Annotated in this window: 58 protein-coding genes and 1 pseudogene (1 of these 59 running past the window's edge); 45 read left to right on the forward strand and 14 right to left on the reverse strand. The window is 43.3% G+C overall.

Annotation, left to right across the window (positions count from 1 at the left end):
• Positions 1-152: 152 nt before the first annotated feature.
• From AAA939_RS00005 to AAA939_RS00020, 4 genes are all read right to left on the reverse strand, one after another.
• Entirely contained in the window at positions 153-911 is a 759-nt protein-coding gene (locus tag AAA939_RS00005; RefSeq protein WP_338207685.1) for an amino acid ABC transporter ATP-binding protein, read from the reverse strand.
• Between the two features lie 11 nt (positions 912-922).
• Entirely contained in the window at positions 923-1,621 is a 699-nt protein-coding gene (locus AAA939_RS00010) for an amino acid ABC transporter permease (protein WP_338207708.1), read from the reverse strand.
• A 74-nt stretch (positions 1,622-1,695) separates the two neighbouring features.
• Positions 1,696-2,499: a transporter substrate-binding domain-containing protein gene (locus tag AAA939_RS00015; protein WP_338207684.1), complete on the reverse strand. Its 804-nt coding sequence runs from the start codon at positions 2,497-2,499 to the stop codon at positions 1,696-1,698.
• A gap of 353 nt (positions 2,500-2,852) precedes the next feature.
• Entirely contained in the window at positions 2,853-4,076 is a 1,224-nt protein-coding gene (locus AAA939_RS00020; protein ID WP_338207683.1) for an aminotransferase-like domain-containing protein, read from the reverse strand.
• Between the two features lie 136 nt (positions 4,077-4,212).
• Here AAA939_RS00020 and AAA939_RS00025 point away from each other — a divergent pair, with 136 nt between their 5' ends.
• A complete protein-coding gene (locus AAA939_RS00025) occupies positions 4,213-5,109 on the forward strand; it encodes a LysR family transcriptional regulator (RefSeq protein ID WP_057705396.1) in 897 nt (298 codons plus the stop codon).
• A 72-nt stretch (positions 5,110-5,181) separates the two neighbouring features.
• Here the strand turns inward: AAA939_RS00025 and AAA939_RS00030 are convergent, their stop codons facing one another.
• Positions 5,182-6,027: an alpha/beta hydrolase gene (locus AAA939_RS00030; protein ID WP_338207682.1), complete on the reverse strand. Its 846-nt coding sequence runs from the start codon at positions 6,025-6,027 to the stop codon at positions 5,182-5,184.
• A gap of 833 nt (positions 6,028-6,860) precedes the next feature.
• Here AAA939_RS00030 and AAA939_RS00035 point away from each other — a divergent pair.
• From AAA939_RS00035 to AAA939_RS00115, 17 genes are all read left to right on the forward strand, one after another.
• Positions 6,861-8,141, forward strand: coding sequence for a NupC/NupG family nucleoside CNT transporter (locus tag AAA939_RS00035; protein ID WP_338207681.1), 1,281 nt, complete (start codon positions 6,861-6,863; stop codon positions 8,139-8,141).
• A gap of 267 nt (positions 8,142-8,408) precedes the next feature.
• Complete coding sequence (rsmG, locus tag AAA939_RS00040; protein WP_338207680.1) at positions 8,409-9,143, forward strand: 16S rRNA (guanine(527)-N(7))-methyltransferase RsmG; 735 nt, start codon at positions 8,409-8,411, stop codon at positions 9,141-9,143.
• Positions 9,144-9,160: 17 nt separating this feature from the next.
• Positions 9,161-10,009: a nucleoid occlusion protein gene (gene noc / locus AAA939_RS00045; RefSeq protein WP_338207679.1), complete on the forward strand. Its 849-nt coding sequence runs from the start codon at positions 9,161-9,163 to the stop codon at positions 10,007-10,009.
• A 2-nt stretch (positions 10,010-10,011) separates the two neighbouring features.
• A complete protein-coding gene (locus AAA939_RS00050) occupies positions 10,012-10,779 on the forward strand; it encodes a ParA family protein (RefSeq protein ID WP_338207678.1) in 768 nt (255 codons plus the stop codon).
• Complete coding sequence (locus AAA939_RS00055) at positions 10,769-11,662, forward strand: ParB/RepB/Spo0J family partition protein (protein WP_338207677.1); 894 nt, start codon at positions 10,769-10,771, stop codon at positions 11,660-11,662. Before AAA939_RS00050 ends, AAA939_RS00055 begins: the two co-directional genes overlap by 11 nt.
• Before the next feature lie 24 nt (positions 11,663-11,686).
• Complete coding sequence (locus AAA939_RS00060; RefSeq protein ID WP_125072820.1) at positions 11,687-11,878, forward strand: DUF951 domain-containing protein; 192 nt, start codon at positions 11,687-11,689, stop codon at positions 11,876-11,878.
• 29 nt (positions 11,879-11,907) lie between these two features.
• On the forward strand, positions 11,908-13,008 hold the full coding sequence (ychF, locus tag AAA939_RS00065; protein ID WP_338207676.1) for a redox-regulated ATPase YchF: 1,101 nt from the start codon (positions 11,908-11,910) through the stop codon (positions 13,006-13,008).
• 20 nt (positions 13,009-13,028) lie between these two features.
• Positions 13,029-13,754 carry a DUF1129 domain-containing protein gene (locus AAA939_RS00070; protein WP_338207675.1) on the forward strand — a complete coding sequence of 242 codons (726 nt, stop codon included), beginning with the start codon at positions 13,029-13,031 and terminating at the stop codon, positions 13,752-13,754.
• A 189-nt stretch (positions 13,755-13,943) separates the two neighbouring features.
• On the forward strand, positions 13,944-15,095 hold the full coding sequence (guaB, locus tag AAA939_RS00075) for an IMP dehydrogenase (RefSeq protein WP_338207674.1): 1,152 nt from the start codon (positions 13,944-13,946) through the stop codon (positions 15,093-15,095).
• A 764-nt stretch (positions 15,096-15,859) separates the two neighbouring features.
• Positions 15,860-16,549, forward strand: a complete 690-nt coding sequence (gene croR, locus AAA939_RS00080) for a response regulator transcription factor CroR (protein WP_057705707.1) — start codon at positions 15,860-15,862, stop codon at positions 16,547-16,549.
• Between the two features lie 15 nt (positions 16,550-16,564).
• A complete protein-coding gene (locus AAA939_RS00085; protein ID WP_338207673.1) occupies positions 16,565-17,725 on the forward strand; it encodes a sensor histidine kinase in 1,161 nt (386 codons plus the stop codon).
• 64 nt (positions 17,726-17,789) lie between these two features.
• A complete protein-coding gene (locus AAA939_RS00090) occupies positions 17,790-19,121 on the forward strand; it encodes a serine hydrolase (RefSeq protein WP_338207672.1) in 1,332 nt (443 codons plus the stop codon).
• A gap of 182 nt (positions 19,122-19,303) precedes the next feature.
• Entirely contained in the window at positions 19,304-19,798 is a 495-nt protein-coding gene (locus AAA939_RS00095) for a GNAT family N-acetyltransferase (protein WP_338207671.1), read from the forward strand.
• Between the two features lie 150 nt (positions 19,799-19,948).
• The gene (locus tag AAA939_RS00100; RefSeq protein ID WP_338207707.1) at positions 19,949-20,734 is read left to right on the forward strand and encodes an AzlC family ABC transporter permease; all 786 of its coding nucleotides are present in this window, start codon (positions 19,949-19,951) and stop codon (positions 20,732-20,734) included.
• A gap of 19 nt (positions 20,735-20,753) precedes the next feature.
• Entirely contained in the window at positions 20,754-21,104 is a 351-nt protein-coding gene (locus AAA939_RS00105) for an AzlD domain-containing protein (RefSeq protein WP_338207670.1), read from the forward strand.
• A gap of 84 nt (positions 21,105-21,188) precedes the next feature.
• Positions 21,189-21,905, forward strand: a complete 717-nt coding sequence (locus AAA939_RS00110) for a sulfite exporter TauE/SafE family protein (protein WP_338207669.1) — start codon at positions 21,189-21,191, stop codon at positions 21,903-21,905.
• Between the two features lie 183 nt (positions 21,906-22,088).
• Positions 22,089-22,991 (forward strand): hypothetical protein, encoded by a 903-nt coding sequence (locus AAA939_RS00115; RefSeq protein ID WP_338207668.1) that lies wholly within the window; start codon positions 22,089-22,091, stop codon positions 22,989-22,991.
• A 54-nt stretch (positions 22,992-23,045) separates the two neighbouring features.
• Here AAA939_RS00115 and AAA939_RS00120 read toward each other — a convergent pair whose 3' ends face one another.
• Positions 23,046-24,245, reverse strand: coding sequence for a class I SAM-dependent methyltransferase (locus AAA939_RS00120; RefSeq protein WP_338207667.1), 1,200 nt, complete (start codon positions 24,243-24,245; stop codon positions 23,046-23,048).
• A gap of 145 nt (positions 24,246-24,390) precedes the next feature.
• Between AAA939_RS00120 and AAA939_RS00125 the strand changes: the two genes are divergently transcribed.
• The 9 genes and pseudogenes from AAA939_RS00125 to AAA939_RS00165 form a co-directional block, all read left to right on the forward strand.
• Positions 24,391-25,404, forward strand: a complete 1,014-nt coding sequence (locus AAA939_RS00125) for a cell surface protein (protein WP_338207666.1) — start codon at positions 24,391-24,393, stop codon at positions 25,402-25,404.
• A 379-nt stretch (positions 25,405-25,783) separates the two neighbouring features.
• Positions 25,784-26,938, forward strand: a complete 1,155-nt coding sequence (locus tag AAA939_RS00130) for an ROK family protein (RefSeq protein WP_338207665.1) — start codon at positions 25,784-25,786, stop codon at positions 26,936-26,938.
• Between the two features lie 150 nt (positions 26,939-27,088).
• On the forward strand, positions 27,089-28,162 hold the full coding sequence (locus tag AAA939_RS00135) for an AI-2E family transporter (RefSeq protein WP_338207664.1): 1,074 nt from the start codon (positions 27,089-27,091) through the stop codon (positions 28,160-28,162).
• Positions 28,163-28,238: 76 nt separating this feature from the next.
• On the forward strand, positions 28,239-28,931 hold the full coding sequence (locus AAA939_RS00140) for a 2,3-diphosphoglycerate-dependent phosphoglycerate mutase (RefSeq protein ID WP_338207663.1): 693 nt from the start codon (positions 28,239-28,241) through the stop codon (positions 28,929-28,931).
• Between the two features lie 190 nt (positions 28,932-29,121).
• Positions 29,122-29,334 carry a hypothetical protein gene (locus AAA939_RS00145; protein WP_338207662.1) on the forward strand — a complete coding sequence of 71 codons (213 nt, stop codon included), beginning with the start codon at positions 29,122-29,124 and terminating at the stop codon, positions 29,332-29,334.
• Between the two features lie 119 nt (positions 29,335-29,453).
• A complete protein-coding gene (locus AAA939_RS00150; RefSeq protein ID WP_338207661.1) occupies positions 29,454-29,699 on the forward strand; it encodes a hypothetical protein in 246 nt (81 codons plus the stop codon).
• A 225-nt stretch (positions 29,700-29,924) separates the two neighbouring features.
• The gene (locus AAA939_RS00155) at positions 29,925-30,275 is read left to right on the forward strand and encodes an iron-sulfur cluster biosynthesis family protein (RefSeq protein WP_338207660.1); all 351 of its coding nucleotides are present in this window, start codon (positions 29,925-29,927) and stop codon (positions 30,273-30,275) included.
• 346 nt (positions 30,276-30,621) lie between these two features.
• On the forward strand, positions 30,622-32,031 hold the full coding sequence (locus AAA939_RS00160) for a hypothetical protein (RefSeq protein WP_338207659.1): 1,410 nt from the start codon (positions 30,622-30,624) through the stop codon (positions 32,029-32,031).
• 31 nt (positions 32,032-32,062) lie between these two features.
• A pseudogene (locus tag AAA939_RS00165) lies at positions 32,063-32,397 on the forward strand (NAD(P)H-binding protein); the annotation flags it as partial.
• A 71-nt stretch (positions 32,398-32,468) separates the two neighbouring features.
• On the opposite strand, the gene AAA939_RS00170 reads toward AAA939_RS00165, so the two are convergent.
• Positions 32,469-33,119: a TetR/AcrR family transcriptional regulator gene (locus AAA939_RS00170; RefSeq protein ID WP_338207658.1), complete on the reverse strand. Its 651-nt coding sequence runs from the start codon at positions 33,117-33,119 to the stop codon at positions 32,469-32,471.
• A 135-nt stretch (positions 33,120-33,254) separates the two neighbouring features.
• Here AAA939_RS00170 and AAA939_RS00175 point away from each other — a divergent pair, with 135 nt between their 5' ends.
• The 7 genes from AAA939_RS00175 to AAA939_RS00205 all read left to right on the forward strand — a co-directional run bounded on the left by AAA939_RS00175 (position 33,255) and on the right by AAA939_RS00205 (position 39,608).
• Positions 33,255-33,422, forward strand: coding sequence for a hypothetical protein (locus tag AAA939_RS00175; RefSeq protein ID WP_479464430.1), 168 nt, complete (start codon positions 33,255-33,257; stop codon positions 33,420-33,422).
• Between the two features lie 328 nt (positions 33,423-33,750).
• Positions 33,751-34,902: an MFS transporter gene (locus AAA939_RS00180; protein ID WP_338207657.1), complete on the forward strand. Its 1,152-nt coding sequence runs from the start codon at positions 33,751-33,753 to the stop codon at positions 34,900-34,902.
• A gap of 308 nt (positions 34,903-35,210) precedes the next feature.
• Positions 35,211-36,557 (forward strand): MFS transporter, encoded by a 1,347-nt coding sequence (locus tag AAA939_RS00185; RefSeq protein ID WP_338207656.1) that lies wholly within the window; start codon positions 35,211-35,213, stop codon positions 36,555-36,557.
• 147 nt (positions 36,558-36,704) lie between these two features.
• Positions 36,705-37,124 (forward strand): MarR family winged helix-turn-helix transcriptional regulator, encoded by a 420-nt coding sequence (locus AAA939_RS00190; RefSeq protein ID WP_338225861.1) that lies wholly within the window; start codon positions 36,705-36,707, stop codon positions 37,122-37,124.
• Positions 37,125-37,129: 5 nt separating this feature from the next.
• Positions 37,130-37,972: an alpha/beta fold hydrolase gene (locus tag AAA939_RS00195; RefSeq protein WP_338207654.1), complete on the forward strand. Its 843-nt coding sequence runs from the start codon at positions 37,130-37,132 to the stop codon at positions 37,970-37,972.
• A 65-nt stretch (positions 37,973-38,037) separates the two neighbouring features.
• Positions 38,038-38,532 carry a prolyl-tRNA synthetase associated domain-containing protein gene (locus AAA939_RS00200; RefSeq protein ID WP_338207653.1) on the forward strand — a complete coding sequence of 165 codons (495 nt, stop codon included), beginning with the start codon at positions 38,038-38,040 and terminating at the stop codon, positions 38,530-38,532.
• Between the two features lie 158 nt (positions 38,533-38,690).
• Positions 38,691-39,608 carry a DMT family transporter gene (locus AAA939_RS00205; protein WP_338207652.1) on the forward strand — a complete coding sequence of 306 codons (918 nt, stop codon included), beginning with the start codon at positions 38,691-38,693 and terminating at the stop codon, positions 39,606-39,608.
• A 107-nt stretch (positions 39,609-39,715) separates the two neighbouring features.
• On the opposite strand, the gene AAA939_RS00210 is transcribed toward AAA939_RS00205, so the two are convergent.
• Genes AAA939_RS00210 through AAA939_RS00220 form a run of 3 tightly spaced genes read right to left on the reverse strand, consistent with a single transcriptional unit; the run spans position 39,716 to position 41,859 of the window.
• Entirely contained in the window at positions 39,716-40,384 is a 669-nt protein-coding gene (locus AAA939_RS00210) for an ABC-2 transporter permease (protein ID WP_338207651.1), read from the reverse strand.
• On the reverse strand, positions 40,381-41,232 hold the full coding sequence (locus tag AAA939_RS00215) for an ATP-binding cassette domain-containing protein (RefSeq protein WP_338207650.1): 852 nt from the start codon (positions 41,230-41,232) through the stop codon (positions 40,381-40,383). Before AAA939_RS00215 ends, AAA939_RS00210 begins: the two co-directional genes overlap by 4 nt.
• A 36-nt stretch (positions 41,233-41,268) precedes the next feature.
• Positions 41,269-41,859, reverse strand: a complete 591-nt coding sequence (locus tag AAA939_RS00220; protein WP_338207649.1) for a TetR/AcrR family transcriptional regulator — start codon at positions 41,857-41,859, stop codon at positions 41,269-41,271.
• A 407-nt stretch (positions 41,860-42,266) separates the two neighbouring features.
• Here AAA939_RS00220 and AAA939_RS00225 point away from each other — a divergent pair, with 407 nt between their 5' ends.
• On the forward strand, positions 42,267-43,940 hold the full coding sequence (locus tag AAA939_RS00225; RefSeq protein ID WP_338207648.1) for a hypothetical protein: 1,674 nt from the start codon (positions 42,267-42,269) through the stop codon (positions 43,938-43,940).
• An 11-nt stretch (positions 43,941-43,951) separates the two neighbouring features.
• Complete coding sequence (locus AAA939_RS00230) at positions 43,952-45,535, forward strand: hypothetical protein (protein ID WP_338207647.1); 1,584 nt, start codon at positions 43,952-43,954, stop codon at positions 45,533-45,535.
• A 205-nt stretch (positions 45,536-45,740) separates the two neighbouring features.
• Here AAA939_RS00230 and AAA939_RS00235 read toward each other — a convergent pair whose 3' ends face one another.
• Positions 45,741-46,700, reverse strand: coding sequence for a helix-turn-helix transcriptional regulator (locus AAA939_RS00235; protein WP_338230379.1), 960 nt, complete (start codon positions 46,698-46,700; stop codon positions 45,741-45,743).
• A gap of 174 nt (positions 46,701-46,874) precedes the next feature.
• Here AAA939_RS00235 and AAA939_RS00240 point away from each other — a divergent pair, with 174 nt between their 5' ends.
• The 6 genes from AAA939_RS00240 (at position 46,875) to AAA939_RS00265 (ending at position 51,577) form a co-directional block, all read left to right on the forward strand.
• Positions 46,875-47,132: a Mor transcription activator family protein gene (locus AAA939_RS00240; protein WP_338207645.1), complete on the forward strand. Its 258-nt coding sequence runs from the start codon at positions 46,875-46,877 to the stop codon at positions 47,130-47,132.
• A gap of 262 nt (positions 47,133-47,394) precedes the next feature.
• Positions 47,395-47,664, forward strand: a complete 270-nt coding sequence (locus AAA939_RS00245; protein WP_057705685.1) for a Mor transcription activator family protein — start codon at positions 47,395-47,397, stop codon at positions 47,662-47,664.
• Between the two features lie 11 nt (positions 47,665-47,675).
• Positions 47,676-48,362 (forward strand): double zinc ribbon domain-containing protein, encoded by a 687-nt coding sequence (locus AAA939_RS00250; protein WP_338207644.1) that lies wholly within the window; start codon positions 47,676-47,678, stop codon positions 48,360-48,362.
• Between the two features lie 14 nt (positions 48,363-48,376).
• A complete protein-coding gene (locus AAA939_RS00255; RefSeq protein ID WP_338207643.1) occupies positions 48,377-49,735 on the forward strand; it encodes a serine hydrolase in 1,359 nt (452 codons plus the stop codon).
• Positions 49,736-49,747: 12 nt separating this feature from the next.
• Positions 49,748-50,857, forward strand: coding sequence for a PrsW family intramembrane metalloprotease (locus AAA939_RS00260; protein WP_338207642.1), 1,110 nt, complete (start codon positions 49,748-49,750; stop codon positions 50,855-50,857).
• Positions 50,858-51,070: 213 nt separating this feature from the next.
• Positions 51,071-51,577, forward strand: coding sequence for a type 1 glutamine amidotransferase domain-containing protein (locus tag AAA939_RS00265; protein ID WP_338230381.1), 507 nt, complete (start codon positions 51,071-51,073; stop codon positions 51,575-51,577).
• Positions 51,578-51,649: 72 nt separating this feature from the next.
• Here the strand turns inward: AAA939_RS00265 and AAA939_RS00270 are convergent, their stop codons facing one another.
• Positions 51,650-52,039, reverse strand: coding sequence for a MerR family transcriptional regulator (locus AAA939_RS00270; protein WP_338207640.1), 390 nt, complete (start codon positions 52,037-52,039; stop codon positions 51,650-51,652).
• A 124-nt stretch (positions 52,040-52,163) separates the two neighbouring features.
• Here AAA939_RS00270 and asnB point away from each other — a divergent pair, with 124 nt between their 5' ends.
• Both asnB and AAA939_RS00280 read left to right on the forward strand, forming a co-directional pair.
• The gene (gene asnB, locus AAA939_RS00275) at positions 52,164-54,047 is read left to right on the forward strand and encodes an asparagine synthase (glutamine-hydrolyzing) (protein WP_338207706.1); all 1,884 of its coding nucleotides are present in this window, start codon (positions 52,164-52,166) and stop codon (positions 54,045-54,047) included.
• Between the two features lie 64 nt (positions 54,048-54,111).
• Positions 54,112-54,282, forward strand: a complete 171-nt coding sequence (locus AAA939_RS00280) for a hypothetical protein (RefSeq protein WP_338207639.1) — start codon at positions 54,112-54,114, stop codon at positions 54,280-54,282.
• A gap of 180 nt (positions 54,283-54,462) precedes the next feature.
• Here AAA939_RS00280 and AAA939_RS00285 read toward each other — a convergent pair whose 3' ends face one another.
• On the reverse strand, positions 54,463-56,295 hold the full coding sequence (locus AAA939_RS00285; RefSeq protein WP_338207638.1) for an FAD-dependent oxidoreductase: 1,833 nt from the start codon (positions 56,293-56,295) through the stop codon (positions 54,463-54,465).
• 123 nt (positions 56,296-56,418) lie between these two features.
• Between AAA939_RS00285 and AAA939_RS00290 the strand changes: the two genes are divergently transcribed.
• Positions 56,419-56,997, forward strand: coding sequence for a TetR/AcrR family transcriptional regulator (locus tag AAA939_RS00290; RefSeq protein ID WP_338207637.1), 579 nt, complete (start codon positions 56,419-56,421; stop codon positions 56,995-56,997).
• Positions 56,998-57,206: 209 nt separating this feature from the next.
• Here AAA939_RS00290 and AAA939_RS00295 read toward each other — a convergent pair whose 3' ends face one another.
• Positions 57,207-57,530, reverse strand: the 3' portion of a protein-coding gene (locus AAA939_RS00295; protein WP_338230383.1) for an oleate hydratase. Its footprint extends 1,476 nt past the window's final position; only the last 324 of its 1,800 coding nucleotides appear in the window; its start codon lies off the right edge, out of view — the gene reads right to left on this strand; the stop codon is at positions 57,207-57,209.

Below are 57,530 nucleotides of genomic sequence, written 5' to 3' on the forward strand. Positions count from 1 at the left end.
CTTCAATTACATTGACCGGACAACACAAAGAAGCGGCTTCACCGCGGTAGAATACCGCGGCAAAGCCGCTTAGACAGAACTCGAAAATTATATTATTTCACCTGTCAACTTGACAGGGACTAGTACAGAAAAGGGTGGCTTATTTTAATAAGTTATTTTGCTTTGTCGGAAATAGCCGTGAACGTCATTGCGGCTAGGAAGTCCGAAATTCGTTGGGTCGGCTGTTTGAAGAACTCATTTGGTGTGCCGTCGAATAGAATCTTACCATCTTCGACGAAGAGAATCTTATCTGCAACGGCCCGGGCAAATTCCATGTTATGAGTAACGATAATCATGGAATTTTCTTCTTGCGCGAGGGCTAGTAGGACGCGGAGCACCCCGGCTTCAAGTTCGGGGTCCAATGCACTCGTTGGTTCGTCCAGTAAGATGTATTCCGGATTCATCGCAAGGGAACGTGCAATGGCGACCCGTTGCTGCTGACCACCGGAAAGTTGGCCGGGGTAGACGTCGGCCTTATCAGCCAGACCAACTTTATCTAATAAGTCGAGCGCCGTTTGCTTAGCTGCGGCCGGCTTTTGTTTGAGAACTTGGACGGGACCTTCCATCACGTTTTTGACGACGCTGAGGTGTGGAAACAAGTTGTAGCCTTGAAAGACCATCCCCGTTTTTCGCCGAATACTGAGCATCGTTTTACCCGTGATTGGTTTAGCAAAATCAATTGTTTGATCGTTAAAGTGGTATAAGCCGTCCTCGGGCCGTTCCAATAAGTTCAGGGAACGAAGCAAGGTCGATTTACCCGAACCAGAAGGCCCCACAATAACGGTCGTTTCGTGCGCTTTAAAAGTGGTGTTAATGTCGCTTAACGCTTGGTGGTCGCCAAACGTCTTATTGACGTGTTCAAATTTAATCATAGCAACCCCTCCTAATTAAGTGGCCGTAAGTAACGGGACGTCCGTTTTTCCAAGTAACCTTGTAGCCAGCTCAAAATGGTACATAAAATGGCGTAGAACGCTGCGACCAACGAGTACATCACCAGTGGCTGGTAGTTTTCCGCCGCAATTTGTTGGCTGACTTCAAACATTTCAATAATCGTGATGGATGCGGCTAAGGAAGTATCCTTAACTAAGCTAATGAAGCTGTTAGAAAGTGGTGGTAATGAGACCCGGGCAGCCTGTGGCAAAATGATTCGCCACAGAACTTGCGATTTAGTCATACCGATGGAATAAGCGGCTTCCCACTGGCCTTGGGGAATGGCTAAAATGGCGGCCCGAATGGTTTCCGCACAGTAAGCCCCCGTGTTGAGTGAGAAGGTGGCAATCCCGGCCGTCCACGGATCAAGTTGAATCCCGTTTGGCCAGAGTCCCTTCACCTTTAGATAAGGTAATCCGAAATAGACGATGAATAATTGAACTAGCAGTGGGGTGCTCCGGAAAAGCCAGACGTAAAAGTAGGCGATTGCCTTTAAAATCGAGAACCAGCCGCGGCGCGGTGATAATTTAACCAGTGCCGTAAAGACGGCCAAAATTAAACCGATAATAAATGAAATAATAGCGATTGGAATGGTGTATTTTAAACCCGCAACTGCAATTTGAGGTGCGGAGGTAACGATAATGTGCCAAATTGAATCCATGAAGTTCCTCCTGTAAAGAAATAGTAGTGCTATGTAGCCCGCTGACAACGATCAGCGGGGAGAACTTATTTATCGGTGACGTTACCACCGAAATACTTATTAGAAAGCTTTTTAAGGGTTCCGTCTTGGCGAAGCGATTGAATTGCCTTAGAAACTTGTTTTTCCATCTTAGGATGTTGCTTAGAAATCATCGCGCCAATCTTTTGGGCGGCAATTTCATTGTCAGCGTTAATTAACTTAATGTTGGCTTTCGGATTTTGCTTCAAGTAAGCGTAGAAAGCCTCACGTGAGTTGATCGTCCCAGCAACCCGACCTTGAGTAACTAAGTCGATTGATTGTTGGAAACCGTCCGTAGGGGTAATTGTGGCACCTAAACGCTTGGCGTCACCCGCATTGTTACTAGTGGTCGTTTGGGCCACTTTTTTACCCTTGATTGCGGTGATGTTTTTGATGCTGGAATTCTTCTTAACGGCTAATTGTGGTTTAGAGTAAATGTACGGTGTTGAGAAGAGGTACTTCTGCTTCCGTTCTTTACTTTCGGCCATGTTATTTAAAATAACGTCGTACTTATTACCATTTAAACCGGCAATAAGTGAATCAAACTTCGTTGGGACGAACTTGGCTTTTAGGCCCATCTTTTTAGCAACGGCTTTACCTAAATCAACTTCAAAGCCAGTTAGCTTACCATCTTTACGGTAACCATATGGTTGGAAGGTTCCTTCCAAACCAATGGTTAACGTCCCCGATTTTTGTAGTCCTAAGTCGTTGCTAGTTGAGTTACTGCTAGATTTGCTCCCGCAAGCCGTTAAAGTGACGGCAAGTACGAGACCTAAAGCAGCTAGCCCTAATTTTTTAGCCCAAATTTTCATTTAAACACACTCCTGGAATTTTTTGCGACACTCCTAGTTTATCGAAAAAAAGAAGTGTTAACAAAAAATAAGCATTATAAAACGGTTTTTAACGTCATTATAAAAAACAATGGATGGTAGCGTTAGTGTAGCGAATGCTACAAGGCCTGTCAAACGGGGCTTTATGCTGGTATAAACTGATTGATACCCTAAGTGACGTTTAACGGCGCTTGGTGGGAGTTAATGGGCACCATGTCGTGCGAGAATATTTATTATTTTGACCATTAGGCCGTCTATTAGATTCAAAAAAAGCAGTTTCCCGCATGACTTGCTCATGTAGGAAACTGCTTTTAGATTTATCAAATCGCGGTACGTTAAGGCAGCGCCACTTTTGCGACGGTTGCGTCAACGTTAAGGTGTTGAAGAATGCCACCGAGCCGCTTGATACCCGTGGTAATCGTAACGGGGTCTAAGCCAGTGAAGTTCAGCCGGAAACCGTTCGTGACTTTGCGATGTGCAAACTGGCAAGCGGCCGGAACGTACGCAACGTGGGCTTGTGGTAAGACGACATCTTGTAGTAACCGTTGTGCGTCAACACCTTGTGGTAAATTGACCCAGATGAAGAATCCGCCGGCTGGCCGTGTGAAGCTGACGTTAGCCGGGAAGTAGCGGTCAAGGGCGTTTAACATGGCATCACGTTTAACCTGGTAAGCGGCGTTGAGGTTAGCAATGTGTTGGTCGATATCGTTGTGAGCCAAGTAGCTATCGATAGCGGCTAACGTAACGCTAGAAGACTGAACGTCAGTTGCTGACTTCAAGTTTACGAGGGCCTGAATCAGTGGTTCGTCGGCCACTAGCCAGCCCGTCCGCAAAGCGGGTGATAAGATTTTAGAGAAACTAGAGATAAAGATGACGCGACCTTCAGTGTCAAAGTGTTTAACGGCGGGTAAGCTCGTCCCGTCATAACGGAGGTCGCGGTAAGGACTGTCCTCTAAAATAATGGCATCATATTGGTTGGCGAGGGCTACTAGGTCTTTACGACGTTGTAGACTCATCGTGGTCCCGGTTGGGTTATGGAAGTCGGGGACCGTGTAAATTAATTTGATTTCAGGATGCGCTTTAAGCGTGTGCCGCAAGTAGCGGATGTCCATGCCGTCGTGATCGACTGGGATTTCATAATAAGTTGGTTCGTAAGTGTCAAAGGCGGCCAACGCCCCCATGTAAGTGGGGCCTTCAACGGCCATGGCGTCACCGTGGTTGAGGAGTAACTTTGCGACTAAATCAATGGCTTGCTGCCCGCCTTGAGTGAGCATGATGTTGTCAGCGGTGACTTGAACGTCGGCGTGGTTAGCCATCCGTTCAGCAAGTTTTTGACGGAGGGTCGCCAAGCCTTGGGTAGAGGCGTACTGGAAAAGTGCTTGGCCACCCCGGTTAATGGCGTCTTGATAAGCGGCTTTTAGGGCGTGATCTGGAAAGAGCCGGTTATCTGGAAAACCACCAGCGAAGGAAATATTTTCCGGATTAGCACTATTTTTGAAAATTTCGTTCAGGTCAGAAGTGTCGTTGTTCAAAACACGGTTCGCAAATAGATTTTTCATAATAATTTCCCCCACTGAAGTTTTAAAGTTATTGGTTTACTTGATGGTTACTATGATAAAATGAGGCTTGAAGTTAGTAAAGCTCAACTTTTTCAATCTTAGATGAAAACAGTTCATGTAAAAGGAGTTAAAAGTAATGGCAAATTTTGCTTACGAGGTGTTTGCGACCGTGGTTGCGCAACAAACATTCTATCAAGCCGCCGCCACGCTTAACGTGACGCCTAGTGCGGTCAGTCACTCTGTAAACCAATTAGAGAAGGAACTGGGCTTTCCGTTGTTCATTCGGAACCGTTCGGGGGTTGAACTTACCAGTGATGGTCGGCAGGTTTTACCGTACGTGCAAGAGATTCTCAATACGGAAAGTAACCTGCGCCAAGTTGCCGATAACATTCAAGGACTGCACTCCGGATCGGTGCGAATTGGCGGTTTTAGTAGTGTTTGCATCAATTGGTTACCGCGAATTATCCGTAAATTTAATCATGAATATCCCAATATTAAAATTTCAGTGATGCAGGGTAATTTCAATGAAATTACAAACTGGGCCAAAATTGGGACAATCGACATCGGTTTTACGTCGATGCCGGTGAATGAGAACTTACTTGTACATTCACTCATTAATGATCCTATTTATTGTGTGACGCCCGCGGATTTTGTTCCCGAGAACGGGGAATACATCACGACGGACGACGTTGCGGACAAAAACTTTATCCTGCAACAAAGTGACTATGATCGTGATACGAAGTTGGCACTGGATCATTACCACGTTACGAATAACTTTTTGCGATTCTCCATTGATGACCAATCGATTATTTCGATGGTGGAGTCCGGCTTAGGAATGGGAATTTTACCAAAACTAGCACTCAGAAAACTGACGGGGGACGTGAACACTTATCCGTTTGCGGAACCGTATAACCGTGAGATTGCGTTGGTAGCTAATAAGACTCAGGCGACAGCGCCGTCAACGGCAATCATGATTCGAGCCATCAAGCGCTTCTTGACGGCGGAATATCCTGATCAGATGTTATGGGCTTAGAAATCAAAAACGACCACACGGAAAGTTTGAATTTCCGTGTGGTCGTTTTTGATTGATATTGGAAGTTGACGGTTAATCAATAAAATCTTGAATTCTGTCACCGAGTTTCCAACTTTCTAAAATATGCGTATGACTAGCATGCCAACTGTGAATGACAGTCTGCTGGTAATTTTTAATGACTGGTTTAAAAATACTTTGTCCGGCGAGGGCGCTTTGGATTGGAACCACGCCATCCCCATTGCGGTGGCCCTTGGCGTTACCCGCAATGAGTAAGACCTTGGTCTTTGGACTGAGAGCTTTGCGTTTGTTAATTAATTGCGTCAAGGTGGCGGTTCTTTGGTTGCGGTCAACCGGGTTAGTTTTTTGAGAGTTATAGCGCTGATCCGTCCCGTTAAACGCGGTTGCAATGGTAATTAAGTGCGCCGGTGCCAAACTAGGATCAGTATGTTCTAAGTAGTGAGTTGCAACGAGTCCCCCGTCGCCATAGCAAACGAGGTTGTACTTATCAAAATGGTAATTTTCCTTAGCAGCAATGATGGTCTTCTTGATTAACTGCGACTTTTTAGTGGCAGTTAGCCCCTTAGATAGTACCAGCTTGAGGTAGGGTCGGTTGTCACTGGTTCGAATTGGCCCGTTAAATTTAATTTTGCCATTTGTAGAAATCTGGACGGTCGTCACTGGTTGCGAGCCGTTATTTTGTTGCATCGTGGCGATTAATTGCCGTTGCTGCTCAGCATCCAGTGAGGCATCTAGTAGTAACAGAACGGGGACCCGTTCTGTAGATGTCACCGTAATACTATCAACGTTGTGGCGGGGCTTGCGCACTTGATGCTGCCAGAGCATCGTGCCACCAATCACAGCTAATAAGGTTATCAACCAGGCCGTACCAACTAGTACTTGTTTTGTCGTTTCTTTCATAAAGTCATAACTCATCTTTCCGTAGAACGTTCCTTATTAACTTAGCTTAGTCCTGCGGAAGTTGCAACTATCAATCGTGGGTTCATGGCTGAACGCCAAGGCTTAGTTGCTTAAAGATGACGGAATTTGTTTAATTTAGGAAAAGGTCGCATGAGACGCAAAAGACCCGACCAAAGATTTGGCCGGGTCTCCTTAAAGGTATCAGTCTTGTGCTCCGAACAGGGCAGAGACTGATGCTTTAAGATTAGATATGGTACTCAAAAAGCATCACCCCCTTTCATTAATTGTCAGTAGCTTAACGCCGTTTGCTTTTTGGGTCAACTAATTGGTTCGCAAAGTTGGTAAACGTTGTATAATGAACTTCCTTGGCAGGGGCACCCGGCGTTTTAGTCACCGGGTTCTTTATCAAACAGCGGTCGTGATCACTTCGGTGGTGACGACCGCTGTTTGTATTGGTTAAATTATCCGCTTCGGTGGGCGGTGCCGGTGTGCTGTGGGGGACGGTCCCAGCCGAAGTGCGGTCTGCTCCCTCAACTCAGAGCCGATACCCCACGTCTCTGAGTTGCCCAGCAATATTGGCCAAACCCTGACCAATATTGCCGACACAGCACACCGGTTCTCCCCGACGGAACGGCTGATTTTTCCGCTAAACTGCGAAAATCAATTTGAACTTTGGATAGCGCCACTCCGCGGATTGGAACGGTCTAATTAGGTTCTTAATAATTTCTTTAAAAATGCCTACCACAACTTTCCTGAACATGGTAAATTAGTAAAGGTAGTTTTTTTGTAAACTTTTTGTTTTATCACTTATTTAGGGAAGAGGGATTATTCACATGATCTTTAACTTGGTAGTTAATATTATTGGGATCGTGGTATTCATTGCGATTGCCTACTTATTCTCCAAGCAAAAGCACGCTATTCATTGGCGCTCAGTTGGTATCATGTTGGTACTAGAAGTCTTGTTAGCATGGTTCTTGACGGGTTCACAAGTTGGGGTCGACGCAGTTAAGGCTGCCGCCGACGGATTCACTTGGCTCGTTAACGTTTCGTATGAAGGTATCTCGTTTGCGTTGGCCAGCTGGGTTAATGTTAAGCAGATGGACTTTGTAACGAGTTCGTTATTACCAATCTTATTGATTGTGCCATTATTCGATATTTTAACTTATATCGGCGTATTACCATGGATCATTAAATGGGTTGGCCGTGGGTTAGCTTACATTACGGGCCAACCTAAGTTTGAATCATTCTTCGTTGTCGAAATGATGTTCTTGGGTAACACTGAAGCCTTAGCCGTTTCACAGTTACAATTGAAGCAGATGAAGGCACAGCGTAACTTAACGATTGCGATGATGTCGATGAGTTGTGTGACGGCGTCAATCTTAGGGGCTTACATCAAAATGATGCCCGGTCAATTTATCTTGACCGCGGTCCCAATGAACGTTTTAAACGCAGCGATTATTGCGGCAATTTTGAACCCCGTTGAAGTTAAACCGGAAGAAGATACGATTGCTAAAATTTCCGGTAGTTCAGCTGTTGAAGAAACGACTGACACCACTGAAAGCGGCTCAGAAGATTTAGCTAACGAACAAGTTAAGCAAGCTAAACCAGCCCGCGAACCATTCTTCTCTTTCTTAGGTGATTCAATTTTAGGCGCTGGACGCTTGATCTTGATTATCGCAGCGAACGTTATTGCCTTCGTTGCCTTAGCTAAATTAATTGATAAATTATTAGGTTTGATTAATCCAAACCTTTCACTAGAAAACTTATTTGGAATCGTTATGTTCCCATTTGCTTGGTTACTTGGTTTCAACCCACATGAAGCTTTCCAAATGGCATCGTTCATGGGGACGAAGTTAGTGACTAACGAATTCGTTGTCATGGGGGAAGTTTCAAGTAAGGTTAACACTTACACCCCTCACTTCCGCGCTGTCTTGACGGTCTTCTTAACATCCTTCGCGAACTTCTCAACGATTGGGATGATCATTGGTGCCTTTAAGGGTATCGTTGACCGTGAAAAGAACGACTTGATCTCACGGAACGTTGGCTACATGCTTCTTTCTGGGATCTTAGTTTCACTCTTATCAGCTGGGGTCGTTGGCCTCTTTGTTTGGTAGGAATTAATTATAATAATGATAATGAGGTTTCGGACAGTTTGTTCGGAGCCTTTTTTAGTCTCATCGTATTCGAAAAAATTCCAATCAAAATGAATCGCTTGAAGGGACGATAAACCTAGGCCTTTCAAGGGGTTGACGTTGGTAAGCAATCAAGCTCGTGCATTGATTTTAACCCGCATTTACGTTAAAGTTATGAGGTGACGTGAAACATTCAAGTTGTTTCACAAGTGTAAGGTAAATGCGACCTTAATTAAGGAGCTTTTTGATATGAATCCAGAAGAATTTAAACGGGCGTTGGAGAGTCATGGGATTGACCTGACGACCCAGCAGTTGGCCCAGTTTGCGACGTATTTCAAACTACTGATTGAGACTAACCGGCAGTTTAACTTAACGACCATTACTGCCGAGCCAGAAGTTTATCTCAAACATTTCTATGACTCAATTACGCCGGCATTCTACGTGCCAGCACTACGGGAACAGCCATTAACGATTTGTGACGTAGGGGCGGGCGCCGGTTTTCCGTCAATTCCACTGAAGATTGTTTTTCCACAGTTACAAGTGACGATTGTGGATTCCCTCAATAAGCGAATCAATTTCTTGCAACAGTTAGTGGATCAGCTCGGGCTGACTAACGTGCAACTGTTCCATGATCGCGCAGAAACCTTTGCGGGTAAGAAGTCAGTACACCGTGAAGCGTACGACGTGGTGACGGCGCGTGCCGTAGCCCGGTTGTCCGTTTTAAGCGAACTTTGTTTGCCATTAGTTAAAGTTGGCGGCCAGATGGTGGCTTTAAAGGCGGCTAATGCGAGAACGGAAACGGCTGAAGGCGAGTACGCTGTCAAAGTCTTAGGTGGTAAAATCACCGCGGATGAAGCGTTTAAGTTGCCTGAGACTGGAGACCCACGGCATATTATCGTGATCGATAAAAAACAGCCATCGCCAAAGCGCTATCCGCGCAAACCGGGAACACCGGCAAAACAACCGTTAACGGCTAAGGCATAGGTTGGGGAGGTAACGACATGGCATTTTCTTTGTTTGGTTCTAATCGTGATAAACATAAGGAAGCTGAGGTACAGAATACGACTCAGCAGATTGTGCGTATTCCGGTAACCGCCATTATTCCTAACCGGTTCCAGCCACGGCAGATCTTTGACGAAGGCGGAATTGCCGAGTTAGCCGCAACGATTGCCGAGCACGGGTTGTTACAGCCGATTGTGTTGCGGGAGTATGAACCTAAAAAGTATGAAATTATCGCCGGTGAACGGCGCTTTCGGGCAATCACGTCGCTACATTGGGCGGACGTGCCCGCCATTATTCAGAAAATGGATGATGGTGAAACGGCGTCAATGGCGCTGATTGAAAACTTACAGCGTCAAGATTTGACGGTCATTGAAGAGGCAACGGCGTATCAAGAGCTGATGAAGCTCAATACGTTGACGCAATCCGCCTTGGCTAAGGAGTTGGGGAAGAGTCAGTCGTTCGTTGCGAATAAACTGCGACTATTAAAACTGGCTCGCCCCGTGCAGCAAGCCTTGCTGGAGCGCAAAATCAGTGAACGCCATGGCCGAGCGTTGTTACATTTAACAACTGACCAACAAGGCGTCATCTTGAAACAAGTGTTGGCCGACCAGTTAACGGTCAAGGAAACGGAACAGTTAGTCGCAAAACTGCAAACACCGCCCAAGCCAAAGAAAAAGCGCGCCCGGGGGCTGACTGGCGACACCCGGATTGCCGTGAATACGATAAAAAAATCTATTAAAATGGTGACCGATGCCGGGATGCCCGTCAAAACGCATGAAGAAAATACGGAAGACGGCTACCGAATCACGATCGAAATTCCAAAAAATCAACCAAGGGGTGGTAAGTAGTTATGGGAACCGTAATTGCACTCGCTAACCAAAAGGGTGGCGTTGGCAAGACCACGACCAGCATTAATTTAGGTGCTAGTCTCGTGGAATTAGGCCAAAAAGTATTGTTGATCGATACCGATGCGCAAGGAAACGCAACTAGTGGTTTGGGCATCCAAAAATCAACAATCGAAAATGAAATTTATGACGTACTGATCAACGACGTTCCCATTAAAGAGACGATTATCCCAACGAGTCATAAGGGCTTGGACATTGTGCCGGCCACGATTCAGTTATCAGGGGCCGAAATCGAATTAACGCCGATGATGGCACGCGAAACCCGGTTACGGGATGCAATCGATGACGTGAAGGGCGACTACGACTTTATCTTGATCGACTGTCCGCCTTCGCTTGGGTTACTGACGATCAACGCGTTTACCGCCTGTGATTCGATTTTAATTCCGGTTCAAAGTGAGTATTACGCTTTGGAAGGTTTAAGTCAGTTACTGAATACGGTCAAATTAGTGCAAAAGCACTTTAATAAACAACTGAAAATTGAAGGCGTATTGTTAACGATGTACGATGCCCGGACAAACCTGGGTGCGCAAGTTAATGAAGAAGTTCGTAAGTACTTCAAGGACGCCGTTTATAAGACCATTATTCCACGGAACGTTCGTTTGTCGGAAGCACCAAGTCACGGCCTTTCCATCATTGATTACGATATTCGTTCAAAAGGTGCACAAGTTTACTTAGCTTTAGCAAAGGAAGTGTTGGCCGCCCATGGCAAGTAAAGATAAGGATCAAAACAAAGCACTCGGTCGCGGAATCGGGGCCCTGTTTGCCGATGTTGATGAACCGACTAGTGAAGAAGCCGTCGTTGATCTGAATTTAACGGACATCCATGCCAACCCGTACCAGCCACGTCAAAAATTTGACCAAGCGGCGTTAAAAGAACTGGCTAGTTCCATTAAGAAGTCCGGCGTCTTCCAACCAATTATTGTGCGCCAGCCCGATGTAGAAATTAAGAAGTACGAAATCATTGCTGGTGAGCGGCGTTTCCGGGCGTCTAAGCTTGCAGGGCAGACGACGATTCCAGCCATTGTGCGAGACGTTACCGAAGAACAAATGATGGAAGTCGCCGTGTTGGAAAACTTACAACGCGAAGACTTAACCCCGTTAGAAGAAGCTGAAGCGTACGATTCTTTGATGAAAAAGTTGAAGTTAACGCAGGCGGAAGTTTCTAAACGCTTAGGCAAGAGTCGGCCTTACATTGCGAACTACTTGCGGTTGTTGGGATTACCAACGAGCGTTAAGCAGATGATTCAAAAAGGGCAGTTATCGATGGGCCAGGCCCGGACATTGTTGTCGCTGAAAGACAAAGCCAAGCTAGCGCCACTAGCGAAACGCGCGATTAAAGATAATTTGACCGTCCGGCAATTGGAACAAATCGTGGCGCAGTATAATGGTGATACGAAAAAGGCGGTCAAGAAACCCGCTGTTAAAAAGTCCCCTTATATTCGGGCCAGTGAAGAACAACTCCAGGAAAAATTTGGGACGGCCGTTTCGATCCAAGCCAAGACAAATAAAAAGGATCAAGGTAAAATCGAGATTCCGTACTTGTCGAATGACGACCTGACGCGGATTTTAGAAATTCTGCACATTGATTTAAATTAATTAATTTATAAAGGGGCGTTGCGCATGTATGATTTAGGTGATATTGTCGAAATGAAGAAAGCCCATCCATGTGGTGTGAACCGCTGGGAAATCACGCGAATGGGTGCCGACATTAAGATCAAATGTACCGGATGCGGTCACGTGGTCATGATGCCGCGCCGTGAATTCAATAAAAAGTTAAAAAAGGTTTTGGAAAAGAAAGCCGATCAAGCTTAATTATTTAAAAGGAAGAGTGAATAACCGATATGGCACTTACAGCAGGTATCGTTGGGTTACCAAACGTTGGTAAATCCACATTGTTTAACGCAATTACAAAGGCGGGGGCCGAAATGGCCAACTATCCATTTGCGACGATCGATCCAAACGTGGGGATGGTTGAAGTTCCCGACAAACGATTAGACCGAATCCAAGAACTTATTCCCGCTAAGAAAGTCGTTCCTACGACTTTTGAATTTACCGATATCGCCGGAATCGTTAAGGGCGCCAGCAAGGGTGAAGGACTTGGTAACAAGTTCCTTGAAAACATCCGCCAAGTTGACGCGATTGTGCATGTGGTTCGTGCTTTTGATGACGACAACATTACCCACGTTACTGGGAAGGTTGACCCCCAAGACGATATTGAAACGATTAACTTAGAATTGAGTTTGGCTGACCTAGAAGCCGTTGACAAGCGTTTTACAAAGGTTCAACGTGCCGCTAAGGGGAGCGACAAAGAGGCTAAGGCCGAATATGCCGTTCTTGAAAAGATTAAGCCAGCGCTTGAAGCGGGCAAACCCGTTCGTTCTTTGGAATTTACTGAAGATGAACAACCAATTGTTCGCGGCCTATTCTTATTGACCTCAAAGCCCGTCTTATACGTGGCCAATATTGCGGAAGATGATATGGCTGATCCAGAAGGTTCTAAGTACTACAAGATCGTTGAAGACTACGCTAAGCAGGAAGGCGCCCAAGCAATCGGGGTCGCCGCTGAAACTGAAGAAGAAATCGCTGAATTGGATGACGATGATAAGGCGGACTTCTTAGCTGCTGAAGGTGTCGAAGAACCTGGTTTGAATAAGCTAATTCGGGCTTCTTACAAGCTCTTAGGCCTAGAAACCTTCTTCACGGCTGGTGGCAAGGAAACCCGTGCGTGGACCTTTAAACGCGGAACTAAGGCGCCTCAAGCTGCCGGAATTATTCACTCAGACTTTGAACGTGGATTTATTCGGGCCGAAGTCATGTCTTACGATGCCCTGGATGAAGCTGGTTCAGAAGCTAAAGTTAAAGAAAATGGGAAGTTACGGTTGGAAGGTAAAGACTATGTCATGCAAGATGGTGACATTGTTGAATTCCGCTTCAACGTTTAAGCCGAAAGGAGAACATACTCGTGAGTGAAAGTGAAACTTCAAAAACACCCCGAAATGCGGCGGCTGGCGCTAAGCAGATCAAAGCTGCTGAACGGCCAATCCAAGAAGCAACGGAATTAACGAAACGGAATGCTGAATACATGCGGCAGATGCGTAAATCGTTAAATGATACTAAGTTGAGCGGTGAAAAGAAAAAAGCCGTATTAGAAGAAATGACGAATACGTTATTAACGGAACAAGGCCGTGGGACCACTGCGCGTCAACTCTATGGGACCGTTCAAGAACGGACGCAAGAGATCGTTGATCCTAAGAAGACGCCGGTTGAACAACAACAAGCTAACTACTGGATTTCTTCTTTAGATAGTGGTCTGATGTTATTCATGATTTTCTGCTTGATGTACGGAATCATGGGCTTAATCGGTTCAAATACGCCAAAGAGCTCTCAAGGGGCGATGGGCGTTACCGCTATCTTATTGACTTCCGTCGTTGGGGGTCTTGGGGTAACGAAGTTGTTCCAATACCTCGTACCAGTTAAAGGACAACCAAAAGTTTCGCTATGGAAGAAAATTGGTTGGTCAGTTTTAGCCGTCGTCGTATGGATGTTCGTCTTTGCGACGGTCTCATACATCAAGGGACCATGGAACCCGATTTTACCAGGAATCGCCTACTTAGCGATTGCGGTCGTGGTCTTCTTCGTCCGGATGTGGCTAAAACGTCGTTACAAGATTACAACTAGCCTGTTTTAGGCTGTCTGCAGAACTCGGAAAATTCCGGGTTCTTTTTTGTAAAGGTCTAGTTAATATTTAGCTGTAAAGCGTCAAATTACGGGATTTTGTAAAATAAGAATTTTCTGAAATTCTTGCGTGTTGCTTGCATTTGCCCTGATGTTTTGTTACCTTTACAGATAAAATAAAATCATAAGGAGCTAACGTTCAATGTCTAATTGGGATACAAAGTTTGGGAAAAAAGGTTACACGTTCGATGATGTACTATTAATTCCGGCTGAAAGTCATGTTTTGCCGAATGAAGTCAACTTGGGTGTCAAACTTGCGGATAATTTGCAACTGAATATTCCAATTTTGAGTGCGGGGATGGATACCGTTTCTGAATCCGCTATGGGAATCGCTATGGCTAACCAAGGTGGCCTAGCGGTTATCCATAAAAACTTAAGCATTGAAGCACAGGCTGGCGAAGTGGCGAAAGTTAAAGCCGTTGAAAAAGACGACCAACACCCACACGCTGCCGTTGATGCGAACAACCACTTGTTGGCTGTTGCTGCCGTTGGGGTCACTAGTGATACTTTCGAACGGGCTGAAGCCTTATTTACAGCCGGTGCCGATGCCATCGTGATTGATACGGCGCATGGTCACTCTGCTGGTGTGTTACGTAAGATCAAAGAAATTCGCAAGCACTTCCCAACGCAAACATTGATTGCTGGGAACGTTGCAACTGCTGAAGGCACTCGGGCATTATTTGATGCCGGTGTTGATGTCGTTAAAGTCGGCATTGGCCCTGGTTCAATTTGTACGACCCGGATCGTTGCCGGTGTTGGGGTGCCTCAATTGACAGCCATTTACGACGCTGCGAGTGTTGCACGTGAATATGGCAAGCCAATCATCGCCGATGGTGGGATCAAGTACTCTGGTGACATCGTGAAGGCCTTAGCAGCCGGTGGTAACGCCGTCATGTTAGGGAGCATGTTAGCCGGAACAACTGAAGCACCTGGTGAAGTCGTCTTTGACGATGGTCGCCAATACAAGTTCTACCGTGGAATGGGTTCCGTTGGGGCCATGTCACAAGCGCACGGTTCTTCTGACCGTTACTTCCAAGGTGGCGTTAACGAAGCCAACAAGTTGGTTCCTGAAGGCGTTGAAGGCCGCGTCCCATTCAAGGGTAGTGTCGATGACATTATCTTCCAAATGCTTGGTGGTTTACGCTCAGGGATGGGTTACGTTGGTGCCAAAGATATCGACGCATTGATCGATAACGCACAGTTTGTTGAAATCTCTGGTGCGGGCTTACGCGAATCACATCCACATGAAATTCAAATTACGAAAAATGCCCCTAACTACTCAGTTAATGGCTAATCAAAGTTAAATCAAAAGGCTGAAACGATTTTCGTTTTGGCCTTTTTTTGTGGGGTTAAACGGGTTTTCGCTGGGTGAGTGCGGTATGATTAAGTTATTGGTTCAGAGTAGAAAGATTTAAATTAGCCGCTTCGTCGGGTAGAACTGGTGTGCTATGGGGGACGGCCACAGCCACACTGCGGTCTGTGAGCTCGATTCAAAGCCGATAGACCGCGTCTTTGAATTGCCCCGCAATATTAGGTCGGCAAAGAACGCCGGCCCAATATTGCCGACACAGCACACCAATTCTACCGACTCCGCTAAATGTAGTGTTACTTTGGTTGCTGACTATCGGAGTAGGTAATAAGTGACTAATTTACAATAGTGGTGGTAACACTAAAAAGCCAGTAATTTAAGTATCTAAAGGTTGAAAGACGAAAATGATTACTAATGGCCTATTCTAGCAACGTTAGTACCAATAAACTTGTTTTAAAGCAGTCTTAGCGAAGCCGGCAGAACCAGCGGGCCGTGTCGGCACTGTTAGCTGGCGTTTTTTTGCCAGGTTACAGTGCGGGGCGACTTGAAAGACTCGTCCTTTGAGGCTTTCAAGCGAGGCGGAAGACCGTTCTTTGTCTGCAGCCGACCCCATGGCCCACTGATTCTGCCGGCAAAGCGCCGAAAGATGGTAATGGGATTTTAAGCTTTCCCTAAAAAGGCACGTGAAGTGTTAAGTTGAGTTAACTTTTTGATAGAATGAAACCAGAATGATTTAAGGAGAAATAACTATGAAAATTTTAGTAGTCGATGATGACAAAGAAATTGCGCAACTATTAGAAATTTACATCAAAAATGAAGGTTACGAACCAATCAGTGCCTATAACGGGCGCGAAGCGTTAACTAAATTAAATACGAACCCGGATATTGCATTGATGATCTTGGACATTATGATGCCCGAAATGGACGGAATCCAAGTCATCAAAGAAGTGCGGAAAGATTCACAACTGCCAATCTTAGTGTTATCCGCTAAAACGGGCGACATGGATAAGATCCAAGGCTTGATTACGGGGGCCGACGATTACGTTACGAAGCCATTTAATCCACTAGAAATTATGGCACGGGTCAAATCATTATTACGGCGTTCAGAAAACAACGTAACGACTACCGAACCCGACGTTTTGGATATTGGACCATTGACCATCAACAAGGACTCACATGAAGTTAAGACGTTGACGGGCAAAGATATTCAATTAACGGCGCTGGAATTTGGAATCTTATACTTACTTGCGAGCCATCCGAACCGGGTCTTTTCTGCGGATGATATTTTTGAACGGGTTTGGCAACAGGAAAGTATCGTATCCGCCAAAACGGTCATGGTGCACGTGAGCCATTTGCGCGATAAGATCGAAGAAGCAACTGACGGCGAAAAGGTTATCCAAACCGTTTGGGGCGTTGGTTATAAGATTGAATCACGCTAACAGTGAGGTCAGCTTTTGAAATTAACAGGACGCGAAAAAAGTGAATTATTTTTTGAAGGAGTAGTGACAGTTATTCTGCTACTCCTTTTAAACTTGTCGATCGTTGTACTGATCAACAGTGCCATTGCTCATAATCCAGGTCTCCAAAGCGGGATTTTTCAGATTAAACGCTCAATCAAACTGGGACCGGCGAATTACCAACTATGGAGCTATGAGAACCTCTTCATTGTTTTGATGTTGATTGCGGACGGCTTTGTTTTGTATTGGCGCCTGATCCGGCGGTATAAACAAATGCAACTACGGCACATCATTAGTGAGCTACACTACATTGCGGCGGGTCATTTTGACCACCGGATTGATTTTAGCCTGACTGGCGATACGCAACGGGTCGTTGAAAGTGTCAACGCGCTTGTCGATTCGGCCATCCACTCAATGGATGAAGAACGTGAAATTGAGCGTTCTAAAGATGCGCTGATTACTAACGTCAGCCATGATATTCGAACGCCACTGACGTCGATTATCGGTTACTTAGGCCTGATTGAAAATAAGCAGTACCAGTCTGAAGAAGATTTGGTCAAATACGCACACATTGCCTACTTGAAGGCGACGCAGATGAAGTCGCTGGTTGAAGACCTATTTGAATACACGAAGGTCCGTCAGACCGAAACGCCACTAAATATCAGCCGGTTGAATTTAACCGCGATGTTGGAGCAGTTGGCGGCTAGTTTTGAATTGGAAGCTAATAAGAAGAACATGACGGTCGAAGTCGAGAGTGGTGATCAGCCAATCTACTTGGAGGCGGATGCCGAAAAGTTAGGGCGCGTTTTCAATAATTTGATTACGAACGCTTTTAAATACGGGACGGGTGCTAAGCGGATTATCTTGCAAGCTGAGCAGCGTGATCAAGAAGTTGTGATCCACGTCGCAAACGATGGGCAGCGGATTCCGGCCGAAGCACTGGGCCGATTGTTTGAACGGTTTTACCGGGTCGAGGAGTCACGCTCCAAGGCAACCGGGGGGTCTGGACTAGGGTTGGCGATTGCACAAAGTATCGTTCAGCATCATGGCGGCTACATTTATGCGCAAAGTGATGATGAGCTGACGAGCTTTGTCATTCACCTACCAGTTGATCACGACCACCCGTTAACAAAAACTAAGCAAGAAATGACAAATTAGCTTGTTTCCGTCGAGCAATTTATTTAAACTTAGACTTAGCATCCAAGAAAGGGATAATTGAGAAATGAGATTTGCAGGAAAGTTCAAGAAAGTTATGATTGCCCTCGTTGCGGCAGTCACATTTAGCACCACGGGATTAGGCATTGCGGGAGCCGATATTCAGGCGCAGGCGGCTAGCACACCGTCAATTTCTGCAAAGGCAGCCATTGCGGTTGACGCATCGACCGGTCAAGTTTTGTACGACAAAAATAGTACGAAACCAATGGCAATTGCTTCAATGACTAAGATGTTAAGTACATACTTAATATTGCAGGCGATTCACAAAGGCAAGTTGTCTTGGAATCAAAAGATCAGTGTCAGCAAGGCCGTTGCCAAAATGAGTCAAAACAAGACTTATGCGAACGTGCCATTGTTGTCGACTAAGACGTATTCAGTTCGGCAATTATATAATGCGACTGAAATTTACTCTGCTAACGCAGCGGTTACGGCGTTAGGGGACGCCGTTGCCGGGTCACCACATAAATTTGTCGATATGATGAAGAAGACGGCTAAGTCTTGGGGCATCACGGACGCAACGATTATTAACGCCTGTGGGTTGACTAACAAAGAAGTCGGTAGCGATATTGGTTACAGCAACGTTGCTGGTAGTACCGAAAACATGATGTCGGCACAAGACATTGCGACGGTAGCGAAGAAGTTATTGACGGACTACCCTGAAGTTTTGAAAACGGCAAGCATTGCCCACGCTTGGTTTGGCAAAGGGACGAGTTCTGAAACTAAGATGGACAACCGGAACTACATGTTAAAAGGGCTCGTTAAGCACTATTCCGCTTTACCCGTTGATGGGTTAAAGACTGGGACTTCGACTAAAGCCGGGAACGCCTTTACTGGAACGGTTAAGTTTAGCAATGGTAACCGGATTATTACGGTCGTCTTGCATGCGGGTTCTGCAAGTGACAACGGGACGGAACGTTTCACGCAGACGGCGCAAATTATGTCGTACGTCTTCCATAACTACACCACGACGACGATTGCCAAGTCAGGTGCAATCAAGGGCGTTAAAACCGCCGATGTGCAGGATGGTAAAGCGTTGACGACTAAGTTAGTTTCCAATGATGGTGCGACTAAGATCTACTTACCAACTGGTACGGATGCCAGTGCCGTTACTGGGAAAGTCAGCTTGAAGAAGGCCGCTACCACGGATGGTAAGATTCAGGCACCGGTTAAAAACGGTAAGACGGTCGGTACGGCTAACTTGAGCTTGAGCAAGAAGCCAATTACGGTCGTTAATGGGACGAAGAGCAGTACGTTGAAACTGAACGTAACGCCAAAGAATTCAATTGAAAAAGCCAACATTTTTGTCCGCATGTGGCGGGGAATCAAGAGTTGGTTCTAAAACCTAACGTTGTGCGTCAAAATTTTGGCGGGCAATGACTAAGAACGAGTGTTGAACACGTGGGACGTGGTTGGCACTCGTTTTTATTTAGAAAATTCCGTCAGCTATGAAAAACTGATGTAACCCTTTCCAAAAAAATGTATAATAAAAATGATAGTACCAATTAGAATGGAGGAGTCGTCATGAGCATGACGTTACGGTTGGCAACGATGTCTGATTTGCCAGTCATTATCGATATTTATAATCAAACAATTCCCAGTCATGAAGTGACTGCTGATTTAAAACCCGTGACGGTGGACCAACGCCGAGCATGGTTCTTAGAACATACGCCTGAACACTATCCGATGTGGGTCGTGTTGCTAGATGAGATGGTCGTGGGGTGGTTAAGTTTTTCACCGTTTTACGGTCGGGCCGCGTACGCTAAGACGACTGAAATTGCCATTTACTTGGATCGCAGTGTTCAGGGGAAGGGGCTCGGGAGTCAAGTTTTGGAGCAGGTGCCGATTCAATTAGCTAAAGTAGGGTTAACCGCCGTAATTGCCAATATTTTCTCGAGTAACTTGCCAAGTATTAAATTATTTAAGAAATTTGGCTACGAACAGTGGGGATTTTTACCAGCCGTTGCTGAACTGAACGGTCGATCTAACGATTTAGTGATTATGGGAAAGCATTATTAATCAAAAACGACAATTATAAACGCTTACAACTAAGGAAATAACGAACAATCTAACTTTAGGTGGTAGGATTGCTATAAAAAACATGTTAAAATTAAACCCGAATGTCTAAACAAATAGACATCAATAATGTTGCTTGAATTCTTTACTGGTATGGTACTGGAGGCATTCTTGGTGAAAAAGAACGAGCCAAATTGGTTAATGGTATTACGGACGGTAATGCCACTTGGACTCAGCTATATTCCCATCGGATTGGCTTGTGGGGTCCTCTTACACGCGGCCGGGTTCAACCATTTACTGACGGCATTGATTTCAGTGATGGTCTTTTCCGGTGGTGCTCAATTTTTGATTGCATCGATGTTAACAATCAACGCACCGATGACGACAATTATTTTGATGATGTTTTTCTTGGAATTACGCTACGCCCTGTTAGGGTCCAGCTTGTCACGTTACTTAAAAGGACAGTCATTACCGATGATTTTCGCGTTTGCGTTTTCAATGAACGATGAAAATTACGCGGTGAACTACTTGAAGTTTGCGACGGATAAGCATTGGAAGCCGAAACAGGCGTTGCTTGTTGAACACTACTCACTTATCTTTTGGACGATCAGTAACATTATCGGGAGCTTAATCGGTAGTGCGTTAACGATTGATCTAAAAGTGGTGGACTTTGCGTTGACGGCACTGTTTATTTATATGGCAATTATGCAAACTAAGAGCCGTTTAATCATTTTGGTGTCCGCGCTATCCGGTGTATTGACAATTTTCTTCCTCGTTTTGATGAAGAGTACGCTTGGGTTGGTGGTAGCGACGTTGCTGGCATCGTTGACCGGCTACTTCATTGAACGTTACTTAATGGAACATAAGCCAGAAAGTCATTTACTGTATAAGGTTCACGATCCAACGCGCCAGTCCGCGATGGAAGAATCTGATGAGTAAGGCGTAGAGGAGTTTTCTTATGCAATCAGTTAGTTCGATGACTAGTATGGATCATTTTTTGTTAATTATTTTCTGTGCGATTGTGGCCTTTATCCCGCGGTTTTTTCCGCTTTTGTTCTTCACGAAGCGTGCAATTCCGGATTGGTTTAACGAATGGATGCGGTTTGTGCCCGTTTCACTATTTACGGCCCTAGTTGTCAAAAGTGTTTTTATCGACAGTAAGTATCACATCATGACGACCGGTAATTTAGGAATGATTATTTCCGCAATTCTGGTTGGCTTCGTTGCATACCGAACACGTTCAATGACGTTGTCGGTTGTGATTGGTTTAATCTCAGTCATGGTATTTGTATTAGTATTTCACATTTAAAAAAGTTAGCAAGGAACTGGAATAAGTACCGGTTCTTTTTTTGTAGGCGCTAAAATCGGGCGGTTAGAAGGGATGGTTGGCTCAATGACATGGTTGTTAGTGGTACTTCCGGCACTGTTAGCTGGTTTAGTTCAAGGTTTGACGGGGTTTGGTGCGGCCATTATTATGATGATCTTTTTACCCCAATTGTTACCGATCAATCAAAGCGCCGGGGTTGCGGGGCTGATTATGTTTGCGAGCGTCGTTACGATGACTTTGCGCTATCGGCGCCACATCCATATTAAACGGATTATCATACCGTTTATCGTCTACGCGAGCGTTGCCGCCTGGTCCGTGCATTTAGGCCAGACGCTGGATGTGCAGTTGCTACGAAAACTACTCGGTGGGTTACTCGTGGGCTTAGCCATCTATTTTATGTTCAGTCACCGCGAGAGCACTAAGCGCTATCCGTGGTGGGTCGCGGGTCTGTTCATGGTTGTTTCAGGATTTTTTAACGGCTTATTCGGGATTGGCGGCCCGTTGATGGCGTTATACTTTCTATCTTTAGCAAAATCAACGGAAGACTATATTGGTAATTTACAGGCTTTCTTTTTGGTCGATGTTTTCTACATCACGACCGTGCGAATCATCAATGGGATTGTGACGGTTCACTTAGCACCGTATATCTTGATTGGAATGGTGGGCGCCTTCACGGGAACGGCGATTGCCGCGCACATCTTGCCGAAGTTACCGATGGCCACGGTGAAACAATTAATTTATATTTTCATCGGCATGAGTGGTCTTTACTACCTGTTTTTCTAAATCTTGATAGCGAGTGCTAAGCAATAGTTGTTTCTGAAAATAACAGCAAGGTCAGTGGGGATGCGCGGCTCATTTTGGAAACTCCGTCATTCTATGTTACATTGCAAGTCGTTTGCTAATTATAACTATAATAGATTGACTCGCATATAAGAAAGGAATATATCGCTTTTGAACCACACAGAAATGTGGCGACGTTATGCCATGGGATTGCTATTTATATTAGCCATGGTCGCGGTTGCCACCGTCTTAAAAGACTCAGAATTAATTTTGCCAGAAATTGGGGCGCTGACTGCGGGGACGTGGGTGTACCGAAAGCCGGCCTGGATTCAGCACCCCTACAAACTCTTTTTAGTGCCATCGGGAACCGCCGTGATTGGCTTTTTAATCAACCGTTTGTCGTGGGACTACCCGGTGAAAGTCTTGGTTGGGGTCGGCTTAATGCTCTTACTGATGAAGGTATTGCGGTCGAACCTAGCGCCAGCTTTTGCGACCGGACTGTTACCAATTATTATTAACGCGACGCACTGGTCATTCATCGTCGCCATCTTTTTTTGGACGCTCAGTTTAATGGCGGGCGTATACTTGCAACGTGAACCCCGAATGAAGACTGTGGGACCCACGATTCGGCCGTTACAAATGCTAGGTTTTATCGCACTAATCGTCTTGTGGGTAATCGGTGTCTGGTTAATAGGCCGGCCCCAAATGGCGGCAATTCCACCAGTAGTCGTAGTGTTATTTGAAGCCATTCAAAACACTAATTATTCGTCTAAGATGGCCATTCGACAATGGGTTGCACTGACCGGTGCTGCTAGCCTTGGCGTTGGGTTGCATTGGTTGATTGCAAGCTGGTTACTGGCTGCCTTAGTCACGTTACCGTTAGTTTATTTATTACTAGGAATTTTGAAGATCAAATTACCGGCGGCGTACGCCTTTCCGTTACTGGCGTTAGTTTTGCCGGCAACGATGGAAGCGACGCTACCGTTTGCGGCGGCAGGCTCCGCGGCCTTATTCTTAGGCGCCCTCGTTAGTTATCGCTTTTTAGCAAACTGGCTACCAACTTTACGGACGGATGATGATCAAGTGTAAAAAAAATAACTCAGTGAAAACCAAATTGGTTTTCACTGAGTTATTTTAGTTTGATTAAGCTTCGTTAGCAGCTACCGTGTTGTCATCGTACATGTATTCACGGGTCATTGGTAAGTTCCGTGAAGAAGGTCCTTTAGAAACAAGGTACTGCATAACGTCGATGTTCCCTGATTGGAAGGAAGCGGCGCAGGCTTGTAAGTAGAGGTCCCACATCCGAGTGAACCGTTCGCCCATCTTGGCTTCAATGGCGCCACGTTTGGCGTTGAAATTGTCGTCCCAGATTTCAGTCGTCCGTTGGTAATGCCGACGGAGCGTTTCAACATCATCGACTTGTAAGCCAGAATCAACGATATGTTGTAAGTTTTCGGTCATGCCGGGAACGTAGCCACCTGGGAAGATGTATTTATCTAACCAGCCGTTAGTAGCGCCACCTTGTTGACGGGTGATCCCGTGAAGTAAGGCAACCCCATCGTCTTTAAGGTAATGCTTAACTTTGTCAAAGTACATCGCTAAGTTATCCTTACCTACGTGTTCAAACATCCCAACACTAGTGATGTAGTCGTAAGTTTCGTCGCCCAATTCACGGTAGTCTTCAAGGCGAACTTCCGCAACGTCACTTAAGCCTTCATCTTGGATCCGCTTGGAAACTAAGTTGTACTGTTCTTGTGAAAGGGTAATCCCAACTACTTTTAAGTCATATTCCTTAGCGGCAGTTAACATTAAGGTTCCCCAACCACAACCAATATCGAGTAAGGTCTTACCAGGTTGTGGATTTAATTTTTGAATGATGTGGTGAACTTTGTTGATCTGTGCGGTTTCTAGACTGTCGTCCTCATTCTTAAAGTATGCACAAGAATAAGTTAAAGTCGAATCCAGCCACATCTCGTAGAAGTCGTTACCAACGTCATAATGGCTCTGAATATCTTGTTGGCTCTTCTTTTCCGAGTGTGATTGTTTAGGCATGAAGCGTTTGAACTTGGAATTGTTAAAGAAACTGTCGGCGGATTCATAAGCAGATTCGATCAGCTTTTGAATACTACCTTCAATTTCGATTCGACCGTCCATGTAAGCTTCCCCTAAAGCAATCGAGGCATTCTTCGTAATTTCGCGCATCGGAATGGCTTCCTTGAAAGTCACCGTTACTTCTGGCGTGCCTTCGCCATAAGTTTCACTACTACCATCCCAGTAGTTTACTTTGACTGGGATATTGAAGGAGTGGCTTAACAAGGTGTGGTAAAAAGTCTTTTCTAGCATTAGAATAAGGATCCTTTCTTCATAAAATACAAACATTATTATACGCCTATGAAAATGGTTTTGTAAGCACAATGCATTTACGGTCAAATGAGTAAACATGTTATAATAGAATAATCGAAAGAAACAATTCATTGGGGGTGTCGTTATGAAAAAATGGATATGGGTGGTTGTGGCCGTAGTTATTGCGGTTGGTGTCGGTGGTTACTCGTACACGCGTTACCGGCTTCAGGAACAGTCGTACACGACTGAAATGAAAGCTGGTAAAGAGGCGTTGCAATCCAAGGATTACACGCAGGCAGAAACCAATTTTACACATGCGAGCCGAACGAAGGCAAATGATACGACGGCCCAGCGTTACTTGACCCAAACGCAAACTTACGTTGGTGGACAAGACTCATTAAAATCTCGGCAATTCAGTGCAGCAAAGAGTGCGTTTAAGACGGTTAATACGACTAAAAACGGTTCAACGGTATTAGTCAGCCGTTCTAAGGAACAATTGACGGCACTCAAAAAGGTCTTAGCAAAACGCAAGGCTTATAAGAAACAGTATCAAAGTGCTTTAGAGTTAAACAAAGCAAATGAGTTTACGGATTCAAATGGAATTTTGAAAGTCATGTTGCAAGACGCGACTTTGAAGCAGAATGCTTACCAAGATATCTATAAACAGGCTCAGGACCTCCAGAAGCAGAACAACGCGTCACTTAAAGCCCTTACCGGTGGGACACCGATCAAGAACAGTGCGCAGAGTGCGACGACGAGTAGTGACAGCAGTGCTAGTCAGAGCGACGTTGCTGGTAGTAGCAGTAGCAAGTCAAAGACTGGTTCTACCACTGCAAAGTCAACGGCCAGCGGCAAGTACAGCAATGCTCAAATCAAGTCGACCCGTTCTGAACTGAACGAAGCTGGGATGGACGACAGTAACTATAGTGATGCCCAGGTCGAAGCTATTTTGAAACGGGCGTCTGAACAACATATTTCAATTGCTCAGGCAGCCAAGACGGGCAGTTATAGTGCGGATCAAATTCAAGCGACCCGTTCAGAATTAGACCAAGCTGGGTTTAACAGCAGTAGCTATACGGACTCACAGGTTGAGGCCATCCTACAACAGGCGTCAGCACAGCATATGTCGATTGCCCAAGCTGCTAAATCATTGCAATAAATATAGCCAGATTAATAGAGGTATGGAAGCATACTTAACAATCACCGGTGAAACACCTACTTTTAGGTGTGAATCGGTGATTTTTTTATAAAAACTGTTATAGAATGTATCTGTAAGGACGGATGCTTTTCGTTCTACGTTGTAGTTTAGATTCATGGGGGCGGTCGGTTTATACCAAGCACGGGCATTTTTTTAGCAGTTCAATGTCAATATAGGTATAAAATTGACTATTTTGTGTACTATTTTTGTTTGATGCTATAGAATATTAACAGATTAGGGGGTTAAGGTGACCATCGTGACGACCGGATCGATGGCAGGCCAGATTGAGTAATCTGACAAATAATGATTCGGTGGACGACTGTGAACACCTAGATTCAGTATGATTATTAATAAACACGTGATGCGTAGTACCAATGAGAAACAAGTGCTGCAACAGGTTATTAATGAGGGACCAATTAGTCGAAGTCAAATTTCACGGAATTTGAGTTTAAATAAGGTGACCGTTTCAGATATTTACAATCAGTTATTACGGACTGATTTTATCAAGGAAATCGGTTGTGGCGTCAGTACCAAAAATGGCGGCCGCAAACCAGTAATGGCTGAACTGAACGTTAACTACGGATTTGTTGCTAGCATCGATTTATCTGCTGATGCTGTTAAACTCATGTATTCACGCTTGAATGGTAAGATCTTACATTTCCAAAGCTTTAAAACGAGTGATATGACCCTAACTGACGTCATTGACTTGATTGAAGACCAGTTACGTAACGTTGATGATTATGGGACGGTCAACGGGTTGATGGGTGTTTCCATTGCCCTAGACGGGATCATTTATGAAAACAAGATTTTGAAGACACCAATTAAATGCTTAGCAAACTTTGATTTGGCTAAGTATCTCCGCGATAAATTACGGATGCCAGTTATGCTTGAAAAGAAAGCAAACTTAACGGCTGTATTTGAACGGGATTTCCACGACAATGAAATTTTCAACAACGTGGTTTCAGTGGTTGTCCGTGATGAAATCCACGCGGGGATCGTGGCGGATTCACGGTTGTACTCTGGGCACGAAGGTGAAGCAGGGGAAGTCGGGACGGCTTTATTAGAAGATCGGCACCTTGATAACCATATGGAGTCGGTCAACGACTATGCGTCTGAAAAAGCGCTGTGGGCACGGCTAAAGGCGATTAAGCACGTCGATCGGTTGGATTTAACTGCGGTTAAGCATGATTATATTAATCATGACCCAGAAGTGACGAAAGTCTTTAATGACTTCGTTTACTACCTATCCAAGGTTATTTCGAACGTCAGCACGGCGTTTGCACCGGACGTGGTCGTTTTGAACACGACGGTCTTAGAAATCTTGCCACAGTTATTAACGAATATCCGGGACATGACGTCTAAGATGTCTTCACCAAGTCGGCAAGTACCAATTATTGCCACTAAGAACGTGCAATCAGCTGCCTTGCTAGGTGGGGCTTCTATCATCATTCATCAAGCCCTTGGTTTGGAAAGTTTGAAAATGCATTTTTCATAAACAACTAAATGTAACATGAAACGAACGTGTGAAGTTTATTGGCTTGCCAATAGCTTTACACGTTTTTTGCGTAATAATCGCTGACTTTTCATTTTTATTAATTTGTTTTTCCGTTAAAATGGGGGTAAGGATAATAGAGGGGTGGAGCTTTTGGAACTTTGGACACAGTTTGTCCACAACGTGCGGTTACGTCGGGCAAGCGTGCTAGTACTAATGGTCGTGATGTTATATCTGGCATCCAGCATGATGAGTATTATTTTGTTAACGTTTATTTTTACATTTCTAGTGACGCGACTCGTCCGGACAATTCGCAAGTGGATCAAAATTCCACCGACCGTGATTGTCATTACGGTCTACGCGCTGGTGATACTAGGGATGTATTTCGCGGTATCACTATACTTACCACAATTAATTAAACAGACATTTTCAACATTTGAATCGGTCTACCGGTTTTATCAAAATCCGTCGCACGACACGAATCAGGTATTGACGTGGGTCACGTCGTACTTGCAGGATTCGGATATTTTGAAGCAACTAAAAGGTGGGATTACGGTCGTTTTCCAATACATTACCAACATTGGTAATATGGGCTTAACGTTCTTCTTATCGTTTATTCTTAGTTTCTTCTTTACCGTAGAAGATCGGCAGATGCGGGCCTTTTCCAAGCGGTTCTTAACGAGTACCTTTGGCTGGTTCTTTCAAGATGTTTATTACTTTGCCAAAAAATTTGTGAACAGCTTTGGTGTGGTGTTGGAAGCCCAGTTTCTGATTGCTATTGTGAACACGGTGATTACGGTCACGTTCATGGCGTTTCTGAACATGCCACAGTTGATCAGTTTAGGATTAATGATATTCCTATTAAGCTTAATTCCGGTTGCTGGGGTGATTATCTCGCTGGTGCCGCTGAGCTTAATTGCGTATTCGGTGGGTGGCTTCCGCTACGTGGTCTACATGGTGATCATGATTGTGGTCGTCCATACGTTAGAGGCGTACGTGCTTAATCCTAAATTTATGTCGAGCCGAACGGAGTTACCGATTTTTTACACCTTCGTGGTCTTGCTCGTGAGTGAGCGCCTATTTGGGGTGTGGGGACTAATCGTTGGGGTGCCAATTTTCAATTTCATCCTGGATATTATCGGGGTGAAACCGGTTCACGGATTGCATCCGCAAATTAATCTGAAAAAAACGATCACTTTTCACCCAGACTCTGAAAATAAGAACTGATATTGTTTTGATTTTTCGCGGTTTCAGTGTAAAATAAGGGAAGTAAATAACTATAAGAAAGAGGTCATTAACTGCTATGGCAAAATTAGTATTGATTCGTCACGGTCAAAGCGAATGGAACTTATCTAACCAATTCACTGGTTGGGTTGACGTTGATTTAAGCGAAAAGGGTGTTGAAGAAGCTAAGGCGGCTGGTCAAAAAGTTAAAGAAGCTGGCTTAAAATTCGACTATGCCTTCACTTCAGTTTTGACTCGTGCCATCAAGACATTGCACTACGTTCTTGAAGAATCCGACCAACTTTGGATTCCAGAAACTAAGACGTGGCGCTTAAACGAACGTCATTACGGTGCTTTACAAGGTTTGAACAAGAAGGAAACCGCTGAAAAATACGGTGACGATCAAGTTCATATCTGGCGTCGTTCATATGACGTTTTACCTCCATTATTGAGTGCTGATGATGAAGGTTCAGCTGTTAACGATCGTCGTTATGCTGACTTAGACCCTAACATCGTCCCTGGTGGCGAAAACTTAAAGGTTACCTTGGAACGGGTTATGCCTTTCTGGGAAGATGAAATTGCGCCTAAATTATTAGATGGCAAGAACATTATCATCGCTGCCCATGGTAACTCACTCCGTGCCCTTTCGAAGTACATCGAACGCATCTCTGATGATGACATCATGGATCTCGAAATGGCTACTGGTGAACCAGTTGTTTATGACTTTGATGAAAAATTAAACGTCTTAGGCAAAGAAAAGTTAGGCAAATAATCAGCTGATTATTTACTAGATTTTCAAGAAGCGCCCGCTTAGTGGGGGGCGCTTTTTTATGGCCCTAAATTCGGCTAAGTTGAGATAACTCAGGATGAGTTAGGCAATTAATGACAAGAACGGACGCTAAATGGACACTGCCACTTTCAAGTTAGGTGAGTTACTTTCTGAAAGCTGAAGGGGATTTTACATGTATGATGAAGCAGAATTAGTAGAAGCTAAACGCCAAATTGATTCGACCTTGCATAAAATTCGTGAAGTTGTGAAGACCTTTGAGGCTAAGGAAGATCCATCACGGTATAAGTCTCAATTGACACTGGCTAAACGGCGCTTGAAGGCATTTGGCATCGCTAACCAGTTGATTGAGGACAAGTTAGCGGAATTGAAGTCCACTAGTAATTAAGATTTAGGGACTCACGGATTAGACTGAAATAGGTGCCCGTGAGCCCCGCAGCACCCGCGGGAGTGCGACGCATAAGAGATTGGTTAAGAAGACAAGAATTGATAGGGGTATTTGAATACATGAGTGAAACAGCAGCAAACGAAGTCACACAACGCGAAATGATCCGCATTATTGGATTATTCCGTAAGAACGGTTTTAAGGGCGAATACGTCAGCTTCCAACATGTTGTTGATGAAGGGGCTAGTTACTTCGTCGTGATGTCAGATGAAAATAACGGGACGCAGGGCTTGTTTAAAGCCGACTTGTTAGCTGAGACGATTGAATTCCAATATATGTTGGATGAGAATCATGAAGTTGCTAAGTAAATAGGCTTGATGTAAAAGGATGGCTGCGGCTGTCCTTTTTCAATACAATCATTGCCGGTATACTAGGGTAGACTAAACGCTTAAGATTGTGTCCAATGGAGCTTGAGTAAGAGTTGCGGAGCTGTAATTAATATTGTAGAATTTCCATAGAAATTATGTAATTGAAATTTATTTAACCAATGTGAATTATGATATTTTGGAAAAGCAAAAAGAAAGGGGCAAAAAATGAAACTAATTTTTTCTAATTCTGCTCAGCAAAAATTAAAAGAATATTTAGATAGTAAAAAGGTCTTGCTTGATTATGATGATGGTGTTGGTCCTTTTTCCCAAAAAGGAGATTTTCCAAATGGGCAACATTTTCATTTGGTTTTTGTTGATAAAGATGCGATTCTTCCAGATTTTGATCAGACTATTGACTCAAATTTAGGATTGGTGTGGATCAAAGGAGAAGCATCTGATCAACTAGATGAACAAATGGAAATCAGATTGAATGAGCAATGGAATACTTTTTCTTTGGCTGGTTCTAATAGCATATTGGATGCAGCTGTTGAAATTATTAATGACGATACTGAATAATTCTAATTGGAAGATTGAATTCCAATATATGTTGGATAAAAATCATGAAGTTGCTAAGTAAATAGAATTGATGTAAAAGGATGGCTGCAGCCGTCCTTTTTTGATACATATGTAGATTTTTAAAACAATAGCTAGTATTGTGGAGCTTGAAAGAGGGTTACAGAGCTGTAGCTAGTATTGTAGAGTTTGAATGGGAATTACGGGGCTGTAATAGGTATTGGTGAACAAGTTGTTTGTAACTAATGATGTGCAACATATAAGAAAATAGCTCGTTTGTAAACGTACGTTCCCCTTTTACAACATCCGTGATACACTTAAATAAATTAGCTGAGTGGGGGGATATGGTGTGAAGAAAATGACTTATCAACTCGATAAAAAGAGTAACCAAGCTGAGTATTTTGACTATCAAGATCAGGCACGCAAAGCCAAGAAGGCGTTAATTGATCGTTATCGCAAGCACCACGTGTCAACGGCTGCACATGCAACTTCAAAACCAGTAGTGGCTACTAAAGAGAAGCCAGACGCTGAGTTAAAACGAGAAAATCGACGTTTACAACGACAACTAAAAAAACTTAAACAGTCAAAACAGGATCAAGGCCAAGCGCATGCATTGCGGCAGCAATTACACCAAATGAAGCACCAATTGCAAGTAACGCAAGAAAATTTGCAGCAAACCAAAGCTCAGGTCGTGCAACTTCAACAAAGTCGTGACCAAGTATTGGCAGATAAGCAGAAGCTTCAACACCGATTGACGCAGACTGAAACTTATATTAGTGGGGCTAGCGATTGGCTCGCGTATAGTTTGATTATTGCAGCTCAAACTGAGGAAAAGATGACTGAAGTCCGGCAGCAAGCGATCCTTAATCAGGAACAACGACCGATTACTGCTAAAGAAAAAGAAAAGCTTAAGCAGTATCATGATTTTAAACACCAAGTGATGGGATTGGATGCTGCACTTAAAAGAGCACATGAACGAACTGATATGCTGTTAGAACAAAATACCCAATTGCGACGTCAGCCTAAAAATCAGGCTAAGTTGACAACCTTACCATTAGCAGATCAGGTGATGCGTGAACTGACGGTTGAGCGGATTGGGACCGTTAAGTGGTTACCGGATGCTTATCGTCGGTATCGGAAGATTCTGTTAGAAGACGTGATGGTGAATGATGGCAACCGAATTTTTGGCTATTTTGTTAAACATCTGGGCGGTTATTATTTTCAAGTAGTCAATGGCCAGGTTTATCGACAGTATCGGTGCGTTGGTCAGTCTAAAAAGCGACTATCGGTGAACGCCGTTTATGCGGGGAAGATTGATGGTAACCGGGTTGTGATTACGACGGTCTTTCGTGATGTTACGCCTAGCCAGTTACGATTGCACCATGAGTTACAGCTACACCGCCGCCATGCGCGTAAGGACTACCGGGATTTGTTGCCGGCGGATGCCGTAGCTAAGCTGAGTGGGGAAAAAGTGCTAGTGGTGACTTGGCAACGGACGCAGCGGCTCAATCAGATGTTCCGTTCGTTTGGAATCGATCCGATAATCGTGAATGATCAGGAACGCAGTATTTCATGGATCACAACTGCCGCATTATCCAAGCAAATTGACTTTACGCTACTACTGAGCGAAGGGTTGTCACACAGCTTGTTGGAGACAATCGGTAAACCGCAGATTAAGGCGCGGCATGACCTTGAATTAGTCTACAATGAATCGCCGGAAGAACTTTTACGCCGGTGTTACCGCTTCTTTAGCCGATAATTTTAATACTATTTTTCGTGCATAAATGGAAGATGTAGACATGGTATACGCCAACTTAGCGAGCGACAACTTCAAAGAACAAGCGGAAACAATTGTTGAGGCAATGCACAAGGCTGGTAAAACAATACTAGCCTGGCTCTCAACACTAGGTATTTACGATGAGGTTCCTGGTAAATTTGGTCAATGGAACAATACCACATTAGTTGACTATGAAGTTACACAAAAGGATGAATCGTTTAAGGGACTGAATTTTCAAGAAAGTCAATCGCCCAAATTGTTGTTGATATTGCTCAGAAACCATCAAAATTTAGCAAAGCATCAATCAGTGTTAACGAGCCAAATACAGATGGAGACAAGCCTAGCTGATTGTAAGGTACTAAGTAAATAGAGTGAGTTGAAGGGATGGTTAGTATCATCTCTTTTTTATACATAAAGCTTCATGACATTGAATTTCGATGTTTATTTTTTACGGGAAATTCAATCTGTTTTATTGTAGCCTGCCCAAGGTCTGTTAGGTAAGGATAGATAAGATTGGTGCAGACTTCATCCGTTTTTAATGGAGCTTGGTTTAATTCATTTTTAGGACCACAACGTAGTTCCCAAGCGTAATCAATGTTTAACAGGGTTAGTATCAGAATATGGTAGTTAGTCTCGGTGAGATCATTTCTAAATATTTTAAAATCAATTAATTTTTTAAAACAATGTTCATAGGCATCAAGTAACGTTGTGCGAAAAGCTTGAGCAGTTGCACGTAAATGAGGATTTTCATTCATAATGGCATCGAAATCCTTAAAATAAAACGTATGGACTTGTTTAATTTGAGCAGATTGAGTAAAAACTTTTAGCAACATACTTAAGGCATCTGTACCAGTATTAGATAAATCATTAGTAACATTGGTGAATTCAAAACTAATTTTGTTTTGAATTGCAATTAGTAGACTTTCTTTCTTGGGAAAATGGTAGGTTAGATTACCAATGGTTGTCCCAGCAACTTCAGCAATTGTCCGTAATGAGGTCCGCTTGTAACCGTCACGGTTGAACAATTGGATTGCAGTTTCAATAATCTTTTCTTCGGTGGTATTTGACATAATTGACCTCCACAAAACGAAGTATAGCATATCTTGATGAAAGTTGACTATTTTTACAGTACATTGTACTGTAAAGGCGAAGCAATCAAAAAATTAGTTTCAGGAAACGTAATTTTAAAATAGGAGTGATAGATTTTGACACAATTTCGATATGATACACAATGTTTAATTGATGGGCACGATATGGATGAAGACAAAATAAACAATTACTTTCGTACGAATCTTAAAGGCGATAGCTTGATTGCGGTTGGAGATACGAACTTAATTAAGATTCATTTTCATACGAACCATGGCTGGTTTTAGAATATTGTGCATCGGTAGGAGAAATATTTGATGTGGTTGTGGAAGATATGGATCGACAATCAAGAGGACTAAAAGGCTAACGACTAAATCGGGTGTAATGATTATTCAAAAAAATTTTCAGTACAAGACCAATGCGTGGACGAGTATTGAGTTAGATAAACTGCTCTGACTGTTATCGATGGCTATTCCAAAGATGGATACCAAATGATTTTAATCAGAAGTGTGCTGGAAAAAATTTCTCAGCACACTTTTTGACATGGGACTACAATAAAAGAAGGTTATTGTGGAATAGACAGGACTAATTTAAGCTCTAGAAAGTGTAATTTTGATGAAGACACATTTGTATACGAAGGATGTCAAGCTAGTCTTGGCAGCCAGTTTTTTCTTTTTAATGAATCCGATGTTAATTAATCCCGTTATTGCGGGCTTTGCGACCTCAGTTGGGGCTAACAGCCTGACAGCGGGGGTGGTTGCTGGTGCGACCAATTTGACGTCATTATTGTTACGTCCGGTGGCGGGCAACTTAACGGATCGAGTTTCTAAATATCATTTAACCCTCGTGGGTGGGAGCTTATTTGTGCTCGCTAGTTTGGGATACAGTTTCACGACCAATCTTAAACTGATTATTCTTTGTCGGATTATTACTGGAATTGGCTACACACTCTGTTCAGTTTGCATGGCAACCTGGATGGCGAGCCTGTTGCCAGCGGACAGAATTGGTTCCGGCATGGGTATCTATGGTCTTGCCAATGCAATGGGGATGGCCGTGGGTCCTGCTTTAGCGGTCTATTTATATGCGCATTTTAGCTATCAATTGGTCTTTTGGACATCGGCTGCTTGCAGTTTATTGATGCTAGTTTTAATTCAGTTCGTTGGTAATCGTGGCATTCCACGACCGATAAAAAAGACAGCCCAACCGCGGCGGTTAAGAATCGTACAACCAAAAGTGATTCCGGTAGCCGTAATTTTAATGCTATTTTCGTTGCCTTATTTTGCCACGCAGACGTACATTGTCAGTTACATTGAACAGCGCCATTTTTCGGTACCGGCGGGGGCGTTTTTCCCGGTGTATGCTGTCATTTTGTTAGGACTAAGACTAGGATTACGTGATTTGTTTGACCGGATTCCTTTTAAAAAGTTTTTCTGGATTTGCTTGGGATGTAATTTTATTGGTGTACTGGCCTTAATTGATTTGAGCAATTGGGCGATGCTAGTTGTGGCGGCGCTTGGGTTAGCTGCTGGCTACGGGTTGATGTACTCGATTTGCCAAGCTAAGGCGTTGACCTTAGTTCCCGACAGTGATCGTGGGCTGGCCAATAGCACGTTTTATATTGGCATCGACTTAGGCATGACGCTTGGCCCAATGTTTGGTGGCTTAATTAGCACGGTTTTACCATGGGCATGGTTCTACCCAGTGATGATGATTACATTGCCGGCGGTTGTGCTGGTCTATTGGTTAAATCGGCGTCGGCTGGCTTAATGCGGTACTAACTTTTCTCTAAACAGAATCCAGCCCCAAGTTATCAATGTGGTTTCTAAGTAAATATGTTTTACGTTTGGAAGATGGCATGCTGCCGTCTTTTTTTATTCGCTTTTTGGACCAGATTAATATGACAGTATACAACCATCGTATACTAGTATGTTAATCTGGTAATTTTCAAATAGCCAAGCCTGTCTTATGATTGGGTCATTCGCTCGGAAAGGTCAGCGAATGGTCAAATCGTTTGTCACGCCTATCTTTAATAGTGCGTTAACAGAAAAATATTTTAATTGAGATAGGGGCTTGTCATGACTCAAAATAAAGGAAAATTTGGAATTGTTTTACCAATTATTTTATTAAGCTATTTTATGATACTTTTGGATAATTCGATTGTGTTTACAAGTACGGTGAAAATAGCAACTGATCTTCAGTTGAATTCGCAAACACTGGCGTGGGTCAGTAGCGCGTACACCTTAACCTTCGGCGGCTTCCAATTGTTTGGCGGCCGCATCGGCGATGTGTATGGCCGTAAGCGAGTCTTTTTGATTGATTTACTGTTATTTTCCTTTGGATCTCTGATGGTAGGGTTGTCGGTCAACGGTCCAATGATTATTTCCATGCGGGCTTTTCAAGGGATTGGGTCTGCCATATTGGCACCGACCACGCTGGCACTCTTGTTAGATAATTATCACGGAACGATGCGTGCTAGGGCGATCGCGGCCTATGGAACAACGGCCGGGATTGGCGCAAGCTGCGGGATGATACTCGGTGGGGCCATTACTAGCGTGTTTTCTTGGCGATACGGCTTTTTCTTAAATGTTCCGGTTGGCTTACTGATGTTTTTACTAACACTGCGCTTTGTTAATGATAATGAAATCGAAAGTACTAGCCGTCTTGATATCGTGGGTACGCTGTTGTCCGTGTTAGGATTATCAGCTTTAGTTTATAGTATTGACGGGACTTCACATCAACGCTTAGCCTTGATGATTGCGATTGTTTCACTGGTGTTGTTTGTATACGTTGAACGAATGGTCAAAAGCCCAATTATGCCACTGCGGCTATTTGCTAATCGCCAACGGAATAGTGCGTATGTTGCGCGCTTTTTCTTTATTGGCGCAGCGTTTGCTTATTTCTTTGTTACGACGCAAGCCCTACAACGTATTTATGGGTTTACGCCGTTGATGACGGGGCTGGCATTTTTGCCAGTCACCATTCCACAGTTTGTTGGTGCGCTACAAGTTTCAAGATTATCTAGCAAAATTGGCAATGCCCGTTTGATTCTTATTGCCGTAATACTGGTCACTGTTGGTGTCTTTTTGACCATTCCGTTAGGCTTAAATCGGGGTTACTGGATTGCAATTGCCATTCCAATGGTTATATTTGGTGTTGGACAAGGTCTGGTGCTCAGTCCGTTAACAGCGGAAGGGGTGGCTAATACAGATTCTGAAATTGCCGGGGCGGCTTCTGGCGTTGTCAACACGGTACATCAATTTGGTCAATCAGTCGGGATTTCGGTCGTTGTTGCGCTGACGAGTGGTGTCCACAACTTTTCAACGAGCTACCTTGACCAGCTGCTAGTAATCTCAGTGATTTCGGGGCTGAGCTTAATTGCGGCACTTGTTTTATTGAGGAGTGAGAAACAGCGTTCAAGGTGAGAAGATGCAGTGAAATAGTGAGTTATCGAGGCTTTCTGGATACTTGTCCAGAAAACCTTTTTTGTAACAATTTTAAAATTATAATTTCACTTGATTTTTATTTAAATCAGGTTTATAGTGTATATACACGGAAAGGAGATGACTGATTTGACACATCACTTTTATGAGACGTGTGCCTATTTCACGGCGGCACGTTATATGCGCACCGCTGAAGCAGTTGCCGACAAGTTTTTTAAGCCTACCGGGATGAAACCGGCCTATTCATATTTAATGATGGCCTTAGAGGACCAGCACCCACAAACCATCAGTAATCTCGCTGAAAGACTTGGCTATGAACGGTCTTCAATTTACCGGATGGCACAGAAGTTAGAACGAAACGGCTACGTTAACATGTACCTCGAAGGAAAATCAGCGAAGATCGACTTATTACCTGAAAGTAAGGACTTTTTGACGACGGCCAACCAGTGCCTCGAAAAATGGGGCGCGTTTACTACGGAAAGGCTTGGCTCAGATAAGCCGGCGATGACGAATTTGTTAACCACTAATGACGAGAAATTAAGGAGATAATAATTATGACTAGTTTTCACACTATGCAATTAGACCAATTAAATATTTTTTATCGTGAATCAGGAGACCCTCAAAAGCCAACGATGATTTTGTTCCACGGTTTTCCTTCTGCGAGTCATATGTTTAGGGACTTAATGCCATTATTGGAAAATAATTTTCATTTAATTGCGCCGGATTATCCAGGCTTTGGCCAATCAAGTATGCCAGATCATGAGCACTTTACTTATACGTTTAATCATATAGCAGACATTATGACTGACTTTATTGAAAAACTCGGTTTGAAGAAATTTTATATGTATGTTTTTGATTATGGCGCACCAATTGGTTTTCAGATTGCAGCCAACCACCCAGAATGGATTCAGGGGATTGTTAGCCAAAACGGTAATGTTTACCGGGAAGGCTTAGGAGAAAAGTGGGCCACTCGCCAAGATTTCTGGGACAATCCAACTCCTGAAAAGCGGGATAGTTATCGGAGCGCGTTTGCACCCGCAACAATCAAAGGACAATACTTAACGGGAACGCCAGCGAACAGTGTTAGTCCAGATGGCTACACGCTAGATATTGCTTATACACAAAATCCTAATTATGCTGAAAATCAATTAGATCTAATTTTTGATTATCAGAACAATATTAAACAATACCCGAAATTTCAAACCTATCTTCGCGAAAACCAACCTAAATTGTTAGCTATTTGGGGACGCAACGATCCTTCATTCATCTTTCCTGGTGCTGAAGCCTTCGCTAAGGATGATCAAAATGCCGTGGTTAAATCGGTGGATAGTGGGCATTTTGCACTTGAAAGTCACGCTGCTGAAATTGCACAAAGTATCATTGAGACTTTCTGTTAAAAGCAGCTAACAATAATTTCTACTTAACGTTGTTATAAAATATCGAATTCGGAGGACTAATTATTATGGAACCTGCAAAACAAGTTGAGACAGCTCTGGCAAAAATGGCGATTAACTATCAACTCGTTCAGCATCCGGTAGCCCATACTACTGAAGAAGCTGATCATTTCATTGAAGGAATTGAAGGCGTCCGTACCAAGACGATGTTTTTGACCAATAAGAAGAAGACAGAATGTTATTTATTAGTTATGGATGATGCTAAGCGGCTAGATTTCCATCAATTTGAAGAATTAACTGGTGCTAAACGTCCTAAGATGGGGCACGATGATTTATTATTTGAGAAACTTGGTTTGGAACCAGGAATCGTTTCTATTTTTGGATTGCTGAATAATAAAGATCATGACGTGAAAGTTTATTTTGATAAAGCTATCTTGAGTGAGCAACGGATGAGTTTCCATCCAAATATCAATACCAGCACGATTTTTGTCGATAGTGCTGATGTCCTGCAGTTTGTTAAGAATTTAGGCTATGATTATCAGATCCTTGAGTTAGAAGAATAGCGTACACTTGTAAAAGATTTCTGCTAAAGAATGTGGAAGTCTTTTTTTGCATGTTTATGATTATTTGTTGCTGAAAAATGAATATATATTGAATAAAAATTCACCGACGAGTATAATTAAATAAATTCAAATTTGATTATTATAATTGAGGAGATTGTATGAAAAAAACAAACAAACAGTCGTTAGTACTCGGAAGTTTGGCTGCGTTGGGGTGTGAAGGGCTGTATGGTCTGAGTTATATCTTTACAAAACAAGGTACGAATCAGGCAAGCGTGTTGGCATTGTTGGGCTGGCGTTTCTTAATTGCATTCGTGGTTATGAGCGGATTGATACTGATTGGTATTGTGCATATTGATTTGCATGGGAAAGCTTTAAAACCACTTTTATTAGTCAGTCTATTTAACCCGGTTTTATATTTTGTCGGCGAAACGGTGGGTATCAGCCATACGACCGCTTCAGAAAGTGGCGTCTTTTTAGCTTGTATTCCCGTGGCGAGCTTACTGGCATCGACTTTAATTTTACATAAGCGACCGAGTCGCCAACAATTGATAGGAATTTTGATCACATTAGTTGGTGTGGTCGTCACGGTGATAGCTGCTGGCACGCAAACGAGTTTGTCAGTAGTGGGATACCTGTTCCTACTATTGGCGGTTGGCACATATGCACTTTACAGCGTGTTTGTGGAAAAAGCCACGGCATATACGGGTATTGAAATCACTTATTTGATGTTGGCAGCGGGGGCGCTCGTCTTTAGTGTATTGGCAGTTGGTGAAGCTGCTGGGCAAGGTAAAATTGGCACTTTATTAAGCTTGCCAATGGTCAATATGAAGTTCTTAGAGGCCGTATTGTATCAGGGGATTGGTAGTTCAGTGATTGCGCTCTTTCTGTCGAATTTTGCGATTGCTAAAATTGGTGTCAATCAGACCTCGTCATTTATCGGTATTTCAACGGTAGTCTCGATTATTGCAGGGATTCTTATTTTGGGTGAACGTTTTAATGAGTATCAATTTTTAGGGGCAGCGGTTATTATTTTAGGCGTGTATGTTGCTAATAAGACGATTAAACTGTTTGCATAAATATTTGAAAATGTGAAAGTATTGGCACTGAATTAATCTGGTTTAAAAATAGAAGGCCCACGAGAAATTCAATTAAGAATTCTTCGTGGGCCTTTTGACTTAAAGTGTTAGGCTGTCGGGTGAAAGTGCACCAAACTGTGGTAGTAGGCACAACCAAACAAGATCACAACTAGTCCAGTAATGACTAGCAACAGACTGGTTAGGCCATGTTGCGTGATGGCGGTTAAAAAGTGATTGAAAAGATCTCGTCCACAAGTGGTGCGTTGGACACTGACGTAGCCGCCACCGATTATTGCGGCGACGAAAGCGCCAATGACTGACATGAAAGTCTGGGTGGCTTCGGGACCGTGGCTGAGTTGGTAAGGCACAATAATTAGTAGTAGGGCCAAAGTTAAGCTTCCCACTAGGTAGGCTTGTTGAAAAATGGCGGTCAAAGTTAACGGCCAGCGTTGCCAGTTCGCAATCAGCCAGGCCGTTCCCGTCATGATCAGTACGGCTGCACTCACATTACCGAGTAACAGAGCGTATTTTTGACGGATAAACGTCCTCCGAGTTACAGGTAGCGTGAGTAGAAATTTCAAGCCGTGATTTTGCTGATTAGCGCTTAACAGCGACAACATCAACATGCTGAGCATGATAGCGAATAGTGTCATACCAATTTCAATACCCCATTGGTCGAACCAGAGTAAGCATAGTGCTGCCAGTCCCCAAGTTAAGCCAACGGCCACACGTTGCCGTTTAAAGAGATAATAGTCTTGTAACCATAAGCCTTTCATACGACCATCACCGCCTGTTTAGTCGTGAATTTGAGTAGGAGTTCATCGATTGTCGGCACTTTAACGGGGACTATATCGGTGAAAGCAGCCCGGTTCGTCGTCAGACAAGTGACTTGGTTATTTTGAGACCAATGGTGGCTGATTTGAGTCTGATCTAACTGTGAAAATTGCGCTTCAGAGACTGTAAATAGCCCGTAATCTTGCTGGATAGTGGTTAAGTCGGCTTGTAGGCTGAGACTACCGTTAGTGATTAACGCCACTTGTTCAGCTAGTGCCTCGATATCACTGGCAATGTGAGAGCTGATTAAAATCGTCGCTTGCGGGTAGTGGTCGTGATAGCGCCGAATCAAAGTGATAATCGTTTGCCGGACTGTTACATCTAAACCAGAAGTTGGTTCGTCCAGAATGACTAGTGTGGCGGCGTGGGAGAGTGCAACTAAACACTTTAATTTAGCTTGCATACCAGTCGAAAAGTGACTGATAGCTTGATTCAATGGCAGATTTAATTGTTGACATTGCATGATAAAATCTGGCGTCATCGTTTTTGAATAAAACGTTGTTAATAAGTGATTGATTTCAGTAACCGTCAGTTTTTCGTTAAAGCCACTGTCGGGAAACGTTGCGCTGATAGCGGTTGGATGGTGGTTGACCCAAGTTGACAGTGGTTGGCTATCGATGGTCAATCGACCGGTATCTGGTTGGCTTAAATTCAGTAGTAATTTGAAAAAGGTCGATTTACCAGCACCGTTTGGACCGAGGACACCAATAATTTTACCGGTTGGAAGGCTGAGTGATAGGGCTAATTTAAAATCGGAATAACGTTTTTCAATATGATCAATGGTTAGCATTGCAACCACCTCGAAAGGCTAAATTTAAATTGGCAACTAACCCGTGATTTGTCCGCTCAAGCCGTGAAAAAATAATTGGGTCAAGTCTTGCAAGACTTTGGGGTCAGTGATGGTCGTCTGACCGAGATTGAAGAACGCTTGAATATAAAGGCGAAGCGCTGTGGGCTCGTGCTGTTGACTGATTGCACCACTACTAATGCCTAACGCAATTAAGGCTGACCAGAAGTTGTCTAATTTGCCCAAGTGGTTAGGACCAGTCTCCGGATGACCGGTCTTACCTTGGAAGTCCTCAGCAGCGTAGCGTAAATAGTCGGGATGCAATTTTTGACTCAATGCCATTTGGTTCTGCATCATCTTAGTCAATTTGGCCTGAAAGTCTAGCTGAGCATCGTGTAGGATCGCAGTATTGGTTGCAATGCCATCGTCGATATCAGCTAAGTAGACGGCATGCGCTAACTCGTTTTTATTGGGAAAATATTTATAGAGTGTGCGCGTGGAGACGTTAGCTTGTTGGGCGACGGCGGTGATACTAGTTGCTTGCACGCCGTCCCGCTTGAAAAGGGTGGCGGCCGTAGCTAAAATGGCTTGCTGATGGGCCTGAGCATTTAATTCACGTTTAGTTGTCATATTTATATCCTCGATTATAGCCTAAAAGTAAAATATATCAATGATTATATTTTACTTTTTTAATTTGATTGATTGGTTTAATTTTAACAGGTTTGTTAATGAATAGATTAGTCTCAGCAAAATGGTAATAAGCATGATGACATATCCAGCAGCCTGAGATGATTTTAAACAAAAAGTTATTATTTTGGTATAGAAAAATTAGAATAAATTGTATATTTCTAAATACGTATCCGGGCTAGTTAATTAGTAAAATCTTGGAGGTAGTCAAGTCAATAGATTATTTTTAAGTATTTTTATTTTTGACATTAAGTGAATTTTTCTGGATTTGAAATTAATAAATTAAGTTTTATTAAAATGTGATAAAATTTAAATGTAAGCGCTTTATATTTTTGGTCAGGAAGGTGAATATGATGACGGCAGAAGCAGAATTATCTAAATTATCCAAAATCCAAGAGTCTGTCAATCCAGAATTACATATAAAGGAACTGATAAGCAATGTTGACGAACAAGTTAAGGCTAATTTGATAGCACAATTTGGCATTACAAGATTTTTGGACTCTTTTCAAACCGGTGGTGGCGTCGATACTATACACAATGTACGAAATAATGTTTATTCCAGTGAAAAAGTAAAACAACAATTAGAAAATGAAACATCTGGATACAATAAAGATGTAGCTCGTGGGCTACACGGCGGAAGTCAAAATTATCGAGATATTAACCGGCAACAAACTGAATTACAGAAACAGCACAAATTAAAAGATGTTAACACTGGGAAGATATTAGCGAGAAATCAAGAAACTGATTTAGATCATACGATTGCTACGAAAACAATTTGGGAGGATAAAGGACGTGCGTTGGCAGGACTATCTGCTGATGAGTTAGCTAATACTGAGAGTAATTTGCATTTAACGGACAAAAGTATCAATCGTTCAATGGGCGCTCAGGATAAAGAAGTATATGCCAATGATTTAGAGCGAAAAAAGAAAATTTGGAAACAACAAAATGAAGTAGATCAGCAGAACCCAAATCTAAGTGATGAAAAAAAGCGAAGCAAAGAACAAAATACGCAAAATCGCTTAGAGGCTAATGAGCAAGCTATTAAAGAAAATAATCAAGGTGCTAAGCACGACATTGAACGGCAGGTTAATGGTTACTACAAGAGTAGTAAGTTTTTAAAAGGAACATTTACCAATGGTGCTAAGCAAGGAATTAGCCAGGCCGAAAAAGCAGTTGTGGGTGTTATTATTTTTCAAGTTGAAAATGCGATTTCGCAAGCAACGTTACAAATTATTGAGCAATGGGATAGATATGAGACGAATAAAGCACGTCTTAAGGAATTTATCGCACTGGCAAAAACAAATCTAAATAAAATTAAAGGTCATATTTCACAAATTAAAGATACAGCATTGAATGGATTAGCTGGTGGTTTTGTATCGGCAACAACGAATACCATTATCAATGCATTTGTGACAACTTCTGGTAATTTTGCGAAGATTTTAAATGATTCGCTAACGGCGTTGATGCAAGCCACTAAAATTATTTTATTTCCGGATTCCACAGTTTCAATGCATGAAAAAGTTAAGCAAGCGACCAAGTTAGTTCTTACAGCGGTGATGGGATCAACGAGCCTTATTTTGGGCGACGTACTTGGTAAAACAATTGGGACTAAAGTTCCGGCGCTTGCTCCCATCTCTGATTTGATAGGGAATGTAACTAGTGCAATTATTGTTGGTGCATTAACGGCATTGCTTATTTATAGTGTAGATAACTTTGGACAGATAGTTACAGATGTTAAAGCAACCTTTAACACACTAATGGTTGGGTTAAAGGTTGATCCACAAACAATCACTGATAGTTATCAGCAAGCCTTGTCTAAAGTAGATGTACTGTATCGTGAATTGCTTCAAGATATTTATCAACGGTATGCAGAAACTGATCGGTTGCAGCAGTTAGCTTATGATATGGATTTACCTACAGCTAATCAGTTTGAAAATAGTATTAAGTTGGCTCAGCACGTTGACGTAGATGAAAAGCGAATTTTAAAATCTCGTTCTGACATTTCAAATTATTTTAACAGTTAGGGGTAATTATTATGGTTGAGATTTTTGGTAAAGACGTATTTAACTCTGAATTTAAAAAAGATGCGCAAAATGCTTTAGAAAGGGATGTAGATAAATATAATGATGCTTGCAGTAACCTGAATAGTCAATTAGAGTATTTGCAAGAATGTCGGAATAATTTATCTGAAAGTTTACGTCAAACTGAGTCCTTAGTTGATAATCTAAAAAATACACCTGCTGGATTTCATGATAAGGTTCAAACATTAAAGATAAATTTACAAAGTTATCAGAAATTACTGGAAACGGCTAAGCGGGAATCGGCAAAGATTGTGAAAGGCGCTGGTGCTGGTGCTGCGGGTGGCGTAGCAGCTGGTACAGCCGTTGCAGTATTTGGTGGCTCTGCTTTAACCGCGTTGGCTATGTCAGTTGGAACAGCTTCAACTGGCACGGCTATTGCTGGTCTTTCAGGGGCTGTGGCAACGAATGCAGCTTTAGCTTGGCTTGGCGGCGGTGCTATAGCCGCTGGTGGTAGCGGAATCGCTGGTGGTGAAGCAGTATTAGGCATGTTAGGACCAATTGGTGTTGCAATTGGTGGACTAACCTTAGTAACTACTGGAGTTCTTGCTAATGGGAAGAACAAGAAAGCTGCAGCTGAAATGTATAGTAATGCGGCTAAGGTTGAAGCAGGAATAAAAGCAACAAAGGCATTAACTGTTGAGGCAGGCCGACAAAGTACAGTGACGGTAAGAAGTACTGACGATTTGAAGGCCCGTGTTCAACGGGCTTCTAACACGTGGCCAGATGACTTCTTGAAATTTACGGATGACCAAGCGTTGGAAGCTGGGGCGTTGGTCAACAATGCATTGTCTGCTGAAAAGGTATTGAATGCACGACTAGGAAAATCAGGAAAATTTGAAAAGCCTACGGAATTAGAAAAAACTAATTTTGGTAAACCAGAAGTAACGCCAGACAAAAAAATTATCGGAAAAATAGTTTCTGTTCAAGCAGGAATTGGAATTATTGAAACTGTCGCTGGTGAGGGCTATTCTTTCAGAATGAAAAAGGTTAGTGAGAGTTATCAAGTTGGTGATGATATCACGTTTGCTGCTGATGGAGATCAGGCCAAAGATATTTCAAGATATACGCCAGATTTAGAGGAGAATGAAAAGAAGCCTATTAATCAACCGGTTACTAATTCTTCTAAAGGGACGACGGTTGGAAAAGTAATCTCATTTGCAAATGGGCAAGGAACAATATTAACCAATAACGGTGCGACATACAGATTTAGGGCATTTAATACGTATGGTAGTGTCGGTCTCAATAGTATTGTTACTTTTTCGGAAAGCGGTAATGAAGCAAAAGATATATATGAAACGGATGAATCTGATTATCATTTAGACGAGGTGAATAACCAGCATGCACAGTCTATGGGTAGCGGACAATTAATTGGTAGAATCATGAAGCTAGCTGATAATGAAGGAACAATTTTTACAGAGAGTGGAGATAGCTATCCATTTAAAGTGTTTAATACGTATGGCAACATTGGGTTGAATAGCACAGTGACGTTTACAGCAGCTAATGGTGTTGCTAAGGATATTCGTGAAGCAACTGAATAAAAACATGTATAATACGACAACAAAGTGGAACTAACTGATAGTGGTTCCACTTTGTTGTCTGCTAAGCCCGCAGCCAGCATTTATATGACTTTTTACTTAGTTGTTATTTAATTGCTGGTATTATTCCTCCAATAGCTATTGGTTGTGCGATCTGGCAGGTGTTTCAGCAATTAAGTGATAAGTACCAACTTTTGATCACCTCATTTTAAGTCCTTTCAGATGAATACAGCTTAAGTGTTTTCTCCAATGATTCACGAATCTGTTGAACGAAGCTTGCTGGACTAACCACTTTTACTAGTGGTCCTTGACTTAATAGCCACATGATTGCGCCGTTGTCGACTACCTCGGTTTCAATCAGGGCCGTATGGCTGTTACTTTTGGCGGTAATCACTTTGGCCGTTGGAAAACGGTCTAAAGCAGCTTCAACGACACCAGAAAATTCAAATTGAATCGTGACTTTTTCACCCGGTTGCATAAACTGAACAACTTGTCTTAATTGACCACCGCTGACGTGTTCTGCACGGCTACGGTGGATTTTTTGTTTGCTGAGATGGTAGTTAAAAATCCGATCAAGTCGAAAGTAGCGGTTTGCTTGGTATTTGGCACTGTAAGCCACAACGTAAAAATAGTATTCCGAGAAGATGATCGTTTGCGGCAAAATGGTTCGTGTTTCTGTGTGGTTTTTACTGTTGCGATAATCGATATCAATCGTCGTCTGATGCGAAATAAAACGACTGAGTTGCCAGATTAACGCAATTAGGTTCTGTTGATGGCGCAGGGGTTGGTAATAAAAAAGCTCGTTTTTAATAATTGGTTGAACTTCAGCCTGTTCAGTTTGGGGTAGTGTCGCTAATAAACTCGCAATCGTTGCGTTCAGTTCAGTTTTGTTCAACGACCGGCTAGCCAAAAGAATCTTGATGAGTAACAGGACGGTCTGTTTGGACAGTTGATCCTGGGTGGTCGTTAATTGATAACCGCTTTGTTTTCTTGAGTAAGTCAGCTGATAGGGTAACTGTTGGTCAAAAATAAACTGCTTAATTTGACTAAAGTCGCGCTGAATCGCCCGTTCCGTAACGTCGAAATGATCGGCTAGGTTGGACTTATTAAGAATATGGTTGGTTAGCAATGCTTGGAAAATATAAAGTTGCCGGTACGCTGAATTCATAAGGCCCTCCACAAGATATTTTGAAATACATAGACAGTATGTGTCTACCTCACTTGCTATTATAGCATTAACAACAGCGAGTCGTATGACGCGTAACTAATGGTTACGGATAAGATGACGTGAGCCATTGGCAAAAATGATTAGCTGTAATTAGTCAAAGTAGGTGGTTAAAAAATGGAAAACAAGATTGATATTGAGATGCTCAGTACCTTTTATCGCGAACTCAATGAATTATTGGGTACACCGGCAATGTTGAAATTTTATCAGTTTTACCGGGGAACCCAGATCACACTTCCAGTTCACTTATATGACCGGAAACGGGTCAAAGCTGGATTGCGTGCCCAATATAATGGCCATAATAGCAATGAATTAGCGCAAAAATATGGTTATTCACAACGTTGGGTCAACAAACAAGTCGGACATGATGAGTGAGAAAGGCTGATTTAGCAATGATTCTAAAATAAATTTTTTGATATTTTTAGATTGCTAATTGCCAAACAAAGCGCTTTTGAAGCCTTAATTAAGCCCAAATCATGACTGAATGCCTATGATAGCAAGGTTTGTACAACTGAATTTATCTAAGGAACACTTCCAGGCGATTGTTAGGGTTGTTTTCATGGAAAACAGCGGGTACAAGTGCAGTTACTAAAAGATTAAGAACCAATTACAATTTAGGCTAGGAGGTGGCGAGGGCATGGCAGAGCGTATTGAGCCAGAGGCGTTACATCAGTTTTATGGAAGTCTAAATGATTTAGTCGGAACTGAGGCAATGTTGATTATTTATGAACATTATAAGGGAACTCAGCTTAATTTTCCGGTTCACTTATATGATCGAAAATTAGTGGCTCAACGAGTTTTGGCAGAATTTGATGGGCACAACCAACATGATTTAGCACGGAAGTACGGTTATTCACAAAAGTGGATTCAAATGGTTGTTAGAGAAAAAAAGAACATAAATAAATAGGAGTGATTATTATGGCAGATTCAAAAATTTTCAAATTAAGCGACGGGGTAGACATTGAAAAAGTTGGCCAAGCTATTCAAGGCTGGTTACGGGAAAAGAAACAGTTGCATACGGAAGGCATGCACACTAACGAAGGCTATTTAGTCCAAGCTAAGGAAGAAGATAGCTGGAAGAAAATCGTTGGTATGGATTCCGCAATTCAGGTCCAGATTTATAAGGCCGGTGAAGACCAGATTATGGTTAATGTTGGTTCTGGTAAATGGGTCGACAAAGCTGGTGCCGCAACTATCGGGATGGTGGCTTTTGCACCACTAGCTGTGACGGCGGCAATTGGCGCTTGGAATCAGAAGAAGTTGCCCGATGAACTGTTTGAATTTGTAGAACAATTTATCTTAAGCGGTGGTAAAACGGTCATGGTTTCGATGTCAGCGAGCCAGGACATTAAGGATGGCGAAGTTGTCTGCCCTAACTGTAAAGCCGTCAATAAAGCCGGCGCCAAGTTCTGTGTTTCTTGTGGCACGAAATTAGGCAAAGAATGCCCTAATTGTCATGCAGCAGTTGGCTTAGACACGAAATTCTGTCCAGAATGTGGGACTGATTTAAATCCAAAGCCAAAAGAAGTCACCTGCCCAGACTGTCAAAAAGTCGTATCAGCTGATACGAAGTTCTGTCCAAATTGTGGACACGCCTTTAATTAGCGAGGATCGGATTAATGAAAATTTGTCCAAATTGCGGCAGTCATAATCCTGATGACGTTAGTTTTTGTGAAAACTGTGGCACTAAGTTAGCAGCGGCACAAAAGCCCTGCCCACAGTGTCAGACGCTGAATCCAAGTGGAAGTCGCTTCTGTGAAAATTGTGGGTATGATTTTGAGAAGACGGCACCAACACCATCCGCAAAGAATCCAGTTGATCCTAAGCCTGAAAAGCCAAGTAGTTCAGCGGATGCACCGAAAGCAACCGCTGCTAAGGCTACGTCTGCGCCATCAGAGTCAAAACAACCCGTTGAAACGACCAGGCAAGCAGCCCCAAGTCCATCCCGGTCACAAGCCGCGCCTAAAAAGGCCCGTTCCAAATGGCAGTGGATTGCTGGGATTGCCGTCTTAATCATGATTGTCGGGATTGGGGCCTACTTAGCTTATGGTCATTCTGAAACCAAGTCTGCGCCAACGACGAAACGAGTGGCGAAAACCGCTAGTTCTAGCGCACAGTCAAAACAGTCACGTGCGAGTTCGTCCGCAAACAGTCAATCGTCAACGAGCTCATCGGCTCAGTCCGTTCACTTTGATCAATCCCAGATTAAACAGGACATTGCGTCGACTGTCGGCTCGATTGGTGGCACGAATTCCGTGTACGTGTCGCCCGTTACTAGTAAGCAAAGTGTCCTAGTTAACAACGGAACCCAGTCTTCAGCCAGCAGCATTAAGCTGTATATTTTGGTGACGGCGTATGCGATGGACAAAGAAGGCGTGCTGAACTTGGATCATACCCATACCGTAACGGATGATGAAAAAGTCGGTGGGACGGGTGTTATTCAGAACATGGATGCCGGGACGAAGTTAACGTACCGCGAAATCCTGGAACATATGATCGATGACAGTGATAACACCGCGGCTAACATCATTATTGATAAGCTAGGTGGATTTAGTTTAATCAATGACAAGATTGCCAGCATGGGTGCTACTGATACTAAATTGCGGCGCAAAATGATGGATACGGACGCGATTAGCGAGGGGCACGATAACACCACTTCGGCCCGCGATATGGGTGTCACGTTGAAAAAAATCTATAATCATCAGCTAGTATCGAAGTCTGCTGACGACGAAATGTTAGCCATTTTAGCGAAGAATCAAAATCGGACCAAACTGCCGAAACTATTGCCAAGTGAGGCAACGGTTTACAATAAGACCGGTGAATTTTCAGACTACGGTGTTCAAAACGATGCCGAAATTGTCAAAAATTCGCATGGTGCCTTCGTGGCGGTCGTCCTTTCTGAAGACGGGGAAGAATCTGATCAGATTCCAGCGATGACCAAATTAGGTTTAAAGCTTTATCAAAATATTTTGGAGTAGTGAGGGAAAAGTATGAAGTATTGTCCACATTGTGGGAAGCCAGTAAGAGACGTAGCTAAGTTTTGTCCGAGTTGCGGGAACGCATTAACGCCAAGTCAGCCTACTGAAGCACCCCAAGAGCAGAATCAAGTAAAAGGAATTTACGAAAGCGCCACTGCCAAGTTAAATCAATATACCGGTGAGGAAGGTGCCGTCAAGGTTAATCTTTCGGATCTTTTTTCGGAAGTTTTCAAGCACCATTCAAAGGATGAAGCTAATTCAATCTTTATCGCCGGGACGAAAACCACGACGCCGGCGTTAGCAGATGTTTCAGATGAATGGGCAAAACCATGGCTGTTTTCACGTATCTTACTTGGATTTTTAATTGCTTTTGCCGTGTTGCTATACATGGCTGTTAATTTCGATAATAGCAATGCGATTCCTGGGCTGATTTTAGTTGGGGCTTTTGCAGTACCATTTTCTGGCTTAGTCTTCTTCTTTGAAGCGGATGCCTTTAAAGATGTGAGTTTGTTTGAAGTCATCAAAGTCTTCTTCATTGGCGGGATTTTCTCAATGGTCGTTACGCTATTTTTATATCAATTCGTCTCATTTAGTACGACGAGCCAAATCACAGGTGTGTTGACGTTAAAGGATTCCTTATCGATTGGTCTTGTTGAAGAGTTGGGAAAAGTCCTTATTATTACTTATTTTATTAGCCAACTCAATGTTAAACACATCTTAGATGGGATCCTGATTGGTGCTGCTGTTGGAGCGGGATTTGCGGCCTTTGAAACTGCCGGTTATATTTATAACGCTGGAGATCAGTTGCTTGAGGTAGCAATTTTACGTGGCTGGTCAGCGGTTGGTGGCCATTTAGTTTGGGCTGCGATTGCCGGTGGGGCTCTAATGGTAGTCAAGCGTGATCAACCATTTAAATTCAGCCAGTTATTAGATACCCGTTTCTTAGTGTTCTTTGTCCTAGCTGTCGTGATGCATGCGGCTTGGGACTGGGATGTGACGATCCTGGGCAGTGACTATTTGAAGTTAATTCTACTAATCGTGGTTGCTTGGATTGTTGTCTTTGTGCTGATGAGTGCTGGTTTGAAAGAAATTATGCATTTGAAGCAGCGCGCGCAAGTCTAAGGAAATAGGTAACAAAACATAAAGAATTGTAATAATAATCCCTTTAAGATTGATAGATGAATTGTCGTTTTATCTATCAATCTTAAAGGGATTTTATTGTGTCTAGGATTGGATTCAAACGATTTCCAAATCACGCTTGCCTTAGACCCGGTCTAAGCTAGTAGACTAAATTTTGTTGAGACGTCACTAGCCATATTAAAGGAGTATTTTTATATGAGTAAAGTTGTTGCAATTATGACTAACGAAGTTGAAGATATCGAATATACATCACCATACGGAGCGCTAATTGGTGCCGGTCATACGGTTGATTTGGTTGACGACCAAGCCAATAAACCGTTAGAAGGCAAGCACGGAACCAAATTTACAACTGATAAGGGTATTGATGAAGTTATTTTCAACGATTACGATGCCTTACTGATTCCCGGCGGTTTTTCGCCTGACCAATTACGTGCCGACAACCGGTTTGTCGAACTCGTGAAGAATTTCTTGTTGGCGGACAAACCAATCTTTGCCATTTGCCACGGTCCCCAGATGTTTATTCAAACTGGATTAACTAAGGGTCGGACACTTACCGGTTATGTTACGGTTGTTCCTGACTTGTATTATGCGGGAGCCATTGTTAAGGACGAACCCGTCGTGGTTGACCGCCACCTAGTGACAAGTCGTACGCCAGATGATTTAGATGCATTTAAAGCAGCCATGCTGGATCAATTGGCTTAAAAGGTTCTGAACAACGCTCAACCTTAAAAGAACTGATTCTAATTAAAGGGTCAGTTCTTTATGACGTTCATATTAGTGCTCAGCCGTTTCGTAAATGGTTGGTGCACAAATAGTGACATCGGTGAGGGGCTCGCCAGCGAGGGTGGCTTGCCTTTTAATGGCCAAGCACCCTTCGGTAAATTTTAGGTTGTCAATTTCAGTTTGTAGGCGGTCCTTGGCGGCATCGAGGATGCCAATAAATTCTTCTAACGATAGATCAGCTTCAATGATGCGGCTAATATCTTTAATGGATAGTCCAGCACGGCGGTAACATTGGATCCAACGCAAGCGATTTAAGGTTAATTCGTCAAAAACACGGACACCATTCATGTCGCGTTTAACTTGAATTAGGCCCTTTTTCTCATAAAAACGAATGGCGTAGGCGCCAATTCCGGTAACACTAGCGACTTCTTTGATTTGCATAAGCTCCCCCTGAAATTAAAACCAGTGTAAAAGTGTACCCATTATCTCACTTTTACCAGTTATGTATTAAGACAATTATACCAATTTTCTGATGAAAAATTAAATTGAAACGGTGGAAAATAAAATGTGTGGATTAGCGGGTTGTTTAACCGATATTAGTCAGTCTGAAAGTGTGGACTATGACAAATTGGTTCGTAAAATGACGGGAACGATGGTTCATCGTGGTCCCGATGATGAAGGATACTTTGCGGATGACCACATCACCATGGGCTTTCGCCGGTTAAGTATCATTGACTTAGCGGGCGGGCACCAGCCATTGTCATACGACCACGAACGGTACTGGCTGACGTTCAATGGTGAAATTTATAATTACGTTGAATTGCGGGAAACGTTGATCCAAGACGGATACCAATTTCAAACGGATTCTGATTCTGAAGTTATCTTAGGGCTGTACGCCAAGTATAAAAATAAACTAACCCGCTATTTGCGGGGCATGTTCGCCTTTGTTATTTGGGATAAGCAGGAAAAAACGCTGTTTGCTGCGCGTGACCAATTTGGCATTAAGCCGTTCTATTATGCCGTCAAGGGTCACGACTTCCTATATGCGTCTGAAAGCAAAGCCATTTATAAAATTTTAAAAGATAAAAATTTTGATCATGATGCCTTGCAAGATTACATGACCTTCCAGTACGTGCCTGAAACTGAAACGTTAACGCAAGAGATTAAGGTATTGGCGCCGGGCTGCACGCTGACCCAAAAGCTAGGTGAGCAGTTGCGGATTGAACGCTATTTTCATCGTGAATATCATCCGGTTAAACGGCCAGAAGCCGTCTACGCAAAAAAGGTTAACCAGACCTTGATCGATTCAGTCAAAATTCACATGCGTTCAGATGTTCCGGTGGGGGCCTTCTTATCTGGTGGAATTGATTCGTCGATGGTTGTCGCAATTGCGCGGCAGTTTAATCCTGATTTACAGACCTTTTCGGTGGGCTTTGAACGTAAAGGGTACAGTGAGTTGGATTTAGCCCAAGAAACGGCGCAACAGTTGGGCGTCCAAAATTTCAGTAAAGTGATCACGCCAGAGGAATTCATGCGCGCGTTTCCCCGATTCGTTTGGCATATGGATGACCCGCTTGCTGATCCGGCGGCGGTTCCGCAGTACTTCTTAACGCGCGAAGCAGCCAAACGGGTGAAGGTGGCCCTCACCGGTGAGGGGGCCGACGAACTTTTCGGTGGGTATCCGATTTATCACGAACCTAGGTCCCTGAAAGGGTTTCAATATACAAAAGCGATTAATGGCGCGCTACAAAGATTAGCCACCATGCTACCAGATGGGATGCGGGGCAAGTCACTGTTACAACGTGGCACGACGCCGTTGGCAGACCAGTACGTTGGCAATGCTTTTATCTTTAACGAGGCTGAAAAACAGGCCTTTTTAAAGCATTATAATCAGAATCATCCGTTTCAAACGATGACGCGACCGTTTTACGATGAAAGCAAACGGTATGATCCAATCGATCAGATGCAGTTTATTGATATGCACACGTGGCTCAATGGCGACTTGTTACATAATGCTGACCGTACGGCGTTAGCGCATAGTTTGGAATTACGAACGCCGTTTGTGGACCGCGAAGTCTTTCAATTAGCTTCAGAAATCCCGGCCGACTTGAAAATTAGTCACGGCACAACGAAGTTTATTCTTCGCCAAGCGGCTGTCGATTTAATTCCGGCGGCAGTTCTTAACCGAAAAAAGCTGGGATTCCCAGTACCGATTCGTTTTTGGCTTAAAAATGAAATGTATGATTGGGCCAAGCAAATTATCAATGATTCACAGACGGATGAGTACTTTGATAAGCAGTACTTTTTGAAACTGCTGAAAACACATCGTAGTGGGCAAAAGGATTATTCACGCCAAATCTGGACGGTACTCACGTTTATGGTGTGGCATAAGATCTACGTGGATTCAGAAGGGTTGTTCGAAAGTAGGGGGAAAGAAGCTGAACGTTGACAAATGCTGGCTTGCCCGTTATTGTGTGAACAAAGTGATAGCTACGGATTAAGGGGGCACAATCATGAAAGACGATAAGCAAGCTAAGGACTATAAAAATGGTAATTCATACGAAACGGGAGTTGGAGAGCCAACTTTTCGAAAAGGTGAACCCGTTCGACCAGACGTTTTAAAAACTGCAACTGAAATCTTTGATCAACACGAGGACCTAATGAAACGGCTGGAGAAACTGTGATTTAGCATAGGTTATGCACTTATCCCAAAACGTTTGGGGATAAGTGAGACAAAAATAGCTTATTTACTTTTCCACAGGTGGATAACTTATATCGCTAGTCAGTTACGCACATAAAAACGCTGAAGAACAGAAACGAATCCGTTTCTATTCTTCAGCGTTTAGTTATTTAATAGAGGACAACTATTTCAAATTAACCAATGCTTGAGCTGCTTTGCGTCCTTGGTGCACGATGCCAGAGATTGCTGTCCCTGAACCAGGGTAGTAAGGACCAATCCAACCGCCGGCGTTGAGTCCGGCCGCATAGAGTCCCGTAATTGGTTGCTTGAAGTTATTCAGTACTTGACCATCAACGTTAATGGTTAAACCGCCCAGTGCGCCCAAGTTAGTTGCCTGATTATGATAGGCATAGAATGGTGCTTGGAGTGGCTTTAAGCCAGTTTTGCGGCCAAATTCCAAGTCGGTTCCGTGGCTAACGTGTTCGTTCCAAGTTGCGATGGTTGCTTCCAAATTAGCAGCGGGAACGTCAATTAATTTAGCGAGTGCTTCAATGCTATCGGCGCGTTTAACAACGCCGTCTTTCACATCACTTGCTAAACTATCGTCCGTCCAAACACTACCGGGTTCGTGAATTGAATTTTGCCCAAAAATCATGTAGGTCGGTTTGCCTAATTGTTTTTCTTGTTGGAAAATGGCGCGATATTCATAAGCGTAGGTCGCGTCCTCACAGACGAAGCGGCGACCAGCACCGTTGACGAACACTAACGGGATGGTTGGAATTTGATTACTCGTTCCGTTCCCAGTCTTACCACAGAAGTCAATCGTACCGCCCATACCACTAACAGCGGCACCAGCCGATAATCCCATTAATAGGCCATCACCAGTATCAGTTTTAGCGGATAGACAGGTATTAAACATCAAGTCATTATAATGTTGTGGACTGTAGGCTTTAGCCAGTGCTGGGTTATGATCAATACTTGCGGTAGCTAAAATAACACCACGAGTTGCCCGAATGAGTTGTGACTGACCATCATGGGTAACTTTAACCCCGTACACCGTATGATCTGTTGCGTCTTGAACTAAGGCGATGGCGGGCGTCTCATAGTGAATGGTTGCGCCGGCTTTAAGTGCAGCTTTTAAAAGGGTTTGGGTTAAAACTAAACCATCACCCATACCGCCGCCAGTACCCGTACCGTTATCATAGACGTGAATTCGATCGGCAAAGTTGTCAGAATCAACGTATGGAATTTGACAGTGCCCGTAGACACTAATCCAATGAATACCAAGGTCGGCTAACCAGTCAATATTTTTAGGGGCGCCATTTGCTAAATCTTTAACGAGTTCGGGATCAACGGTGTTTTCCCCAGCTTGAAGCCATAATTTAGCGTGCTTAGCAGGGGTGTCGTCAGGATAGTCCGTACTCTTCTTTTGCAAGGCTGTTCCGGCTGCTTGAATCACCCCACCGGAATAGTTAGTTGTCCCACCGGGAATGCCGCTTTTTTCACTAATATAGACCGAAAGTCCTGACCGGGCAGCTTCGGCTGCTGCAGCCAAACCGGCACCACCAGCGCCAACAACGACGACATCGTAGCTGGCATCAAAGGATAAGTCGGGTTGATAAGCAACAGCTGGAATGACTGGAGAGGGATTACTTGGTGTCTCTTCCGGATTAGCGGAAGCGCCAGTTGTTGCATCGGTCGTTTCCAGCTGGTCAGGGGCGGAAACTTTGATGTCAGTAGCTTCTTCCGCGGTTAAACGCCCTGAGCAAACAGCTAAAGCCTTTTTAACAGCGTTCTTAAAGCTGTTTGAACTAACTGATGCACCAGAAACAGCGTCAACATTCGCGCTGTTAACCGCTTTCATTTTTTGCTGCATTTGTTTGATGCCCAACGCACCCACGGTACCCGCTGGTGTGTCGGTTGTAACATCGATTAACTTGTTATGATCATCAACCGTAACGGTAGCAGTGATAACGCCGTGAAATCCTTGAACAGCGCCAATGAATTTTTTAGTCATAAGAGTAACTTCCTTTCAAAAAAGAATGTTCAGTAATTAACAATATAATAGCACATTTTTATTACTCGGGTAAGACTTTCTGGCCAATGTTATAATTAAGATAATGACGGAGGAAATCAGCAGATGACAAAAGCAACGGATAACAGCATTATGACAACGGCAATCGATTTATTTAAAGCCCAACAATTTGAGCAGGTGACGGTTAATGATATCTGCCAGGCTTGCGGGATTACTAAACCGACTTTTTACTATCATTTCAGCAATAAAGATCAGTTGATTAGTCGATATTTTCGTGGCTTGGTCGAACAATTACCAGCACAATTACGACGTCAAAATGGCGCACAAAATCCACTTGAACGTATTTATGATTTCTTTCAGCAGACGATTCAAGTGATTCAAACACTGGGACCCGATCTGTACAGTCAGCTCTATATTTCTAATTTAAAAACTAATCAACACACCTTTGACTTTAGTGAAGCAATCAACAAGTATGTCACCGAGCTGATCAGTCAGGCACAGGCTAGTGGGCTGATAAACAATCCGGCTTCATCCGTGACCCTTTATCGTAATTCAGTTTTCTTATTTGAAGGCTATGAAATTAACTGGTGTTTTCAAAAAGGGGACTTTGACGCTTTTTCAGCGACTAAACAAGGTTTAGCGGTTTTATTTGTGACTAATGATGTGAAGGATACAACCCACTAATATAGTTAAGACGTCTCGCATTAAGTATTTTTAAAACTAAAATTGATTAGTCTCTAAATCTAATCGTCTGAACCATTGAACATCAAAAAGCCGACCCGCCAGCACCATTGATGACACGTAAATCTGTCATCAATGGTCGCAATGGGCCGACTTTTTTGATCAACGCTTTAATAATTTGGGGGAAGTGATTGTAAGCGTTACTAATTCAATTACTTACTGCGTGGTGCTTGGGGATGCAACACGGCAGCTTTTTGTGGAATCGTTTGGTCGCGACCAAGGTACATCTGGTAGAACGGCGGAACGTCGTTGACCATCTTCAACAGCGCTGCTTGTAGTTCTGGAAGCTTAGCGGGATCGAGGGCTGGAAGATCCGCAGCTGTCACGTCACCATGAATACCTGCAAAGCGCTTAACGCGTTCTAGCAAGTAGCGCACATCGTAGCGTGATGGGTTGACTTCGATAACGGCTTTGTCGAAGTGCAACAATCCGTAGACGGCTTCTAAACCGGTCCGTACCGAAGTTTCAACGGTGAA

The sequence above is a fragment of the Lactiplantibacillus paraxiangfangensis genome, assembly GCF_036246185.1.
In the GTDB taxonomy this organism is placed as follows: Bacteria; Bacillota; Bacilli; order Lactobacillales; family Lactobacillaceae; genus Lactiplantibacillus; species Lactiplantibacillus paraxiangfangensis.

Excerpts from the sequence above, each read along its gene's own strand:
- AAA939_RS00115 (WP_338207668.1), top strand. The coding sequence starts at position 22,089 with ATGTGGCGACGTTATGCCATGGGATTGCTATTTATATTAGCCATGGTC.
- guaB (WP_338207674.1), top strand. The coding sequence starts at position 13,944 with ATGTCTAATTGGGATACAAAGTTTGGGAAAAAAGGTTACACGTTCGAT.
- AAA939_RS00225 (WP_338207648.1), top strand. The coding sequence starts at position 42,267 with ATGATGACGGCAGAAGCAGAATTATCTAAATTATCCAAAATCCAAGAG.
- AAA939_RS00195 (WP_338207654.1), top strand. The coding sequence starts at position 37,130 with ATGACTAGTTTTCACACTATGCAATTAGACCAATTAAATATTTTTTAT.
- noc (WP_338207679.1), top strand. The coding sequence starts at position 9,161 with ATGGCATTTTCTTTGTTTGGTTCTAATCGTGATAAACATAAGGAAGCT.
- AAA939_RS00170 (WP_338207658.1), bottom strand. The coding sequence starts at position 33,119 with ATGTCAAATACCACCGAAGAAAAGATTATTGAAACTGCAATCCAATTG.
- AAA939_RS00280 (WP_338207639.1), top strand. The coding sequence starts at position 54,112 with ATGAAAGACGATAAGCAAGCTAAGGACTATAAAAATGGTAATTCATAC.
- AAA939_RS00255 (WP_338207643.1), top strand. The coding sequence starts at position 48,377 with ATGAAAATTTGTCCAAATTGCGGCAGTCATAATCCTGATGACGTTAGT.
- AAA939_RS00155 (WP_338207660.1), top strand. The coding sequence starts at position 29,925 with ATGAAACTAATTTTTTCTAATTCTGCTCAGCAAAAATTAAAAGAATAT.
- AAA939_RS00150 (WP_338207661.1), top strand. The coding sequence starts at position 29,454 with ATGAGTGAAACAGCAGCAAACGAAGTCACACAACGCGAAATGATCCGC.
- AAA939_RS00285 (WP_338207638.1), bottom strand. The coding sequence starts at position 56,295 with ATGACTAAAAAATTCATTGGCGCTGTTCAAGGATTTCACGGCGTTATC.
- AAA939_RS00100 (WP_338207707.1), top strand. The coding sequence starts at position 19,949 with ATGGTACTGGAGGCATTCTTGGTGAAAAAGAACGAGCCAAATTGGTTA.
- AAA939_RS00030 (WP_338207682.1), bottom strand. The coding sequence starts at position 6,027 with ATGAAAGAAACGACAAAACAAGTACTAGTTGGTACGGCCTGGTTGATA.
- AAA939_RS00210 (WP_338207651.1), bottom strand. The coding sequence starts at position 40,384 with ATGAAAGGCTTATGGTTACAAGACTATTATCTCTTTAAACGGCAACGT.
- AAA939_RS00215 (WP_338207650.1), bottom strand. The coding sequence starts at position 41,232 with ATGCTAACCATTGATCATATTGAAAAACGTTATTCCGATTTTAAATTA.
- AAA939_RS00110 (WP_338207669.1), top strand. The coding sequence starts at position 21,189 with ATGACATGGTTGTTAGTGGTACTTCCGGCACTGTTAGCTGGTTTAGTT.
- AAA939_RS00140 (WP_338207663.1), top strand. The coding sequence starts at position 28,239 with ATGGCAAAATTAGTATTGATTCGTCACGGTCAAAGCGAATGGAACTTA.
- AAA939_RS00120 (WP_338207667.1), bottom strand. The coding sequence starts at position 24,245 with ATGCTAGAAAAGACTTTTTACCACACCTTGTTAAGCCACTCCTTCAAT.
- AAA939_RS00130 (WP_338207665.1), top strand. The coding sequence starts at position 25,784 with ATGATTATTAATAAACACGTGATGCGTAGTACCAATGAGAAACAAGTG.
- AAA939_RS00145 (WP_338207662.1), top strand. The coding sequence starts at position 29,122 with ATGTATGATGAAGCAGAATTAGTAGAAGCTAAACGCCAAATTGATTCG.
- AAA939_RS00025 (WP_057705396.1), top strand. The coding sequence starts at position 4,213 with ATGGCAAATTTTGCTTACGAGGTGTTTGCGACCGTGGTTGCGCAACAA.
- rsmG (WP_338207680.1), top strand. The coding sequence starts at position 8,409 with ATGAATCCAGAAGAATTTAAACGGGCGTTGGAGAGTCATGGGATTGAC.
- AAA939_RS00270 (WP_338207640.1), bottom strand. The coding sequence starts at position 52,039 with ATGCAAATCAAAGAAGTCGCTAGTGTTACCGGAATTGGCGCCTACGCC.
- AAA939_RS00090 (WP_338207672.1), top strand. The coding sequence starts at position 17,790 with ATGAGATTTGCAGGAAAGTTCAAGAAAGTTATGATTGCCCTCGTTGCG.
- AAA939_RS00015 (WP_338207684.1), bottom strand. The coding sequence starts at position 2,499 with ATGAAAATTTGGGCTAAAAAATTAGGGCTAGCTGCTTTAGGTCTCGTA.
- AAA939_RS00020 (WP_338207683.1), bottom strand. The coding sequence starts at position 4,076 with ATGAAAAATCTATTTGCGAACCGTGTTTTGAACAACGACACTTCTGAC.
- AAA939_RS00060 (WP_125072820.1), top strand. The coding sequence starts at position 11,687 with ATGTATGATTTAGGTGATATTGTCGAAATGAAGAAAGCCCATCCATGT.
- AAA939_RS00205 (WP_338207652.1), top strand. The coding sequence starts at position 38,691 with ATGAAAAAAACAAACAAACAGTCGTTAGTACTCGGAAGTTTGGCTGCG.
- AAA939_RS00200 (WP_338207653.1), top strand. The coding sequence starts at position 38,038 with ATGGAACCTGCAAAACAAGTTGAGACAGCTCTGGCAAAAATGGCGATT.
- asnB (WP_338207706.1), top strand. The coding sequence starts at position 52,164 with ATGTGTGGATTAGCGGGTTGTTTAACCGATATTAGTCAGTCTGAAAGT.
- AAA939_RS00035 (WP_338207681.1), top strand. The coding sequence starts at position 6,861 with ATGATCTTTAACTTGGTAGTTAATATTATTGGGATCGTGGTATTCATT.
- AAA939_RS00260 (WP_338207642.1), top strand. The coding sequence starts at position 49,748 with ATGAAGTATTGTCCACATTGTGGGAAGCCAGTAAGAGACGTAGCTAAG.
- AAA939_RS00105 (WP_338207670.1), top strand. The coding sequence starts at position 20,754 with ATGCAATCAGTTAGTTCGATGACTAGTATGGATCATTTTTTGTTAATT.
- croR (WP_057705707.1), top strand. The coding sequence starts at position 15,860 with ATGAAAATTTTAGTAGTCGATGATGACAAAGAAATTGCGCAACTATTA.
- AAA939_RS00055 (WP_338207677.1), top strand. The coding sequence starts at position 10,769 with ATGGCAAGTAAAGATAAGGATCAAAACAAAGCACTCGGTCGCGGAATC.
- AAA939_RS00265 (WP_338230381.1), top strand. The coding sequence starts at position 51,071 with ATGAGTAAAGTTGTTGCAATTATGACTAACGAAGTTGAAGATATCGAA.
- AAA939_RS00250 (WP_338207644.1), top strand. The coding sequence starts at position 47,676 with ATGGCAGATTCAAAAATTTTCAAATTAAGCGACGGGGTAGACATTGAA.
- AAA939_RS00230 (WP_338207647.1), top strand. The coding sequence starts at position 43,952 with ATGGTTGAGATTTTTGGTAAAGACGTATTTAACTCTGAATTTAAAAAA.
- ychF (WP_338207676.1), top strand. The coding sequence starts at position 11,908 with ATGGCACTTACAGCAGGTATCGTTGGGTTACCAAACGTTGGTAAATCC.
- AAA939_RS00290 (WP_338207637.1), top strand. The coding sequence starts at position 56,419 with ATGACAAAAGCAACGGATAACAGCATTATGACAACGGCAATCGATTTA.
- AAA939_RS00095 (WP_338207671.1), top strand. The coding sequence starts at position 19,304 with ATGAGCATGACGTTACGGTTGGCAACGATGTCTGATTTGCCAGTCATT.
- AAA939_RS00125 (WP_338207666.1), top strand. The coding sequence starts at position 24,391 with ATGAAAAAATGGATATGGGTGGTTGTGGCCGTAGTTATTGCGGTTGGT.
- AAA939_RS00245 (WP_057705685.1), top strand. The coding sequence starts at position 47,395 with ATGGCAGAGCGTATTGAGCCAGAGGCGTTACATCAGTTTTATGGAAGT.
- AAA939_RS00005 (WP_338207685.1), bottom strand. The coding sequence starts at position 911 with ATGATTAAATTTGAACACGTCAATAAGACGTTTGGCGACCACCAAGCG.
- AAA939_RS00235 (WP_338230379.1), bottom strand. The coding sequence starts at position 46,700 with ATGAATTCAGCGTACCGGCAACTTTATATTTTCCAAGCATTGCTAACC.
- AAA939_RS00240 (WP_338207645.1), top strand. The coding sequence starts at position 46,875 with ATGGAAAACAAGATTGATATTGAGATGCTCAGTACCTTTTATCGCGAA.
- AAA939_RS00180 (WP_338207657.1), top strand. The coding sequence starts at position 33,751 with ATGAAGACACATTTGTATACGAAGGATGTCAAGCTAGTCTTGGCAGCC.
- AAA939_RS00220 (WP_338207649.1), bottom strand. The coding sequence starts at position 41,859 with ATGACAACTAAACGTGAATTAAATGCTCAGGCCCATCAGCAAGCCATT.
- AAA939_RS00050 (WP_338207678.1), top strand. The coding sequence starts at position 10,012 with ATGGGAACCGTAATTGCACTCGCTAACCAAAAGGGTGGCGTTGGCAAG.
- AAA939_RS00185 (WP_338207656.1), top strand. The coding sequence starts at position 35,211 with ATGACTCAAAATAAAGGAAAATTTGGAATTGTTTTACCAATTATTTTA.